This is a genomic window from Flavitalea flava, from assembly GCF_054461575.1.
Genome location: NZ_JBTLQH010000042.1, coordinates 1 through 54,288, shown reverse-complemented (window position 1 = coordinate 54,288; position 54,288 = coordinate 1). Strand labels below are relative to the sequence as shown.

Sequence of the window (54,288 nt, the reverse complement as noted above, 5' to 3'; positions counted from 1 at the left end):
CATGCTTACTGTTTTTCAGAAAGCAAAGCTACTTTCTCCTTCCTGAATAACATCGATGCTCCGGATCGTATGCTTACGATCCCGCAGGATTTGAAATATTCATTAGGCCTGGTGATGCGGAATTGGTAAGTGAAGAATAAAAACTGATTTCGGTATCTTTAACCACTAGATTGCCCCTCCAGTAATCAAAGGAATTATCGTAAATACCTGCTGAAATAGTTGCCAAAGTTGATCGCCTCTTTGTCTATCAAGGGAAAGCGCTATTGCAATCCTTGATATTATTCCAATTGCAATGCCTTTCCAGTCTGTTTTTGAAAGTCTTGTTACAGATTCAATAAGATAATCAAGCTTTTTATTTATGCTTTGCTGTTGCAGCTCTGAAGTGTTGAATCTTTCCGCAATTAAGCCTTTGAGACCCTCCATTGCGAGCCTTATTCTAGCAGCGTCATCTGCAGAAAATCTGCCAGTATCCTCGATGTTTATATTTTCGATTTTCAGATATTCGACCCCTTTTTTATATTCCTGCCAAAGATCAACAGCATTCTGATCATCTAAATAGGGCTGCACGTGTCTTTTCAGCCAGATACCAATATAAATGAGTATGTCGTCGATAGTCAAAGTGGATTGAGGGGAAGGATTATTTAACACATACATTGGTCCATATTCGGTATAGTTTATTGCGTATGCGTTGAAATTACTCGGAAACGGCTCTATCTTAAAGACAAATTTGGAATTCTTGAACTCAAGATTAGTAACATTGGGTTCATGACTGTAGGGACTGTCAAATAATTCGAATGCTATAAGACCATATTTACTTTGGTTTAAATACTCTACGATCTTATTTCTGTGTGTTTGTCTCATAAGATCAGTTTATGTTAACACCTAAGGTGGTCAGCCCAGAATAAATCTTTACTGCATTTCCGCTACAATCATAAAATAAAAAGGTGCAATACATTGAAAATCAATTTATTGCACCTTTATCGTGTGGAGATGAGGGGAGTCGAACCCCTGTCCAAACATATTCGCCGAAAGCTTTCTACATGTTTATTCTGGTATTAATTGTCGGGAAACGGCAGGAACCGGACTAACCGATCGTTTCCTTAGCTGGATGGTCTTAAGCAACGGGCACAGCCTTCCGTTGCAGCATCCTGTATTTTTTTTGAGTCGGCGGTGAAGCTTGGTAACAGGCTAACCTGCAACACGGCCCGAATGACTATCTAATCACTGATTAGGCAGCCATGGCATACGTAGTATTGCCATTTGAAATGTGAGTATTCAGATTAACGTGCTAATTACACAACGCACGACATGCTTACACTTTCAAAGATCTATGCTGTCAAAACCGGGCATCCCCAACTTCCCTGAGATTAGTATCTTACAATACGTCTCCGGGTTTATTACTGCAAATTTACAAAAAAAAAATTATCTAATTAAACAATCCCTTAACCACCCGGAAGATATCCAACCCCAACGCATAAGCCATCAGTGAGAACAGCAGGATCATACCCACCATCTGGGCGTATTCGATGAACTTATCGCTTGGCTTGCGGCCGGTGATCATTTCTACCAGGGTAAACAAGGCATGTCCTCCATCGAGGGCCGGTATCGGCAAAATATTCATAAAGGCCAGCAGGATGCTGAAAACCGCAGTCAGGGTCCAGAAACTCTGCCAGTCCCAGACCGGAGGAAAGATATTGGCAATACTAACCACACTGCCCAGGGAATCCTGTGTTTTTATTTCTTTGGAGGTAAAGAGCAATTTCAGGTTCCGGATATAATTGGTGAGCGTCGACACACTTCTCTGGACACCCGCTGGAATAGCCTGCAGGAAGGTATAGTTGACTTCTTTTACACCGAGTACTTCATCCGGACCTTTGTAAAAGATCCCATTCTCCCCTTTTTCATTGATATTAACGGAAGCATGAACGGTATCTTTTCCATTACGAAGGAAGGCCAGGTCTACATTCGTCCCTTTCCATTCCTTCGGGTAATCACGCATCGCGACCATCAGGTCCGTTGAATATTTGATGGGGTGTTTATTGAACCCGATCAGGCTATCTCCCTTCTGCACGGTTCCGCTGATGATCTTGGCTGATGGCAGGACCGAATCCACCAATAAGGGATATCTGAAATAAGTAAAACCTCCAAGACGGTTCTTATTTAATTGATTGATGAAACCTTCCGGTATGGCAATGTTCATTTTCTGCCCGTTCCGGTCGATAGTAATGAACTTAGCCTGGCTCATGATGATCTCCGATCCCGTCATTCCCTGTCTTTCCACTTCCTTACCGGCTACCGAAAGGATCTTATCGCCATCCTGTAAACCAATCCTGCGCCCCAGGCTATCCGCATAAACTCCGTATACCAGATTTTTTGAAGGGATATACCGATCACCCCAGGTCCACATGATCATAATAAAGATAACCAGGGCTAGTAATACATTCACCGTAACACCTCCCAACATGATGATCAGACGCTGCCAGGCCGGTTTACTGCGAAACTCATAGGGCTGGGCAGGCTGGTTCATTTGTTCCTTATCCATGCTCTCATCGATCATGCCGGAGATCTTCACATATCCGCCGAAAGGGATCCATCCCAGGCCATATTCCGTCTCACCGATCTTCTTTTTTACCAGGGAAAACCAGGGGTTAAAGAACAGGTAGAATTTTTCCACCCGGCATTTAAACCAACGGGCAGGTAAAAAATGTCCTAATTCATGCAACACTACCAGTATGGAGAAGGATAAAATGAACTGAAGTATTTTAATGCCGATCGCAGACCAATCAATTGCTAATAGTATCATATCCGGAAATCCACCCGCGGCGGAATTTTAATTTATTAATTAATGAATGTCATTGGGAATCTGATCTTTCCAGCTAACCCGGTGAAACTTGCCAAATATCTGCTAAATTTTAAATATCCCACCGCCATTGAAAAAAAACACGGAAAATTCTCATTTCTTTATGAATTACCCTTTTCCGGCGCCGTAAGGCCCTTTTGTTTAAACACGGCTGCCATCAATTTGTTCGTTCCTCCCCTGTTTACCATCAGAGCTTTATCAGGGAGGCGGCGAAATTACGGGCCTCGCCATCGCTTTCAAAATATTCTTCCAGCGTGGGATGTTCTATGAAAGGCACCTGTTGCATGGTGCGTTCCACCAGATCTGTCATATCCAGGAAACCGATGCGGTTTCGCAGGAAGGCAAATACCGCGATCTCGTTCGCCGCGTTCAGCACACAGGGAAGATTCCCGCCCTTGTTCAAGGCATCGGTCGCCAGGACCAGGTTCCGGAATGTTTTGGTATCGGGTTCCTCAAAATTGAGGGTGTTCGGCTTTTTAAAGTCATAACGGGGAAAATTATTCGCCAGACGCTGGGGGAACCCCATGGCATACTGGATCGGTAATTTCATATCGGGTAAGCCCATCTGCGCCTTTATACTCCCGTCTTCGAACTGAATCATGCTATGGATAATGCTCTGGGGATGGATCACCACCTGGACCTGTTCGGGACGAAGATTGAATAACCATTTGGCCTCGATCATCTCCAGACCCTTATTCATTAAAGTAGCGGAATCTATAGTGATCTTGGCCCCCATACTCCAGTTGGGGTGCTGAAGGGCATGATCTCTTTTGACATTGACCAGGAAATTGGGTTTTTTGCCTAAGAAGGGACCACCGGAAGCAGTGAGAATGATCTTTTCGATCCTGTTGCGGGTCTCGCCAACCAGGCATTGAAAGATGGCAGAATGCTCGGAATCCACCGGAATGACCGGTGCACGATTCTCCAGGGCCTTCTGCATGACAATATCCCCGGCGACGACCAGCGTTTCTTTATTGGCAAGGGCGACGGCCTTGCCGTTACCGATAGCTTTCAGGGTTGGACGCAGACCGGCAAATCCAACGATAGCCGCCAGCATCATGTCGTAACTGTCCATATCCGCCACTTCTTCCAGGGCCTTTTCACCCGCGAATACCTTTATAGGATGAGCAGCCAGGGCTTCCTTCACCCGGGGATATTTTTTTTCATCCCCGATCACGACGATATCCGGTTTGAAATGGAGGGCCTGCTTGATCAACAACTCATCATTGCTTTGGGCCGTCAATATTTCCGCGCTGAAAGCAGAAGAATTGGCGTCAATGACTTCAAGAGCCTGCCGGCCGACAGAACCGGTGGATCCAAATACAGCAATGCGTTTTTTTATTAAACCGTTGGACATGTTTAAAAAATTTCGGGATTGGAATTCGGGAAAAGAATGCGTATTACCCCGGTTATTGTTCTCAGAAACGATAAACTAATCAATATATTTTTCCAGCTCCTCTGCCAGTTTACGATCATTGCTCAGACGGGGTACTTTATTCTGCCCTCCCAGCTTGCCTACCGATTTCATATAATCAATAAATCCATTCTTTTTTACCGGGCGGATCTGAAGGGGCTGTAAAATATTCCCCGTGATCAGATCATCATAATAAATATTCTTTGTCCGTAAATTGGTATCTACTTTTATCGCAAAATCACGCATGTCGGCAGGTTTGTTCTCGAACTCTACAAACCATTCATGATAAGATTTCCCGCTATCCTGACGGATCATCGGAGCTACGGTGAATTCCGTAACCTGCAGACCAGCCTCCTGTGCAGCCTTCATCAGGCTGTATTCCACTTCTTCCCCGATAACATGTTCGCCGAAAGCGGAAATAAAATGTTTGATCCTCCCGGTCACTACGATCCGGTAGGGGTTGGTGGAAACGAAACGTACGGTATCGCCGATGCTATATCCCCAAAGACCGGCATTGGTATTGACGACCAGGGCATAATTTTCACCGATCCTGACATCCTTCAGCGCAAGACGGGTCGGGTTTTCCTTATGTATTTCACCGGCCGGAATAAATTCATAAAAAATGCCGCTGTTCGTATTTAAGAGCAGGCCTTCTTCCTCCTGGGTGTCCTGGAAAGCAAAAAATCCTTCGGACGCCGGGAACGTTTCAATCGTATCTACCTTTTTGCCGATACTTTCGAAAAGTTTGGCCTTATAGGGTTCGAAATTCACCCCTCCGTGAACGAAGACGGAAAAACCCGGAAAAATATCTTTTATGGGTTTCCCGCTAACCTTGACCAGCCGGTCGAAATACATTTGTACCCAGGGCGGAATACCGCTGATAAGGGCCATGTCCTGGCTGATCGTTTCTTCCACGATCTTATCGAGTTTGGTCTCCCAGTCTTCAATACAATTGGTTTCATAGGAAGGCAGCTGATTGCGACGGAGATAGCTCGGCACCTGGTGGTTCGAAATACCGCTTAACCGCCCTGTCGGTATGCCTCCGACCCTTTCCAGTTCGGGGGAACCGGATAAAAAGATCATTTTTCCGTCCATAAGGGACGTATTGCCCGTTTCGGCCATATAGCACATAACCGCATTACGCGCCGTATTAAAGTGATTTCCAATGGATTCCTTTGAGATGGGGATATATTTTACCCCGCTGGTGGTACCGGATGTTTTGGCGAGGTAAAGCGGTTTGCCCTTCCATAATACATTGTGCCGCCCCTCTTTGATCCGCTCTATATAGGGTTTGAACTGCTCATAATCCCGGACGGGAACAGCCTTGACATACTCCTCATACCCTGAAACCTGGTGAAACTGATGATCCTTTCCAAAATCCGTCAGTTTGCCGGTTTTAATAAGGTCTTTGAGTATGGCTGCCTGATCCTCTACCGCTGTAGTCATCCCCTTCTTTATACCACTATATATATAACTGGCAAACGGCTTTGCCAAGAGTGATTTTATCTTCACGTTCATGGCGACAAACCTACATTAAAATGCTCATTTTCCCTTAAATTCGCCACCCCTCCGGTTTTTTTCTGAACTTCCTTCTTTTTTTCGTGAAATCCCCTTACCTTTGCGACCCTAATATTGAATAAGTATGTTCGCAGTAGTAAAAATAGCCGGCCAGCAATTCAAGGTCCAAAAAGACCAAACATTGTACGTTCCTCATGTAGCAGGCAACGCCGGCGATAAATTAGAATTCGCAGAGGTACTCCTTGTGGATACCGACGGGAAATTATCCCTTGGTAACGATATCAAGGCTGTCATCAAGGCCGAGATCATCGGACAGGTGCAGGGTGATAAAGTGATAGCCTTTAAAATGAAGAGAAGGAAAGGTTTCCGTAAAAAACACGGTCACCGTACTCACTATACCAAGATTAAGATCAGCGGTATCGAATAATTCAGGAATTTATTTTCCGGATTACAAAAGAAAAAAAATAATTAACTACAAACTTTTATACGATGGCACATAAAAAAGGTGAAGGTAGTGTAAAGAACGGCCGCGACTCACAGAGTAAGCGTCTTGGAGTGAAGATCTACGGTGGTCAACCTGCAATCGCCGGCAATATCATTATTCGTCAAAGAGGTACTGAATACCATCCTGGAAAGAATATCGGTGTTGGAAAAGATTTCACTTTGTTTGCACTTGTTGACGGTTTAGTTGAATTTAAGAAGGGTAAAGGCGACAAAACCCATGTTAGTATCAATGCAGCAGAAGTAGGTGCTTAAAAAAAATATTTGAACAAATCAAAAATATTTTTTGGTTTTTTCAAATAAGTTTCTATTTTTATGTCTGTAAATTGATTTACTAACCAATTAAATTCAAAAAAAATGGCAACTGCAAAAAAAGCCGCTAAGAAAAAAGCCGCTCCCAAAAAGAAAGCTGCTCCTAAAAAGAAAGTAGCAAAGAAAGCCGCTAAGAAGAAATAGTTTCTTTTTTTTGGCAAATCATATCAAAGTCCCGAAGCGATTCGGGACTTTTTCATTTTGGTAGCTCCCCCAACAAAATAAAACCGGAAATCGACACAAAATCTCCCGAAACCCCTGTATTTAGTGGCTTTCAGATTCCGTTTCCTAATTGTTTCATAAGTATCTTTAGGTATAATTCTCCATAACTCTTTCCAAATGGACAACAACTTTATAGCCGACCAATTCGATATGCTCGCCAAATTAATGGACATCCATGGCGAAAATACATTCAAGATCCGGTCCTATTCGAATGCCGTATATACGATAGAAAAGCTACCCCGCCCCCTGACCGAAATGTCTCTTGCCGAGATGACCGCGGTAAAGAACATCGGGGACGCGATCGGCAAAAAGATCCTGGATACCATAAAAAACGGGGAATTACCCCTTCTCCGGGAATTTATTTCAAAGACCCCTCCCGGTATAATCGAAATGCTCGGGATCAAAGGGCTCGGTCCGAAAAAGATCATCACCATCTGGAAGGAAATGGAAGTCGAGTCCATTGGTGAACTACTATACGCCTGTCAGGAAAACAGGCTTCTTCTGTTTAAGGGCTTTGGTGAAAAGACACAAAACAATGTCCGGGAGTCGATCGAATTTTTCTTTAAAAGCCAGGGAAGCCATTTGTATGCAGACGTTGAAACCCATGCCCTGAGCCTGACCGCCAATCTTCAGGAATATTTTATCAACGAAAAAATCGAACTGACAGGAGCCTTCCGCCGTAACCTGGAGATCATCGATCGGCTGCAATGGGTAACGACCGCCAGCCCGGATGCTGCCAAACAATTTTTTGAGGCTAATGGATTCTCTGTAGAAGAGCCGGGAGCAAATAAAAATCCGGGTGCAAATGAAGGGCTTGGTGCAAATACCGAGAGCCCGAAGCGAATCCTGTTCAAAGGCCCCGAAGGGATAAATGGTGAATTCATTTTCACCCGTCCGGAAAATTTTGCCGTTACGCTGCTGGAAACCAGCTGCAGTAACGAATTCCTGGAGGCCTGGCAACAACGACCCAACTGGGATCGCACCCATCCTTTTGCCGCGGAAGAGGATATTTTTTCTGCCCATTCCCTACCCTTCATCCCTCCTTACCGGAGAGAACAAGCGACTATTCTGGAAAAGGCCGAACACCCCGATTATGTCCAGGTCTCCGATATTAGAGCTATCATTCATAGTCACAGTACCTGGAGCGATGGCTCAAATTCCCTGGAAGAAATGGCGAAAGCCTGTATAGATAAGGGTTTTGAATACCTGGTCATCAGCGACCACAGCAAGAGCGCCGGTTATGCCAACGGCCTGAAAGAGGATCGTATCAAAGAACAACACCAGCTAATCGAGACCCTGAATACGCAACTCGCCCCCTTTGTGATCTTTAAGAGCATCGAGTGCGATATACTGGGTGACAGCACCCTGGATTATACGGATAATATCCTTTCCACCTTTGACCTGGTCATCGCTTCGGTCCATTCCAATATTAAGATGAATGAAGAAAAGGCGATGATGCGTTTGCTCAGGGCTATAGAGAATCCCTATACCACCATTCTCGGACACCTGACCGGCCGTCTGTTACTAAGCCGTCCCGGCTATCCGGTGGATCATAAAAAGATCATCGATGCCTGTGCTGAAAACAAGGTCGTGCTGGAATTGAATGCTCATCCCCGCAGACTGGACATAGACTGGCGCTGGATCCATTATGCGCTGGAAAAAAATGTACTGATCTCCATTGATCCAGATGCCCACTCCACCAAGGGTTACAAGGATATAAAATATGGCGTGCTGGCTGCGCAGAAGGCAGGGCTGACACCGGAAAAGAACCTGAGCAGTTTTTCGCTCGCCCAATTTCAGGCATTTCTTGCAGCAAGAAAAAAAGCAAGGGGAATTTAAGGACGGCTGCGAGCCGCAACCTTCAAGGTGCAAGTTGAAAGCCGCAAGCCGCAACCATCAAGGTTAAAGCTTCAAGCCTCAAGCTTGTTCTAACGCCCGAAGGAACGGCAATTCCACATAGAAGGTGGTGCCTTCCCCTACAACGGTCTGGAACCAGATCTTGCCCTTGGCCTGTTCGACGATCGTCTTGCTCATCGCCAGACCCAAACCGGTGCCGGAGGACTTGGTCGTAAAGTTGGGTATGAAGATTTTCGATTGCATGTCCGGGGGAATACCTTCTCCGTTATCGGTAACCTTTATGATGATCGAATGGTCCTTCAGTTCTTCACTCACACTGACAACCTTTTTGGTATTGCTTTCGCAGGCTTCCAGGGCATTCTGCAGCAGGTTGGTGAACAAACGGTTCAATTGCGTTTTATCGGCAAAGACCATGATCCGCTGATGGACCGGCACCCATTTGAACAGCAGGTTCTCTGTCATTTCGTACAAAGAAGTGAGCGGGTATAACATTTCATGCAGGTCGAAGACTTCGTTGCGGGGATTGCCGATATTGGCGAACTGGGAAAAGTCGGAGGCGATCTTGGATAAATGGTCGATCTGTTCCACCAGGGTCTTGGCTACGCTACCGGCCAGTTCCTTCACATTCGCCGAATTATTATCGATAGCTTTCTGCAGGTATTGGATGCTCAGTTTCATGGGGGTCAGCGGGTTCTTGATCTCATGAGCCACCTGCCGGGCCATTTCCCTCCAGGCTCCTTCCCTTTCGCTCTTTGCCAAAGCAGAGGCGCTTTCCTCGAGTTTCTTTACCATCTTATTGTACTCCTTCACCAGGCCGCCAATCTCATCATTGCGTTTCCATTCTATTTCTTCATTCGTTTTGCCCAGGTTCACCTGCCGCATCTTTTCGGAGATCAGGGTGAAGGAATTGGTTATCCGGTTCGTCAGGAATAAGGCGATCGTCCCGGCGATCAGGAAAATAAAGGCATTCAGGTTGATGATGGTAACCAGGAAATTGGAGATCTCTTCTTTTAATTCATCCTGCGTGGTAAAGGAGGGTATATTCAGATAAGCATAGGCATTCCCGTTCTGGTCGCGCAACGGGCGATAAATGCTGACATAGGAAACCCCTCCCACCTGTTCAAAATTCGTGAACTGGATCGTATTCAGCTGGTGAAGATTATAATAAGCCTGGGGATGCATTTTTTTACTGAGGATCCCTTTATTATAAACAAAAAGATTGGAGGAGACCTGCAGATCTCCGTCCAGGTCATACAGGTTAATATCGGTGCTGTGGACCTGGGCGATCTCTTCTATCAGGTGTTGCAGACCGCGTTTGGCCTCGGGATAATATAATCTCCATTCCTCTCCGGAACTTACCCTACCCGCCAGTTTGCTCTGAACCTCGCTCACCATGATCTGCATGGCCATGCTCAACCTGTCCTGGTTATTACGGGTATACCGGTTATAAAAGAACAGGATCGTGGCCACGCCAATCACCACAAAGGAGAAGAGACTGATGAAAATGATGGTCGTATGGATCTGGGACCGGATATTCATCTGCCAATAGGTCTTTAACTGGCTCCAATGCAAACGGGACCATATGAGCAGGGCGGACAGCCGGAACAACGCTACCAGGAAAAGGAAGGCGCTGAACAGGTAGGCAAATAAGGTGATATCCTCGATTGCTGAATTATCCCTTTTTACGACAACCACGAAATTATCATCGGAGATCCGGTGCCAGAGTTCGTCATAAGGGCCTTTGCGGACATGTACAAAATCCGTTTTGGGTATCTGCTCAGCGGAAAGATGAGTAGGGAAAGGGTAATCCGTATTATCGCTGATCAGCTCTCTTCTGTTATAGATAGCATAATATCCATAATATCCGGGGAGGTTCTCTTTTTTCTGCCGGAAAAGTTCCGGAACCAGCGCATCTTCCGTTTTATACCGTTTGGGATCGGCTAAAATGAACAGGTAACCTTCCATTTTTCCGGAACTATCCTGTTTGATCGATTTTTTATAAATGTAGGTATACTTGTCAAATGACTTTTCATAATACCGCAGGTCCGGGATATCCGTTTTTTTACCCAGTACGGTAAAAATAGTATTGAGGGTATCATAAGAGATGGAAGGCTCATTAAAAAGAGGCTTCTCATCCCCGGTATAGGTATACAGCCTTGTATCGAATTTATTCTGGTAGGCGCTGAAGTTCTGATTGACCATGCTGTCTTTCATGGCCAGATTGGAGACGGGGTCCCTGAACCTCGAAAAATGCTGGCTCAGGTATTCATTATCGATATAACTGAATACGATACTCAGCACTTTTTCGCTGGAAGGGTCGGCCTGTTCGGATAAACTTTCGGCCATCCTTCTCCGGTTATCTTCCTCCATTTTCCGGGTCTCAAAAAGAATAACGGAGGAAATAGACGTGGAAAAGATAAAGAGCCAGAACAAGACTTCCGATACATTCAATCGGAACCGGAGATCGGAGAATATCCTCCGCTGCATCAGCCATACATAAGCCAGCAGCCATAACAGGACGAAGATATCCAGTTCTACCGTACCCGGTTTACGGATAAAGGTCAGCATCAGCAGCCCGATAAACCCAATGAGGATATACAGCACAATGGAAAGGGAACGGATCAGATAACCCACCAGTTGAAAAAGGACCTGCGACAAAAAGAAATAGCCCAGGGCCAGGGCAGCCAGCGCAATAAAACCGACAAAACTGTAATTATTCAGCAGACTGAAGAAATTGGTCACATTAAAAGAGATCTTGGCATCCCTTACCAAAGACTGAACAATATTGGCAAAGGCAAAGGTCGTGATCACCATCAGAAAAAGGAGCAATACGGTCCAGAGCCAATTCCTCCATTTTTTCTCCGACTCCGGAATGGTGTATTCACTGATCTCCCGTTTGACGAACAGGATGATCCAGCAAAACAAAAAGGCATTAATGATCAGATCCCCTAAAGAACTCAACACGATGCTCGAACTATAGATCGTTGGATCGAACAACTCGAATTGCCGTAAATTAAGCTGATCGGGAGATAAATAAACCAGGATCCTGAGTAGCAGGATCACCGAGATCAGAAAGCCGATCCCCAGTGCCGCGCCCCATTTTTCCCGGATGGTATGCGATACGTTATGGAAAATGACCAGAACCAGCAATACACCCAGCAGGACCACCAGCGGGATCAGCCAATTGTGGGATGGCGCCTGGTAACCCGGTTTTTTGGCCAGGTAGAACAAGATGTTTCCAAAGGAATTTTTTACCGGAAAGGCCGTTGGCTCTTCTGTTATCGTTACCCTTTCCCCCGCAGAAGGGAAGTCGGTAAATTCAGGCACCATATTGCTGGTAGCAATATAATACTGCCAATAGACCGGTATCAGGGCAATGGCCACCAGGGTCCTTTTATCCGGGAGTTCCAGGGTCTTGCGGATACATTCATATTGCCCGTTGCTGAGACGGACAAAACGATGACCGTCGGTATCCTCCAACAGGGCTTGTGTCGGGAGCGATTGCTGATCGTTCCAGAATTTCAGGGTCGCCGGTACCCCAATGGAATCGATCTCATACAGGAATACTCCGTATTTCTTTTCGGTCAGTGTGCTCAGTTCCTGTTCCGTATATTGATTCTTACAGAGTCTGCCGATCAGTGCGGTATCCCGGGTCAGTTTGTCAAAATCATGTTCCCGGTCCTGCAAAAAGGACTGAATGGAATTACGCAGCATACTGACCGAAGTATCGCTGTTGTAATACAGGTTCAGAAAATATCCGCTGAAGAATAATATGGCAGCCGCCAATAAAAGGTGACTGTTCTTGCGGAAAATATTAATAAGAAAAGACTTCAATCCTATGGTTTATGGTTTTGGAATCCCCTGTTCCTTAATCTCATTCCAGATGCTGTCCATTTCTTCCAGGGTCATATCGCCCAGCGACCTTCCCCGGGATTGAGCAACCTCTTCCATCCGGGTAAACCGGCTGATAAATTTCCTGTTCGCCTTCTCCAGGGAATTCTCCGCATCCAACTGCAAAAACCGTGCGTAATTGACCAGCGAAAACGCCAGATCCCCATATTCCTCTTCTATTTTAGCCTGATCCTTCAACATAACGGCCTCCTGTAATTCATCCATTTCCTCCTTCACCTTGTCCCAGACCTGGGCTGCCTCCTCCCATTCAAAACCGATCTTTCCGGCCTTCTCCTGAAGCCGGGTGGCTTTCACCGTTGCCGGTAAGGCAAGCGGCACTCCGCTAAGCACAGATTTTTTGCCTTCTTTCAGTTTCAGCTTTTCCCAATTCCGTTTGACATCTTCCTCATTGGTGACTTCCACCAGGCCTTCCTGACCGGTGATCTCACCGTAAATATGCGGATGACGGCTGATCAGTTTATCGCATACCCCATTGATCACTTCTTCCAGCGTGAACTTTCCCTGCTCTTTTCCAATCCGGGCATAAAAGACAATATGCAGGAGCAGATCTCCTAATTCTTCCTTTATCCCTTTCCAGTCCTCTTCCGTGATCGCATCGGCAAGTTCATACAATTCCTCGATGGTGAGCGGGCGAAGGGTCTGAATGGTCTGTTTACGATCCCAGGGGCATTTTTCCCTTAACTCATCCATGATCTCCACAAGCCGTTTGAAAGAAGCCGTAATTTCGTTCATATAATAATTTTTTTGCTAAATCGGAGGGCCGACTTTTAGATCGATATGGCAGAGATCAAAATAAACAAGATCAGCAATATCGTATTGACGATAAAGGCCAGCATACAGGCCAACGAATATTTGATAAAGGTTTTGAATCTTCCCTGCCCGTAAAATCCCCGCATGGCCTTGTAAAGGTAGATCATGATGTAGAGTACCAGGAAAAAGATGGAAATATTTGTCAGTACCCCGAACCAACCCCAGCCAAGAAGAGCGGACAGTTTTTGCAGTAACACGATCGCCATTATCAAAATGAACGTAGCACAATAGACATGAATAGTGAAAATGCCATGATCCACATAATAGAACTCTTTTTTCCGGCGGAAATAAAGGATGTTCAGGATCAGGGCAAAAAAGGGAAGGGAAAAGAATAATATTTTGGGGAAAGAATGCAACAGGTTCTCCAGGAAATGTTCAAGGTAATGTTTCCTGTCATGGCGAAATTCCGACGCGGCAGCAATTATCTTACGTTTCATCGTATTGCTGAACCATCCATCCCGCTGGTCCTCCGGCAATTTCTGCTGGGCAGAATCATAAACCTCCACCGTTTCGTACCCGCCCGCCATCGTCCCTAAAACGCTCATATCATTGTCCTTGCTGTTAACTGTATCATTCTGTTTGACAACAGCATGTTGGGAACTGCTGTCCCTGGATTTGTACCTGTAACTGTACCGGAAACCGGTATCAACTATCACCTTTTTTTCCTGCGCAACGATCGCCTTTCTTTCTTTGGAGCTGAAAGTCCGGGTCGTCGTATCTCCATAAACTGTTTTGATAGCAGCTATTTCGGCTTTCCGTTTGATGATCTGCTCCTGCAGATCCTGTTTGTCCTCCTTATCTACAAAATCGGTCAGACTGTTCAGCTTGGTCTCCAGTTCCTTTTCTCTTTGTTCCAGTTCAGCAAGATTTTTTCTGACTCCCTGGTTTTCCGGAGTGAGATTCATATTCATATGAACCAGGTCGTCCGGCTTTTTCAGGGAGAACAGGATCAGGAAAAAAATGGCAGAAGTGAATACATACATCCGGATGGGGTTCAGATAACTGGCCCGGCGGCCTGCCACATATTCTTTGGATAAAAAACCGGGTTTCCGGATCAGGTATTTTCCCGTACTGAAGAATTTCCCGTCAAAATGGGTGATGTCGTTAAAAAAATGCAGGATCAGGTGCAAGACGGTTTCTTTGGGCTCCAGATTTTCCTGTCCGCAAACATGACAATACCGCCCGGATAAGGCGGTATGGCAGTTCAAACAGATCTTTTCTTTCCTTTCCTTTAGATGCGACATGTGACTTGCGGGGAAATTTTGACTAAAATAACAAACTTAGCAGGTTCTGATACATTAAAAAAGGTATTTTTTCGTTTAGGGTAATGATTTCTAAATTTGCTCCCAAATGGACCGAATGAAGTGTATTACCGGATTTAGCCTTTTGATCCTGATTTGTCAGACCTGTGCAGCCCAATATTATTACAAAGACCTGGTGCTGACCAGGCAAACGACCAGCCAATGGAAGTTATACAAGGAAAATAAGGTAAAAATGGTCACCCTCAGCAGTTTGGAAGGGGATGGCCGGCCTACGGAAGGTTTCCAGGCAGAACAGGAAGTCAGCGGGGATTTCTCCCGGATCTCGACTTATACCCGGTCTTCCGGAACCACCGAATCCAGACTGATCGTCTATTATTCCCCTACCGGAGCTCCTGTCCGGACGGTTGATACCAGTGATACCTATAAGAGCAGCTCCGAATATCAATATGACCCCAATGGCTGGCTACAGGTCATTACCAATACTTCCCTCGAAACGGATAACCAGTTAAAAGACGTAGAGCAGCATCTCTGGCAATATGACCAGGGAGGAAAACCAACTTCCATGCTAAAGATCAAGAACGGCAATGATAGCACCCTTGTACGCTTCGTCAGGGACGAAAAAGGAAATATTGCAGAAGAAAGGGCTACCCGTAAAAAAACCGATCTGCCAATTATCTATTATTACTATGACGACGCCAACCGGCTTACGGATATCGTGCGATATAATGCCAAGGCCCAACGGCTGCTGCCGGAAACCATTTTTGAATACAGTGAAACGGGCAACCTTTTGTCCATGTTGGTCGTACCGGCAGGAAGCAATGATTATCAGAAATGGTATTACGAGTACAATGATAAAAATCTGAAGGCAAAGGAATCCTGTTTCAATAAGAAAAAAATCTTGCTGGGCAGGATTGAGTATAGTTATAAATAGCTGGCTTGCGGCTCTTAATCTATTTAATATATGCGTATTCTTTTCACCCTGGTCCTGGTTCTTTCTGCCGCCCTCACGCAGGCCCAGGATCTCGATTATCCGGATTACCGCAATAAAAAGGATAATTTCGTCAAGATCCCGGACAAACCGCTCCGGGCAGATATAGCGTCCTTCGCCCTGGCTGCCGTTGATGAAAGCATCGGTAAGGCCCAGTTGAACACCATTCCCATAAAAGAATATGATGCCAAATGGATGGTATTCGAAGGGGAGAATATCCAGGTCACCATCCGGACCGGTATATTCCATCCGACCATGCATAAGCTGATGTTCTCGGAAAAACATCTTGTTAAGATCGACGGCAAACCCTATTATGGCGGGAATTACGGTGAAATCCCAAAAACAAACATAGAATCGATTACCGTGGTGATAGGTAAAGACACGATCCCTGTTCCTGCTTCGGCTTATTTCGATCTCTATGATCCAAAATTCAGCTTCAATCAATCCGGATCCACTCGCACCCGGAACGCAGTTTATCTATCCGTCGACAAACACAGTTTCTATATCTATATGTTGAATATAGAGAACAAAGGCAGCGAATTTACCTGGGTTATCCGGGACAAACAATACCTGCGCCGGGTAGTTGATTATGGATTTCTCCCCTAAATCATCTTGTTCTAGGCCTTCTCATACTTTTTTCTCGTTTTGGTAATGGCCGCCCGGTTTTCAATGGCCCAAAGACGCAATGCCTCTACATGAGGGACCAGACTCCTGCCCAGGGCAGTGAGACGATATTCAACCTTCGGCGGTATCTCGGGATATAATTTTCTTGATACCAGTCCATTGGATTCCAGGGTCCGAAGGGTGACCGTAAGCATCTTCTGGGATACATCGCCAATGAGGTTCGCCAGTTCATTAAAACGCAGGACAGTTTTTCTTTCCAGGACCAGGATCACCAGCAGGGACCATTTGTCGCTGAAACGATCCAATATCAGTCTGACCGGGCAACCCTCGGCATCGAATATCGTTTCGAAATTTTCTTTTTTACCTGCACTCATAATTTTGGGTTTTTCTTAAAATTTATGGCCACCTATTCTCCTGATTTCCAACTATACTTACCCCGACGTAACTGAATAACGTGGTGGTGCCTTCTTGTCCGGTGTTCAGTTACCAATTACCTTTGACTTTCTAAAAGTAAGTAAATTCCCATGAAAAGTTATCACGTTACGTATGGCGGCGGTCTGGAAAGTCTTATCCTTAGGGAGCATGAAACTCCTGTTCCGGGTCCCGGACAGGTATTGGTCAGGGTCTATGCCAACTCGCTTAATTTCCGGGAGATCGCTATTCTCCGGGGCAGATACCCGCTGCCGGTCAAACAGCCGGATGTAGTCGCTGTTTCAGACGGGGCTGGTGAAGTAGTGGCTGTAGGACCGGGTGTAAGCCGCACCAAACCGGGGGATCGGGTAATGGCCACTTTATTTCCGCATTGGACAGGTGGTCCCTTTTCCTGGGAGAATGCCGCCCAGACAGGAGGATCCCTCGACGGTCTGCTAACAGAATTTGCGCTCCTGCAGGAAGAAGCTGTAGTTCAAATCCCGGATCATCTTTCCTACAATGAAGCAGCAACACTGCCCTGTGCGGCTGTCACTGCCTGGAATGCACTAATGGACGGACGTCCGGTCCTTGCAGGCGAGACCGTCCTAACGCTGGGATCGGGAGGCGTATCCTTGTTCGCGCTGCAATTCGCCAAATTAGCCGGAGCCAGGGTAATAGCAACCACCGGCAGCGAAGAGAAAGAAGAAAGACTAAAAGCCCTCGGAGCGGATGAAGTGATCAACTATCGCCGCACACCGGATTGGCATCTCGAAGTTCGTAAATTAACAGGCGGCAAGGGCGTCGAAAAGGTGATCGAGATCGGCAGCGATTCCTTCGATAAATCGATCAAATCAACTGCCGTGGAAGGACAGATCAGTTTTGTCGGCAGACTCGGAGCAGGCATCCCCACTATCGATCTCAATACGCTGTTTGGTTCCGTCGCCTCCATAAGGGTCGTAGCCACCGGCAGCAGGGCTCATTTCCGGGCCATGAACCAGGCCATTGCCGCGCATAAACTAAGACCGGTTATCGACAAGGTGTTTTCCTTCGGGCAAGCACATGATGCCTACCGCTATTATGAAGCAGGCAACTATTTTGGAAAGATCATTATCAGCCAGTGCTAAAATCCGGTCTGAAGCTCCGATGCTAATCCTTGGCTCAGATTGCCCCGGGTGTAATTTTAATAACGCCAGGCCTTCAGATCGGCCCCTTTGGGGGAACGGGTCTTCACTTCCTCCGCCCATTTCTTTATATACATCTGGTGATAACGGAGACGGCTGATATAATTCGGTTCTGTATGGTCTCCGTTCCAGCAATGTTCGGCGCGGTCGCCATAATCGACCTGGCAGGCGCAGGAAGGTGCTTTTAATTGTTTGAGCATGTCTTCGGCGGAATACACGGCATTGTTCAGGTAATAACTATCCATATCTCCAACATAGATATGGATCTTTCCCTTGAGTAATTCCCCGATCTTGGGCCAGTCACGTTGTATGATATGGGTGAGATCAAAATGTTCTTTCCAATAAGCGGCAACGGAAGAATCGATAGCACCGGTATATTTATCGAAGATCCGTTTGGGATATCCATCCGGGCCAGCGGGTGAATACACGGCTTCCCAGATATCGAACTGATCTCCGCTGCGGCTGCGGGTGCCAAGAGCCAGTTCCCGCTGGTTGGTTTCTTTTACCGTTGTACCCACATGACCCAGATAATCGCGGTGGGCAGGACGGAAGGTTTTTTTGAAACTGTTCTCGTTGCCGGCATAATAGGCATTCTTATCATTATAAATATCGACGGTCATGTAGTGATGAAAATCGATCGGGTCCGGGCAGGCGGCATAACAGCCATTATACTGGTCAGGGTAAAATACCTGAACGGCCAGCGCTTCCCATCCCCCGGTGGAGCCGCCATAGGTGAACCGCGCCCATCCCTGACCGATACCCCGGAAACGTCTTTCGATCTCGGGAATCAGTTCATAGGTAATGGCATCGCCATAAGGACCCAGGTTCTCGGAATTGACGGCATATGAATCGTCATAATAGGGATTGGCATGTTCTATTTCTATGGCCAATACCCGGGGGAAGCCAGGGCCTGTCCATTGTTTGTAGAAATCATAGGCCTCCTGCTCAACGATCCTGTTATAGCCGTAGATTTTAAATCGTGAATTATATTCAGGCTTTAGGTCCTCCCCCTTTAGGCTCTCCCCCTTTAGGGGGTCGGGGGGTGGGGCTGTCATACTGAACCCGCCGAAATCGGCAGGAAAATGACCATGCATTATAGCTAGGGGATATTTGACGGCAGGATGCTGCTCAAAGCCTTCCGGCAAAAGGATATGCGCCCCGATAAACATAGGTCTGCCCCAGAATTCGGTCAGCATTTTGCTCTGTATCCGGATATGTTTAATATACCGCGTATCTGCAGGCTCCGGGATGGGAGGAATGACCTGATCGATCGTAAGGCTTATCTCTTTAGAAACAGCAGGATCGAAATGGATCCTGACAGGCCTGGAATAAATATTGCCGGGAGCGGTATTCCAATGCTGGCCTTCTCCCCTGTCCATCGGTAGTTTGACCGTAGCACCGGTTTTCAGATGGAAGGTCTCATATTTATGCAGGAGTACCTGTACGGTATAATCACCGGCCGGGATATCCTTTAGCCGTTCGATCGGATAACCAAAGGCATGCATGTCCATCAATTCCGAAATTCCCGGTTGCCAATTGTCCACATCTATACCAAAAACCAGCTGGGTTGTCGCTTCATCATTTATCTGGAACCGGGGTTCGGTCCCTTCCATATCCGAAAACAATAAAAGAAGGCGTCCGTCGAGAGCCGGTTGGCCCAACGCATTGGAAATGGATACCCGGAAGGTTTGGGCATGACTGGACAATACGGATAAAATGCTTAGTGCGGACAACAGGCCCGTGAGCAGGAATGATCTTTTCATAAAAAAGGAAATGGTATTACCGAATATAATAAAATATCCGGTAATACCATTCTTATACATATCAGATTAATGCGCGATGATCGGCGTGTTGTCATTTTCCTGCTGTCCTGACGGGCTTAACGCATTTTTTTTGTTCATGTTGATCGCATAAAAGGCAATAAAGGCAAAACAGAAAAAAGGAATGATAAAGGCCACCGGCATGCCGTAATGATCCGCAATGGCACCCATGATTGGCGGACAGAATGCTCCTCCTGCCACCGCCATTACCAGAAACGAAGCGGCTTTTTTTGTCAATGGCCCCAGACCTCTCAGACCAAGCGCAAAAATGGTAGGGAACATGATGGACATGAAAAAATAGGTGGAGAACAACGCGATCACACTGGTCCAGCCCCATTCCATGATCACAAGACCGGTCAGGAAAACATTGATGACCGCATAGATGGCCAGCAACTTGCCAGGTTTGACGAATTTCAGGAAATAGGCTCCTGACAAACGACCGATCCAGAAAAGACCCATACCACCCAGGGCCAAGATCAGCGAAGCTGCCTGTTCCGGGTTCTTGGGCATAAAGATCTCGCCAAAACGTCCCATATGCTGCATAAAACCGGCCACCGCGCTTTGTACGGTGGTCATCGTTTCGGTTACATAATTGATAAAAAAGGAATTGTACCCGGTCTGTGCGGCCACATAAAGAAATTGCGCCACCACGGCCAGGATAAAACCGGGGTGTTTGAATAATTCTTTAAAGGAAGCATTCTCCGCGATTCCTTCCGCATTATCTTCTTTAATGGACGGCAATTTAACAAAGGCGAATACGATGGCTACTACAACCACGATACTGCCGATCCAGAGATAGGGAGTGAGCAGCGATTCGAATTTATCAGTCTCTCCCTTTTGTGTGGCGCCGAATATAAACAAACCGCCCATCAGCGGACCCAGGATCCAGCCCAATCCGTTAAAGGACTGGGAGATATTGATCCTCCGGGCTGCATATTCCTTAGGACCCAGCAATGTGGAATAAGGATTGGCCGCCGTTTCCAGACAGGACAGACCGCAGGCGATGATAAACAAGGCCATCAGAAAGGGGATGAAGGCCCCGAAGCTGGCTGCAGGATAGAACAGGAACGCTCCGAGGGCAAAAAGACCAAGCCCCAGAATAATCCCGTTCTTATAGCCGTACCGTTTCATGAAAAGCCCGGCAGGCACCGCCATCACCAGGTAGCCAATATAAAGGGAGAATTGTACAAATCCTGACTCCGCCTTGGATATGTGCAGGGTGTTTTGAAAATGTTTATCCAGAACATCCAGCAACCCATGGGCAAATCCCCAGAGGAGAAAAAGGCTGCTGATCATCACGAACGGCAACCTATAGCTGGTTCCGTCCGTAGATTTTAAAAGGGAAAGGGGTTTGTCTTGTTTGCTCGCGTTCATACTGGTTTTTTTAAATGGTGTGGCAATCGTCTTATTTATACAAGGGTCCGTACGTAGCGCAGGCCCGGTAATCCTGTCCTTCAGGATCGGTTCCAAAAGCGCTCCATGCCGAAGGACGGAAGATACGTTCTTCTTCGACATTATGCATAGAAACAGGTATCCGAAGCATGGAAGCCAGGGTGATTAATTCGTGGCCGATATGTCCGTAACTGATAGCGCCATGATTGGCGCCCCAATTGGCCATTACCGAATACACGTCCCTGAAGGCAGGTTTGTCATTCAATTTGGGAACGAACCAGGTAGTCGGCCAGGTTCTGTCCGTTCTTTCATCCAGGGTTTTATGTACTTCCGCAGGAAGATCGATCGTAAATCCTTCGGCGATCTGCAGCACGGGCCCGATCCCTCTTACCAGGTTCAGACGGCACATGGTAACCGGCATGCCTCCTTTGGTAACGAATTTGGAAGAATAACCTCCGCCCCGGAAATAACCGTTGTTGGCAGGATACCAGGTCGTAGCGTCAAGACATGCCTTTGCTTCTTTTTTACTGATCTCCCAGAAAGGTTTCATGGCAGGCTTGCCCTCTTTTTCCTGTTGTCCGCTCCCATCGAGGGTAGCCGAACCGGAGTTGATCAGGTGAATGAAACCGCGGGCGGCAAGCCCTTCGGGTTTCCATCCCGTTACTCTTTTTACTGCATCCGTGCTCCAGTACGTACGTACATCTGCAAAGATCTGCGCCGTGCTGGTCAGCAGGTAACCGAATAACATGGACAGACCGTTGAGGGCATCATTTTCCGTGGCTACCATATAGGGAGCCCGGATCCCGTTCCAATCGAAGGAGGAGTTCAGGATGGCTTCGGGAAAATCACCGTTCGGTAAAAAATCCGTCCATTGCCGCTGGCCCTGAAAACCGGAAACCAGGGCATGATGTCCCTGTGCTTCTTCTCCATATCCAATTTCTTTCAACTTGGGATTGCCCGTCATCAGATCGCGGATGATCAGGGTCATCTTGACGACAAACTCCCAATCCTTATCTTTCTGCTCGCGGGGAAACTGTTTGGCTGCGGGATTATAATCTTCGCCCTCCTTACAATTTTCTTTTGTCCAGGCAAGGGCCCTGGTATATTCCTGCTCGTCATAGATCTTTTTCTGGATGCGTCGTAATACTTCGGAGGAATCCACATATTCGTTACGCATTCCCAGGTATTCGCGGAAAAGATCCGGAACCACGATGGAACCGGCGATACCCATGGAGACGCTGCCGATAGCCAGGTAAGCACGACCGCGCATGATCGCCACGGATACTCCCGCCCTGCCAAAGGAAAGCAGTCTTTCGCGTACATCGGCCGGTATCACTTCATCCCCCAGATCCTGTACATCTCTGCCGTAAATACCGAAAGCAGGCAATCCCATCTGGTTATGGGCGGCAAGCGTTGCTGCCAGATAAACCGCTCCCGGGCGTTCCGTACCATTGAAACCCCAGATGGCCTTCGGGATCGAAGGATTCATATCCATCGTTTCACTGCCATAACACCAGCAGGGAGTTACGGAAAGAGACAGCCCCACTCCGGAGGTCTCGAATTTCCGGGCGCAGGCAGCCGCTTCCTGTATGCCTCCGATACAGCTATCTGCGATCACACATTGTACAGGCGTACCATCCGGGTAGCGTAATTCCTTTTCGTAGAGGGCCGCTACGTTGCGGGCCATGGTCATCGTCGTTTCTTCTAAAGATTCTCTTACACCACCCAGCCTGCCATCGATGATTGGCCGGATTCCGATCTTAGGATAATTTGTTGTTCCGTTCATGAAAAAATAATTAAAAAAAGAATATGTAAATGTTAAGGGTTTATGCTTTTGTTTAAAAGGCTTTTTTGATAATTGCCAAAGACACGCCTAACAATTGTGTGCTGATCCGATCTAATGCCGCTTCATCACCGGTAAAATGGAATACCGCATGTTTATGGATAAGGGAATGCCCGGGCTGCAAAAAGGCTGCAGGAGAAACACTCTCTATTTCATAAAAGGGTCCCATCTGGCTGCCATCGGCCAAGGCGCCGTCATTGTAGGCATTAACGGCATCACCGCTAAAGGAGGGTTTTACCGTGTTCCATTCCTGGTTGAGATATTTACCTGTCGAATCTACATCAAACAAGGTTAAGGTAAGTACCTTATGCAAGGCATCATAACTCCCTGCTATATTTTTTGCCCTCGTTGGATTAAGCCCAAGTTTGCCCCGGCTTTTTCCATCGGCCCTGAACAGGAGGACGCCCTGATCATATTTGATCCTGTCTGCCGGGATCTCTCCGAAATAATCCGTGGTGGCTACTTTGTCCGCCTTAGCTGTTTTGTCCGTCCTGCCGGTTTTATCCGTTGCCTTTTCTTTATAAGGGACGACGATCACCGTTGCAGGAGAAGGATTGAACATGTCCAACATCCAGATACAGGGCATGCCAGTCTTTTCCGTCCATTCCTGCCCGCCGGTATTGGTAAGGGTATTGACGGTCTGGTAACCTACGGCCTTAACTGCCGTATCTCCGGTCAGGTTCAGCAGGCTGTTGATCGCCTGTCTGTCGAGAATAGCTACATTTCTGCCGATGGTCAGGGACAAAAGAGTGCCGGCATAATTCACCAGCTTCATATCCTTTTCCATACTGACCGAACCGCTATCCTGCCGGGTGATCTTCCAGGGCTCGGTATCAAATGCAGCCGGGGTCCTCCAGTTTTGAAAGGACATCTTCGCGTCTTTATCAAAGAACAAGGAGAATTTGCCACCTTCAGGCCCCAGCCAGAGCCGGTTTTCCCCACCATAGGCATTCATATGGGAATCCACCGCGGCAGCAAATGCCTTATAGTGGATCCATCCAAAACTCTGTCCCGAATTACCTTCCGCCGTGGAAGTAAACACCTTCCCCTGGTATTTGGCAGAGACGATCACTTTTGCTTTTCCTTCATCGCTCCGCAGAACGATCACACTGTCGTGCTGTTTCAGGAAATCGAGATCGTATCCAAATGTCCCCTGCGTATACGCTACTGGGGCATCGGCCTGCACCTGGGCAGGCTGGTTGTTACAAGCTCCGGCTAACATAGTGCTGATTAAGGTGATTTTTAATAGTTGGTTTTTACTCCCGGTCATGATTTAATTTTTAATGGTTTAATTCACTTCCAATGCATCTTTCGAAGCCAGTTTGCGAAATGGGCTGTGCGGCTCGGTCTGGTACCAGAATACCGTAGAGGCGATATCATCCTGTAATGGAAGATAACGTCCTCCGTCTCTCCATCCCAGCGCCTGTATAGTCACTTTCAGATTTTTTTCAAAACGGATCGGATCGGTAATATGCCAGCGGTATAAACCAAAACGCTGGGATACATTATAATGCCCGTCACCTTTGATCACCTGGTGCAGACCGGTATACGGCGTACAGAACTCGGTATAATTCGATTCGGTCACACCCGCTGCATTTTTCTTTTGCGTATCGAAATCATAGGAACCGCAGAAATAATCCTCGGTGCCTGTACCGCAAATCGTCGGATAATCGGTATCTCCGTCCATAAAGAACTTGATCTCGCCTTCACCCCACCAGCCGTTATTATGCACACCCCAGGCTATATAGGTTCCTACATACTGCCCCTTGCCTTTGATACTGTCCACCAGCACATAATTTTCTTTATAGGGCAGCGGATTTGTCCGGTGGAACTGCGCGTGAAAATAAGCCGCATCTGCGGGTACTTCGGTTTGAATATAATCTACCTGGTAATAGAGGACCATATCCTTGTCATCGATATTCTCCAACGTGATCCGGCATTTTTTCCGGAAGGGCATCGGCCAGTAACAGTTGAAGGCACTGCCGGGATTTACACAAACCGGCAGGGAATGCAGGGGCGAATATTGTCCCCAGCCCATTCCAAAAAAATCACCGACCGGTACTTCCACGGAAGGAGTCGTTTCATCATCCCAATAAAAACGGAGAATGGAGAAACGCCAATTCCCGGTTGGCGTCATCCAGATATGCTGAACCGAACCGGAGCCATTGATCTCGGCCACCGTATAAGTAGTTCTGGATTTAATGACGACGCTGGGGCTGAGTTTCCAACCCTGTCCCAGATCCCTGGCAGGTCCGGAGCCTGTGCCTGTAGTTGCCTTTCCTCCTTCTCCTTTGGCTCCGTTGAAGTTCTCGGGGCTTATCGAACGGGTCTTGGCATCGGAAAGACGGTACAGATTACCCAGGTTGACATCCAATCCATTGAATTTTGAAGGCTGTTGAGCCATCAGGCGGCCAGCCAAAAATAAACAGGCCAGTAAGATCGTTTTTTTCATAATGGTTGCTTTAAGATACTTTAGTTTGTTTTACTTGTATTAAGGGATTTACCGATCACGGTTTTTTGGATATCTATTTTTCCATAAACGGTTTTTACGGTTGTTTTTCCATGGCGGTATTCCACATTTCCAAAACCGGTGTCCGTCGATAGAAAACTGGTGAAATCACCAATTTTGGAATCCACGTACAAGGTCTTTTCCACGGCATCATAACGCACCCCTGTCAGACCTTCCAGTAAGGCATAACTGGACATCGCCCTGGCATACCAATGCCCGCATTCATATTCGTCAAATGGGTTCCGGACCCGCCCATCATAACGGTTGCGGCAGGTACGGACAACCTCCAATCCTTCTTTCACCCTACCCAGGAAGATCAGGTGCGAGGCCACCTGGTATTCGATCCCCGTCCAAACTTCATCGCTGTATACAAAAGGTATAGAAAGTTTACCGCCTTTGGGCCAGGAGCATAATAAAAGCCCACCCTCGTGACCGATAGCATAGGCCGGCCGCTGCGGATTGTTATGATCGGTCAGATCTGTCTTGAGGTTGTATTTATACACCGAAAGCAAATGACTTCTGGTTTTCTGTTCGTCCAGGGGTTCTTCCAAACCGCAGGCCCTGGCTATCCAGGATCCGAGTACGCCATCGGATAGACAGCCCGCTCCATATTGATATTTTGGTCCTTCCTTTTGTAATAACTGAATGGCCTCCCTGGAATAATTTCCTCCGAAAGATTTTTTCGATACTTCTACAGGATCCGATGCATTTAAACCCTTCCATTGGATCTGCTGCACAAAATATTCACCGTTATACAGATCATGCTCCATGAATTTACGGCCTTTTGTATATAATTCCTGGTAAAAACCAACGTCTTCTCCCAGGGCAATTCCCATTTTACTGATTGCGCTCAGGGCTCCCAGGTAGAAACTGGTGGTCATACCATTTGCACCCCAGAATTCAATATCATAGGTATTATGATGGGGTTCCTCTATCGCTCCGTCATGACGGGGATCCCAGGTCCGGATCCCATAATCCAGACTGGCTTTTACTTTTGGATACATTTTACGGAGCCAGGCATTATCGCCGCTGATCCGCCAATCCCTGTAGACTTTCATGATGCCGCCCAACTGGCCATCGGAAGCCGCATGAAAAGTATGGGCCACCGGCCGGATGGGTAAGGAAGAACGAAAGGTCTGATGGCCGTCGGCATTCTGGCTTTCCCCGAATTCCGTTTCCCGGAGACTTCTTTCCAGGGCGGGAAAAAGATGACAGACCGCCTGTGCATAATTCCAGACATGGGTACAGGAACCGTGACAGCTTCCCCAGGTATCACCGCTCCCTTCCCAGGCCCAGAAACGTCCGTCGTACTGACGCATGACCGTGGTGGATTTCAGGATGGTCAGGTTGGCTGCCACTGCTTCGGTTACCTCTGCAGGTAAGGTGCTTTTGTAAAATGCATCCCGGAAAAGAGAGGACTGATTACGCAGATCCTGGTAATGTTCCGTCCAGTAATTGGAGATGGCTTCGATATTGGGAAATTTACTGCTGTACCAGGGTTTGTAATACCGGGAAGGCAGATCCACGGACGCATCACGGACCGTGCTATCCTTTTTTTCCGTTGGTTCTTCCCCTTCCCGCAATTTGGTATCGGGCACATACCAGGTCATCAGGAGGCTGATCTTTTTTTCTTCTCCCGGCTTCAAGGTGAAGGGAACATATAAGGAAGCGCCGGGCGCATCTTTTTCTACCGGAGCTACCGGATCGATCACCCCATTAGCCACATTATTCCAGGCGACCGTCAGCGCATCCCACCATCCTCCCCGGAACCAGCAATGATCGACAACCGTAGCAGGGTCATTGGTAAAGATGGCAAAATCCCCGGCCTTTTCGGGAGCTGCGGTTGTGCCGTCCTGGGAAAGCACAAACCCGTTGCGGATCCCTTTGATATGGGTAGGAATGTGGGTCGCTCCGTCCGGACTCGGGACTTCCATTATATTACGGCTGTTATAGGAAAAAATGAATTCTCTTGTTTTGGTACCGGTATTTTTAAACCGGTATTCGATGGCACCAACGGGCAAACTGGAGTTATCCGCATCGGTAGGGATGAACGGGCTCCAACCGGTCATATGCACTTCCAGTGGCAATTCCTTGTCTTTGAGGGTGATCTCGCCGAAAGGAAACCTCGCCAAAAATTCGGCTTCCCGGAAACGGGAAAGCCCCCAGGTTGCACCGGGCGCACCAAGACCGGATTCTTTCATCCCGAATTTTTTCCATTCGGGCACAGGTCCTTCCAGCACTTTGGCTCCGTTCGGAACCCCTTTCACCAGGATGGCCGCAAACATGGTCGGCTCATTGAACATTTCCGGAGCATGACGAACGGACAGATGCGAGATGGCGCCCGTTCCTTCTAACGTGAACATACCGGCGCCAATTCCACCGATCGGAAAGGCTACCCTTTTCAGGTAGTCGCCACGGTAAGGGCCGTTATAGACATGACCTGCAGCTTTGGTCACGGAAGATGAGATGACAGCGGCCCCTGCAGCATTCTTTGGCTGCTGGGCCGGAGAAATTAAATGAAAGAGGGTTGTGACAGTTACTAATAACAGTCGGCAAGCAATGCTAGGTTTCATAAGCCTTCGTGTTTGGTAGGTGTGTTGTAAGGTAATTTTTGGCAGGTGAGGAATACTATAGCATGTTAATCGTTTAACTTACTGTGAAAAAAAAGGGTTTTCTAAACCGTGACCTGTTCTTTTGCGCTGCCGCAGCTTTCGCGTATCATCAGCGTCGCATCCACCACTACCTGGGAATGTTTACGCGTCTTTTGACTGATATTTTCCATGACCAGCTTCACGGCCTCTCTGCCGATGTCCTGCAGCGACTGACGAACGATAGTAACGGGGGAATAAAAGAAGTCGAAGACATCGCTCTCGTCAAAACTGATGATAGCCAGATCATCCGGTACTTTTACGCCCAGTTTGTTGATTTGTTTCAGACCCTGTACGGCCAGGGAGTTGGTAGCAAAGAAAAACGCGTCTACCTTGGGTATGGGCAAAAGAAGATTCTTCATGATCTTTTCAACATCCTGTTCCAGGTGATGATAGGACGCCAGGGGAAGCCATTCTTCCTGGAAAGAGATATTGTTGTCCTTCAAGGCTTCCAGATAACCCCTTTTCCGCTCTCCGATATGCTGCATCCCCGTGTTATAGGTCATCATAACAATACGCCGGCTGCCCATCTTAATCAGGTGGTCAACGGCGTTATAGGATGCCTGGAAATTATTTATGCGTACACAGTTGGATTCGATATCAGGGAAATAACGATCGATCAGTACAAAGGGAACATCCCTTTTTTGAAGATCTCTGATCTGTTGTTCTGTGAACTCGGCAGGCGCAATGATCAATGCATCCACCTGCCGGTTCAACAGAGCCTCAATCAGGTCGTGGGATTTTTCTACGCTTTCGTCGCTACTACCAAATATCACCGTATAGCCAAATTTCTTGGCTTCATCTTCTATGATGCGGGCAATATTCGAAAAAAAGGGGTTGGATATATCGGCTACGATCAAACCTAGGGTATTCGTTTTGCCGCTCTTCAGGCTTTTGGCGATCAGATTGGGCTTATAGTTCAGCTCGATGGCTGCTTTACGGATTTTTTCGGCCATCTCCGGACTGACCCTTCCGTCTTTATTGTTCAGCACATAGGATATCAGTGCGGTGGAAACACCTACATGACGCGCAATATCCTTAATGGAAACCTTTTTTTCCATTCCGCCAAGTTCTGCTTAAACGTTTAAACAACCAAATTTACTTTTCCAGTAAGCGCTGAACCCTCTTTGTCAACCCACCTTCCCCATCGATGGACAGGTTAAGGACTTTTTTGGCAAAATCCATGAATTCCGGGGGATGCTCCCGTTTTTTACCGGTAGTCAGATCGACATGCGTGAGTTTGGTCCACAGAACCGTCTTAATAATGGTCTTCCGTTCATCGAACATAATCCCTTCTACCATCACCGAGTGTTCATTTAAGGACAATAAGGAAGTCTGGATACAAACCTTTTCATTAAACCGGGCAGGTTTCAGATAAACGATCTCGTGACTGGCTACCACCCAGGCTAATCCTTTTTTATAAAAATCATTCAGGTTCAGATCGTATTCATCGGTCAGGTGATTTTCCCGGGCATTAATGATATAATCCAGATAGCGGGAGTTATTCAAATGCCCGAAGGGATCACAATCATAAAAACGGATCTTATCGAAGGAGGAGGGCGTGAGGTTCAGTTCTTTTTCCATAATTATTGGTTTGGTATTTGTCGCTTTAGCTGCACATAGTTTAGCTGCCGGCACAAAAATAAACCGATCGGTCTAATTTAAAAAATTAATTTCTCCGGAGGCTCCGATAAACAACTTCTTTCCGGAATCCCTACTCTTTAACCGGTAAATGCAGGGGTAATTCCAGCCAGGCCAAACCGACATCCCTACGCATGTGACTGCGAACACCACGGGGCATTTCAGGTTCCCGGTTTCCATCATAGAATATCGCCAGCCGGTTGCCGGTCTTTATCACTGAAGGCAGACCGATAATATGTTTGCTCCAGCTGCAGTTGGTGGGGTCCAGGACGATCGCTTTATTTTCAGGATCCCAATGATCCGGATCCTGCGTCCAATATACCCATATGGCGTCCGTGTATTCCAGTTTGTCACGAAGGCCGACATGATTGGTAAATACGAACCAGGTTTTATTGTAGGGTTCATAATAGACGGAAGAATTTTCCACTTGTTCTTCTACCGGAAAGAGCGGTTTCTCATCCGGAACCCAGGTGCTGTCCAGGTTGCGGGTCCGGGCATAACTCAACGTGCGTCTGGTAGGCGAATCCCCGGAAGCAGAAAATAACATCCGGTATTCCTTTTCTATTCGGATAATACTTCCAGGGCTTGCTGCGCCGGAAAAATAAGATCCCGGATGGGGTTGAAAGGGAATGATATCATACCGTTTCTTCCAGGGACCCAGGGGTGAGTTGCTTTCTGCCTTCCTCGTTAAATAGGGGAATCCGGGAACAAAATAAGGGGCATCTGTAACATTCGGGGTTCCCATATAATACATATGCCATTTACTCCCATCAAAATAAGTAGATCCATAAGAAGCGGAGCGGAAATCCTCGCTGCCGGGCTTCCCATAATCCAGAACGGGCCCTTTTGTTTGCCAGTGTACAAGATCCTTACTGATTGCCAGGCATGCCAGCCAGCCTTTGGGACCAGCACCATCATAATGCATATAATAGGTCCCTTTATCTTCAAAGACCCAGATATCCCTTGCCCCAAGATAATCACAACTGTCCGGACCAGTACCATGTGACAATACGATTCCCTGATCCCTGGCATCCAGTCTGAATTTTGGTATCGGTCTGCCATCGGCGTAAGGGTAAGGACTAACAGTAACCGGCCTTACCACCGATCCCTTTTTTGGTAAAGATCGCTGGGCGCTCAGGTCTGAAACTTGGATCAGTAAAAAGGTGAGAAATACTACTCGTTCTCCGGTGATCACTCCTGAGATCAGGGAGACCAGTTGTTGTTTGAAAAAATAAAGTGGTTGTTTGAAAATTTTTTTAAAGGCGTAAGGGTTCATGACGTAGGGGCTTGGCATGGCGTAGAGGCTTGGGGTTTTAGGATTCGTTACAAAACTAATAATGAATGGAGCCGGATAAGCGTTTCGGCAGCATTTTGGGTAAGACCAGGATGGGTTTTTGAAGTTTGGAGAATGGTACTCCGGGTGGCACTTAGCCAGCGAAAACGTGATGCCATATCCAGTTTACCGATGGGTCCGCCTTCTTTTCCGCCCCGGCAAATTTGCTCGAAGGCACAGAGATATTCGTTTAATTCCCCGAAATCAAGATAGGGCGAAAAAATATGAAGCCGTTTTTCATCAAGAGTAAAAAGGGTTTGCAAAAAGCCCTGTTTCTGGCAATAGAGAATCACGCCGACATTGAGAAATTCTTCCCGTTCGACCCTCGGCACAACGCGAATGACGGCATACTCAAATAAGTGATTTTCTTGCATTTTGTGCTTCATTTACAAATATTTCTGACGAGGCAATTCTTAACTCCAGGAAATTCACATACACCTGTCGGATGGCTTCCGGTGATTCTGCGGGCGACCAGGCCGTCAGCCATTCGTCAGGGATCAGGCCAACAATGGAACAGATCCGTTCAACGGTAAGCAGGGAACGAAAGGCGGCATCGACTGTTTCCAGTTGCGTGGCCTGGGTCAGCAGCACATGATCTTTGACCTGCACAAAAGGGCGTTTGGCCTGCTGCTCCCAATTGTCCCAGGAATGATGAAAATATAAGGCCGCTCCATGATCGATCAGCCATAATTCTTTATTCCAGATCAGCATATTGGTATTGCGGGGTGTTCGGTCTACATTGGTCAGCAGGCAATCCAGCCAGACTATCTTTGATGCCAGTTGTGCATCAAGATTCATAATGGCCGGATCGAAAGTAATGGCCCCCGATAGATAATGAAGCGCCAGATTAAGCCCTACACTTGCCTTTAGCAAATCCTGTATTTCCTCATCGGGTTCTGTCCGGCCAAATGCCGTATCCAGATTGGCAAAAACAATTTCCGGCACTTTAAGCCCCAATACCCGGGCAATCTCCCCGCCGATCAATTCGGCAATAAGTGCTTTCACCCCCTGGCCGGCGCCTCTGAATTTGAGTACATACAGAAATCCGTCATCCGCTTCGGCAATAGCCGGCAAAGAGCCGCCTTCGCGTAAAGGCGTGACATACCGGGTCACATTGACTGTCCTGAGTGAAGAGGAACTATCGCTCATATATCGGTTTTCGTGGAAATGTAGCGCGAAAATATAGATAAATATCCTTTACGAAGAATCTCCATTCATTATCATCAGGTGATGGGAGATTGGCTGGAAATTGCCGGAAGCTTTCCGGGAGGTTGCCGGAAATTGTCGGGTGGTTTCCGGGAGATTGCCTGGAGACTGCCTGGAAATAAAAATGCTCTAATCAAAGCCTATACCTGTGTATCCTATTAAAAGCCAAATATATGGCAAAAATGGTTCAATTGTACTGCTATAGCAGTACTAAATTTTCACCCTATTCGTTGAGCTTGCGCCAATGAATCAGGAAAAGGATGAAAAAATTATCAAAGAATTCGGTCTTAATTTGAAGAATCTTCGGGAACAGAAGAATTTGAGCCTGCGACAATTCGCAGATCTCGCTGATATGAACTTCGGCAACATCCATGAAATTGAAAAAGGGAATGTGAATCCCATGTTGACTACTATTGTGGCGCTGGCAGAGGCGCTGCAGGTGGATCCCTCCCAATTGATAACCTTTTAAAAATAGCCGTTTCAGCCTTAAAAATTCTTTACTTAAAACTTATCTTCCTCACCCTATTATTCATAGCATCTGCCACATAAAGATCCCCTTCGACATCTATCGCCAGTCCGGCCGGATAATTGAATTGAGCCGCTGGTCCGTCTCCGTCGGCATATCCCGTAGTACTGCCTGCAATGGTCGACACCTCACCTGAAGGGCTTACCTTACGAATGCGGTCTCCATCACTTAGAAGGAGATTCCCATCTTTATCTATCACCATATCGTAGATATAATGAAATTGAGCTGTGCCGGGGCCGCCATCGGCCATTCCAGCTGTTCCCACACCGGTAAACCGGGATACTATTCCCGCGGAGGTCATTTTACGGATACAATAATTTCCATTATCCGCTATATACATATTCCCTTGCTTGTCAAAAAGGATCCCGTTGGGGTTTAGGAATTCTGCCACGGATGTATCCCCATCCACAAACCCCTTGGTCTCCTTACCGGCAAAAGTACTTACCAGTCCGGCAGCGCTGATCTTCCGTATACGACCATTATTAGTATCATCGATATACACTGATCCTTGTTCGCCCATGGCAATACCGCCCATGCCCTGCCTGAACAACGCAACGGATACATCTCCATCCTTAAACCCGGATACTTCGCTACCAGCATAAGTGGATACTACTCCATTGGGAGTTATCCGGCGAACACGGGAGTCTGCCTGATCCATGACATATACATTACCGCCGGGATCCACCTCGATTCGGTAAGGGTCCACAAATTGGGCCGTGTCACCCGCGCCGTTCCTTGTACCGAAGTTCCCATCACCGGCCAGTACCGACACTTGTCCGCCAGTGATCTTCCGGATACGGCGACCGTTATAATCCGCTACATAGAGTATGCCGCTGGCGGAAATAGCGACATCAACGGGCGTGTGGAATTTGGCAGATGATAAGGGACCATCCAGGTAAGCGTCCGTTCCGTCACCGGCAAAGGTGCTGACAATCACTTTTTTTTCAGGCGGTGGCGGAGCCTGATCGCCCCCGGAATTGCCTTTTCTGCAGGTAGTGGCTACGACCGCGAAAAGGACGATGCCTGGGATAATGTTTTTATATTTCATGATAGCTTATTTGGTAGTGGCATTGACTACAGATCCAAGCTTATCGTTGTAAGAGAACAGGTCATTTTTTCTACCGGTAGCATTCTCTTTCCTAACGGCATGATTTTATTCCCCTTGCCAAATGAACAAACTAAAACCACTCAATTAGAATATCTCAGGTAGGAATTTAGCCACCTTTCCTTTTCACGGCATTTTTAATTACTATTCAAGGTTTGCGCCTTTGCTGACCACCTTTAACAGATAGTCTGAAATTATCTCTTGTAACCTATTACGTAACATGTCATATTTGTACTATGATCGTCAGTATTCAGTCACTAAGGGCTAAAGCGTCTTTGGGCAAAAAACGATGCTTCCAAGCTACCGCCCGATCAGGTTGAAAAGATCAGAGATATTCTGACCTTGCTCGACGGTGCTGAAAAAGTGGGCGATATGAACTTTCCCGGCTCTGCCCTACACCCTCTGAAAGGTGATTTAGTCGGGTATTGGTCGGTAACGGTCAAGGCGAATTGGCGGATTATCTTTCAATTTGAGGACGGGAAAGCCTATCTGGTCGATTATATGGATTATCATTAAAGGAGGACAACATGTTAAAAAGAGGAATGAAACCAACGCATCCGGGTCGTGTATTGAAAAATCTGTACATGGAGCCGCTTGATCTGAATTATGGCGAGGCCGCGGATAATCTCGGGATTACCCGTAAGACGCTATCCCTGCTTTTGAACGAGCATCAGGGGATTAGTGCGGAAATGGCTTTGCGCTTGTCGAAGGCTTTTGATACGACGCCGGAACTGTGGATGAACATGCAGCGCAATTACGATTTGTGGAATGCAGGACAGAAAGTACTCGTTAAAGAAATCAAACTTTTCCGCCGCATCAAAACCACGCCCGCCGAAACCGTTATATTAAAAGGCAAGGCCGCAAGACCTGCAACCAGTCATGCCTAAGCATGTTCTATTAAAAAAGAAAGGCAAAATGTTGTACCTATGTTGTACTTAAAGAAAAAAGCCGCTTAAAAATAAACAGGTTTAAAATTATTCATAAAACAACAAAACCCGCTCTGAGAGCGGGTTTCAAGTGTGTACCCGGGACGGGAGTTGAACCCGTACTGCCGTTGCGGGCAACTGGATTTTAAGTCCAGCGCGTCTACCAGTTCCGCCACCCAGGTGCGTGTCATTCAACACAAAGATAGTCGGGGATCTATACCCCTTAGTTAAGGACCAATGTCCTTTAACAAAAAATTCCATCTACCAAAGGCGGATGGAATTCTTTTGAGCGGAAGACGAGGCTCGAACCCGCGACCTCAACCTTGGCAAGGTTGCGCTCTACCAACTGAGCTACTTCCGCATTATAACTGAGAGTGTTAGCTATCTTTCACCCTGACAGTTTAAAGAACTTTATTGGGAGTGCAAATGTATGAAATCTATGACTCCTGAAAAATATTTTTTAAACTTTTTTTACTTGTATTGAGGAGTATACAAAGTATTTGCTGGCACGTTCACTTGTGGCTTGCCCTTATAACGATGTGAATACAGACCAATGCTGCCGCCTATCACCAGGGCAATTATACAAAACACCTGCAAATAAAATAAGAAAACGGAAGAATTCACCCAGCTGTAGGCGATGTCTTTCAATTTGGGGTCTTTTATCTCTTCTTGATGTTGATCCATAACTGTTTAATTACTTAATTACTGGGCAAATTTAGGACTTTGATTGAAAGAATCAAGGATTGGTCTTCACAATTTCCCTAAAAGTTTTCTTTCCCAGGATGAAATATTGCCAGATAATGCTACGCTTGTGCCATCCATGCAGCTTTGCCCCTCTTTTTTCGGGGAAAACGCTCTGATGTCTTCTGATCAGCACCCACTTAAAAAAAGCCAGATGGGCCTCTAAAATGGCTAAAAAATAAATCCCCTGTCCTGCAAACAGGGATTTCCAGGCTGAAACAGAATCCAAAAAGAACCGGAAAGGGATTTTCCAGAATAATTGCCCAACCGGCAGATTCTTGGCCATCATGATCAGATTGTTGCGGAAATTCAGGAATACCTTCCGCTCATTTCCTTTGGGCAGGGTCCCGCCGCCAACATGATACACAACGGATGGCGGGCATGTATATACCTTATAACCAGCCAGTTGTATACGCCAACAGATATCGATCTCTTCCTGGTGGGCGAAGAAATAAGGATCCATCCCCTTAAGTTGATGATACAGGTGCGCACGCACGAACATCGCCGCTCCGCTGGCCCAGAATATTGGCTCAATGGCATCGTACTGCCCTTCATCCAGCTCACAATCATCGAAAATCCTTCCTTTGGCGAAAGGATAACCCAGATAATCCAGCCATCCGCCGGCAGCCCCGGCATACTCAAACAGCTCCCTTTCCGCATACATACGGATCTTGGGCTGGCAGGCACCGATGAGCGGATCGGAGTCCATCAGTGCCACGATCGGTTCAATCCAGCCTGGTTCCACTTCCACGTCGGAGTTCAGCAGTACATAATAATCGCTGGTTATCTGTTTGAGCGCCTGATTGTAGCCTTCGGCAAACCCATAGTTCTTGTCCAGGATGATCAGCCGCAGTTCGGGATAACGTTCCCGGAGAAAACTAATGGAGTCATCGCTGGAAGCATTATCCGCTATGATTATTTCTTTATTGGCATAAGTGCTTGCCATTACAGAGGGAAGAAACTTTTCCAGGTAATTACGGCCGTTCCAGTTGAGTATAACAATTGCAATTGATGAAGACACTTCGACTATAGATTTTTAAATAATGCCCAAAAATAAGGGAATAGCGATTTAGTGGGGTGGTTTTTATAAATTCGGTCTATGATTCGATCCCTGCTTAACTGGAGATCTTTGTTAGCCTTAGTGGCCATCATCATTGTGAGCGGCACTATCTTTTATTCCCAATATCTTGCCAAGCAGATTGCACGGGATGAACGGCAAAAAGTGGCTTTATGGGTAGCTGCCAGCAAATCTATCCTCAACAATCCCGGAATAGATCTTACCCTTCCTAATCTTATCCGGAATGGCCAGCAAACCATACCCATTATAGAGGCCAATGAGCAGGACAGCATCATTGATTATATTAACCTGGATTCAACAAGAGCCTCAACCGACAAAAACTATCTCTACCGCACGCTCAAAAAATTCAGATCGGAAAACCAGCCTTTGGAAATCAAACTCAGCGATACTCCATATATAGCCAACCGCTATTATTATGGGCATACCACTTTATTAGATGAAATCCGGTATTATCCCCTTGCTCAATTATTAATAGTAGCCCTTTTTATCTTTTTTACCCTTTATTCCATTGCCATCCGCAATAAGGCCACCCAGAATCAGCTTTGGGCGGGTATGGCCAAGGAAACCGCCCATCAATTGGGCACTCCGGTTTCCTCCCTGGAAGGCTGGGTGGAGATGTTAAAGGAGACGGCAATCGATCCGGCAACCGTCCAGGAGATCCAGAAAGATGTGGACCGGCTCAAATTGGTCTCCGATCGTTTTGGAAAGATCGGAAGTACGCCCAAGCTGGAGGAAAAAGATCTTATCTGGCAAATCCGGAATATGGTGGAATATATACGGAAAAGAGCCACCGGGAAGGTACAGATCACCCTTCAGGCAAAGGACCAGGAAAAGATCATTGCCCGCATTTCAAGTCCTTTATTCGATTGGGTCATCGAGAACCTGCTGAAAAATGCCCTGGATGCCATGGAAGGAAAAGGGGAAATTGTGGTCAGTATCCGGGAACAGGAAAAAGAGATCCTGATCGATGTGGCGGATACCGGCAAGGGAATTGCCCCAAAAAACCTGGCCAAAGTCTTCAAACCGGGTTTTACGACAAAAAAACGGGGTTGGGGCCTTGGGCTCAGCCTTTCCAAACGCATTATCGAACAATATCATAAGGGGCAGCTCTCTGTCAAACAATCCGAACCGGGAAAGGGAACTACCTTCCGGATCGTCTTGCCGAAATAAACAACCCAAAAAAAGCCCCGGCAAATCGATGTAAGATTTGCCCAAAAACTCCTACATTTGCACCCTCCTCAAAAAGAGCAGTGGATTGCGTGGGTGGCGAAATTGGTAGACGCACTACTTTGAGGTGGTAGCGCTCGAAAGGGCGTGTGAGTTCGAATCTCATCCCGCGCACAACAAATGCCCTCAGCGAAAGCTGAGGGTTTTTGCATTTGGGAACGAGGCGAATGTATTCGCCGGAGTGTACGAATGCAAAAACCAAAGCGCCGAAGGCGCAGGGCATTTGTTGTAGCCGCCCCCGCCAGGAGATCGCCGCAGGCAATCTCATCCCGCGCACAAAGGCCTTCCTGACGAAGTCAGGAGGGCCTTCTTATTTGGTAGCGGTGAAAGCTCCGCTTTCATAAGCGAACAAATGAGAAGGCCCTATTCCGCGCAGCGGAATAAAGGCTTTGGGTACAGAGCCCTTAAAGAGATCAGCGAAGAAGCAGATTATGTTTTGTTTGCACATCTTACCCGGATATCGGACAGAAAGAGATTTGAACTTCCATTGGGTGATTTTAATGCGGTTGATCAGAAATCTGTAGAGTACCAACTCCTGGAAGATTATTCAGTTTGGATTGTCAATTACTAACCCAAAGAACGAACCGGACATGTTACTGCAATATAATTCTATGATCCGACCGTTTATAATTTCCACTTTGGGGGAATTGTGGAAATCAAATTATTTAAAGTTTCGGAAGATATTGCTGGATACGGGCGATAACTTCCGTAAATGGTGGTTGTCCCCTGAAATATAATGCTGTAGTGGCTTTGTAACGACCTTCAAAATCATTCATAAACTCTTCCGTTAAAAGAAAAGCAGGATGAGTGTTCACGGGTGTTTCGGCATCGGCCCCTTTGATCCAGTCAGCTTTGTGCTGCAGGTATTCCGGCATTCCTATAAAAGCCTGTATCTGGACAGTTCCAAGCAGGCTATATAAATCGTAATACTGGCGCATATAATTTTTCGACTTCTTGCCACCGGCCCCTTCCTGGCGAAAGTTTCTGATAATAGCCTGTATCTTCTCCACGAAAGTGTAGCCAGGGTTGTAGCAGGGCACATCAACTGCACGGTTATCGATTAAGTCAATGTTAGCATTTGCTTTGGCAAAATCATACAGCCATGAACTGATGGTGATAGGTTGGTTGGGCGCCACTTTACTAAAACCGGCTTCAAGCAAGATACCGTCCTTTACCCCTTCAAGGGATCCAGTATAGGTTCGGTATTGGAGGCGGATGCCGCCACTGCGGTAATACCTTTCATCGTCAAATTCTGTATCACGTTCGACAGCTATAATGCCGGGAATCTTCAGGTTATCTTTCAACCAGTCGTAAAAGTCTTTGCGGGACTTGACTCCATTTTCCTTCAGGCTTGTCTGGTTAACCGTAACTCCACTTTCTGCCAGCGGCTCAATCAACAGATCCAGATCCTCCGAAAAACGGTTAATAATTTGGGGGCCTTTAGACAGGGATGTTCCGCCTTTCAGGGCAAATTGAAAACCCTGCTGTTGCAAGCCCCAAAGGTTATGCATCATCCAGTAATCCTTTTCGACAATTACTGGATCTAACAGCTGTTTGTCAGCAACGATCCTTATCAGGTCAGGGAACTCGTTGTGTTCGTGGAGTAAAATAGTGTTCATGCTTTATTTCGTATCCATCAAAGATGCGAAAAGCTTTTTGGTTTTAACCGATCCATATTTTTTGACGGCTTCAGTTAATTTATGGGTATCCATGCCTTTCGCTCTTTTTTTTACACGGCTTAATATGGCGGTCTCGTCTTCAGCCAGCCGGTCAAGATTATTGAGCAGATCCACCAATAAAAATTCTGAAGTCACCTGGCTCGGAAAATAAGGTTTCTGCTGGAAGGAAAACACGCGGTTACCCAACTTAACCTCGCCATGCCGTTTATGGTTATAAACGACAGTTTTATTGTAGAGCTGGGTTGTCCCAACACCTAGTTTATTGTAATCATTGGGCGAGGTCAAGAGGAAACGATCATCTTTAAGGAAGCTCATCACAAGGATATTATCGGTTGGAGGCACCTCTCCAAACTTTCCTTTTTTAGGGTAATAATACATCCCTGCTGCCACTTTTTTTAAAGTGCCCTCCTGCTGTAACTCCTGCAAATGACGGTCTACAGCGTTTGACCATTTTTCCAGGTCATTTCGCCGGTATATCTGTCCGGGTTCTAAATGTCTTTTCAGTTCCGCAACCTTTGTCATACCACAAATGTAAGAATTTTCAACTCCGTGTGCATGATTTTACATGTAAAATTCATGCATTTCGCATTTAATTGATTATCAACAGTTTTAATCCTTGGTCGCTTGGAATATGACAGTCGGTTTATCAAAAATATTGAGCCATGTGCAAAATTTACCGGAAACCTTGTCAAAAAAACCATGGAGGGCAAACCTGTTGCCAAGATTCAGTCATCTGGAAAAAGGGAAAACGTAGCATATCTGCTTATAGCAGTTTATCCTATTCTACTCTATTGATAATGATTGATTTAAAGCTAAACAAAAGCCTCAAATCCTCTCTGAATTGGTTCGAACTCATTCCACTTGGGCCACAAATACCTACCAGACCTTCCCACATGACATTTCAGAAAATAATTTACATTTTTGTCAATTATTTTTCATATATTTTACTTATGCTAAAATCAAAGATAAATGGTACTGGAAGATACATTGAGCGGAGAGAAATTCGAGGCGATTATAGAATCTATGACTTCCAAGGACTTCATAGCTATTAAAAAGGATAAGGCCAGGTTTAACTCGTTTAATTGGAACGTTTATAAAAATAAAGGGTTATATAAGCTCGGACTTGCAACGGATGAAACCATCTTAGGGCTCATGTGCCTGGTAGATCATCCGGGTGAGGGAATAAACGCCGTTGAAATCGAGTTATTGGAAGTGGGCGCGGACAATCGTCGAGGGAAAAAGAAGTTGGCAAATATTGCCGGTTGCTTGATTGCATTCGCCTGCCGCGAATCATTCAAACGCGGTTACGAGGGATGGGTGTTTTTGATCCCTAAAACCTTTTTACTGGAACATTATCCGACAAAATATGGTTTTACCCATGTGCCCATTAAAACACCGGATCGACCAGTGGGATTCATGGAATTAAGTACCAGCAGTTCGCTCAGGCTGATCAAGAAATATTTAGATTAGAATCAGCAAAATCGTAAAATATTTATTCAACTTTCCACATTTGGATAAATACAAATCGTTAAAAGTATGAAATCGTTAAAAAATATTGAGAAGGAATACACTCCCGAAGAAATTGCAGAATCCTTTGTTTTCCCTGGTCCCAAAGCCCCCAAGGAACGGGAAGCCTTATTAGAGACATTCCGCCAACACAGGAAAAAGGTCTCGGATAAGCAGTCCGGGAAAACGAAGCTCATTTCACAACTTCTTCAATTAAAATTCCTGATAGAAGACTATATTAAATCTGAGAAATTAAACAAGGACTATTCCTTCGGATATTTTCTAAAAGAATACATCACCCGGCTGGAAAAGAAAAACAAACAATTCGCCGATGAAATAAATGTCGACCCCGCCGAACTAAGCCTGGTCATTAATAAACACCGGCAACCTACGGAAAAACTCATTTTCAGACTGGAAATACATTCCAACAGAAACTTCCCTGCTCTTATGTGGTTTAAAGTACTCGAAAAAGATCGTGCTTATGAATTAAAGCATCATAGAGAGATCATCGACAGCGAAAAGAAAAATGTAAAACAAATGCTCGAATTTTCATTATAACACAAAAACTATAACAACGTTTTTCCCTTATCGTATGTATTCTTAACTTTGCAACACCGGCTATTAATTAACTAAGCACCTTTCATCAGCCAAAAAGGCTGGCAGATAATTGGCAGACTAGAAATACACGAATGTGATTTTCAGACACTTATAAAAAAAACACGTGCTCATCCCGCGCACAACAAATCAATGAGGCTGTCTCCTATGTTTGTAAAAAACAGGAGATGCCCTCTTCAGGTGGAGGTGAGGGGATTTCAATCGAACACCTAGCCACCTTCCTATCTATAATCCAACGAATTAAATATTAGGCAATCCTTGTTTGCTTTGGACCGGAACCTGGTCAATTTCCGGGAGAGCTATCTCCCCCGGAGAAGGGGGATGTCTGCCACCGCACAGTACTATTCTAAAATCGAACAGTCCCGTTCGGACATGGCATCATAGTTTATTGAAAAACAGTTCGCTACAAATTTGGCATGCTATTTACAGGGTCATTGCATACCCCCATTTGTATGCTAAAAAACTATCTCCGCATTGCTTTCCGCAATCTCTGGCGGCATAAGGGCTTCAGCTTTCTGAACATCATGGGTCTTACGATCGGGATGTCGGCCTGTTTTCTCATCCTGCTTTATGTGACGTTCGAGCTCAGCTATGATCATTTCCATTCCAAAGCCGACCGGATCTACAACATCGTTACGGATATCAACAATCCATCGGAAGTACTACATTTCGGAGTCGCGGCGCCGGCGATGCCGGTGGCGGCCAAAAATGATTTTCCCGAGATCGAGAAGCAGGTGCGGTATAGCCCCGGCAATATTCTAGTCCGCCGGGGGGACATAAAGATCCAGGAGGAAAACATGGCCTTTGGGGATTCGACCTTCTTTGAAGTCTTCGATTTTCCCCTGCTGAAAGGCGATCCAATGACCGCCCTGAAGGGACCGCTCACCATGGTCCTGTCGGAGACCGCGGCCAAAAAATACTTCGGCTCCGCCGATCCGATGGGTCAGCAACTAACGGTATTTGGCAACAGCCAGTTGGCGACTGTCACGGGCATTATGAAGGACATGCCGGAGAATACCGAACTGAAGACGGATATGATCATGTCGATGTACAACGGTCCGAACGACTCCACGCGGGATAAAAACTGGGGCGGGTTTGGGGTCATGGCCTATTTTCTGCTGAAACCCCAAACCAATGCGAAAGCGTTGCAAGGCAAATTCCCGGCCTTTCTAGTGGACCATATCGGCAAGTTCATGAAGGAGAACAACCAGACTTATACCTATATCCTCGAACCGTTGAAGGAGGTCTATCTGAAATCGACACCCGGAAATGCCCAGGGCAGTCTGACCAATATTTATGTCTTCAGCATCGTAGGAGTCTTTATCCTGCTGATCGCGGCGATCAATTTCGTGAACCTGTCAACCGCCCGGTCCACAGAGAGGGCCCGGGAAGTCGGGATACGCAAGGTTATCGGGGCAGAACGGCGCCAGCTGACCGTGCAGTTCCTCGGGGAATCGGTGATCCTCTGTCTGATCGCCTTTGTTCTCTCAGTTGGCGCTACCGCGGCCCTGTTACCCGGCTTCAATTTTCTGGCGGGAAAGACCATCAGCACCGGTATATTCCACCACCCCGGCTATATTCTTGCGCTGCTTCTGATTGGCCTGGGTATCGGGCTGCTGGCCGGGCTCTATCCGGCGCTGGTGCTGTCCGGTTTCCAACCGATCATCGTGCTGAAGGGGCGTTTTGCCACCAGTACACGTGGGTTGCTCCTGCGAAAAGGGCTCGTGATCTCGCAATTCACCATTTCGATCGGGCTGATCGCCGCCACCCTGCTGGCTGGCTATCAGCTGAAGTATATGCGGCAGCAGGAACTCGGATTCAGCAAGCAACAAGAACTGGTGTTGGACACCCATGGGGACGAACATAAGATCGCGTTCAAAGAGGAGCTCAGAAAATTGCCAGGTGTGGTATCGACTGCGATGTCCTCCAGCACGCCCGGGAACGGCGCTATGAATGCTTATTCAGTCATCCAGAACCGGAAAGGCGAGATGCAGATCTGCGCTCCCGACCTTTTCTTTGTCGATTTCGATTTTATCCCGCAGTACGAAATGAAAATGGTGGCAGGCCGGACGTTTTCCCGGGATTTCGGTGCCGATACCACGCAGTCCATGGTCCTCAATGAACGGGCGGTGAAGATGCTGGGTTATTCCAAGCCGCAGGAGGCAATCGGCCGCAATTTTGACCAATGGGGACGGAAAGGCAAGATCATCGGGGTGGTCAGGGACTTTCACTACCGCGGTTTGCAGGAAGAAATCCGACCGCTCAGCCTGCGAATCGAGCCAGATGGCTGTAGTATGCTCTCGGTGAAAGTGAGTATTTCCAATCTGAAAAATACCATCGGAGCGATTGAAAAGTCCTGGCATGCGGTCATCCCTAACCGGCCGTTCAGTTATTCCTTCGTCGATGAGATGTTCGACCGTCAGTACCGCGCCGAGGACCGGTTCGGAAAACTGTTCCTTTATTTTGCCGTGCTGGCTATTTTTATCTCTTGTCTTGGGCTGCTTGGGCTGGCCTCCTACAGTACCATGCAACGGACCAAAGAGATCGGTGTGCGAAAGGTGCTGGGAGCGAGTGTGACGGGGATCGTCGGGCTATTGTCGAAAGATTTCCTGATGCTGATCGGAATCGCGTTCGTGGTCGCCACACCGCTGTCTTTCTGGCTGATGCGGCGATGGCTGAGTGGGTTCGCTTCGCGGATTGACATCTTTTCGGCGTGGTGGATATTTGCTGCGGCGGGTTTGACGGCCCTGCTGATTGCGATGCTGACGATTAGTTTCCAGGCGGTCAGGGCGGCGATGGCCCCTCCGGTTCGGACCCTGCGGGCAGAGTAGAGTTTTGGCTGCGATGGGAAGTGATAGTGAGTTTGATCAATGGAGGACAGAAAACTACCAGTATACCAATTTAATAGTATAAGAGCCAATTATATCACTAATGGATATAATTAGCCCCTAAACTATACCAAATACTTGAAAGAATAGGCTCAGACCCTGGAAACAATTGATTTACAAGGCTCTTTAATTATTGTGTATCATATTTTCCCAATTGAAACTATTTCTCTCTTTCTGAATAGACGATTTGCGGAAAGATTGCCAAATTAGGTGGGAACTTCTACGGAAGAGGCGTCTTGAAACTTTCCTCCAGAGAATAGTATTTTAAAGTAAATTATTGTCAATATTTGAATATTTTGACAATAATTTAAAGTTTATCACACCAAATTAGTGGCAGCAACATTTGCCCAGTTCCGGGATTCGTATTGATAAATGTGGAAAAGGAAAATATCATTGTCAGACACCTGATCTCCCAAGCCCCCTACAAACATGCGAAAGCATTCCTACCGTCATCAGGAAAAAATGCTGGTCGACTTGTTCACAGATAATGAATTTGAATACCTGGAAGGAAACGAACTTATTTCAGTATTCAAAAACGCCTGGGACCATTTCCCCGTAAATCAGAGCAAGCTTCTGCGTTATGCAGGTAGAAAAGGGCAACGGCAATAACTACAGGCCTTTCTGGGAAAAAATAGTTTTACAAAAAAATATACCAGCAATAATCTCCACGAAAACGCTCACCTCTGAATGAAGCAAGGAACGACGTTCTATCAAAGTTCTAACTCGCCCGACTTTCTTCACTGCCATATAAAAAAGGCAACGACATTAGTGAAAACACTTATTTTGATTAAAATTCTTACCTGCCCTTCAACTCCTTAAAATTTACCAATGTCCAATTCGATAGCCCCTAAACTTATTTCCCTGTTTTTCATACAATTATCAGTAGTATTTATTATTTTAGCGATCTGGGAATGCGATTTGAAATCCAATCTCCTGCGTCCTTCTTTTGCTACCAACTTTACTGAAACACAGACCCATATAGCCTGGTTTTAATTCCTGGTCCGTTTATTACGGCTATGCCCGTCCCTACACCGGTTTTCCGTATTCCACCTGTCCGCACCCTGCTTAATGCCTGATAAAGTAGCCCCTTTTTAATGCTGTCCATTCCGTAATCCTGCCCGTCCGGAAAACTCCTGACTAAAACCTTATATATGTTTGACAACATTGCGTTTAGCGTCGTCATAGGTCTCGTATTCATTTACCTGTTGTACAGCTTGCTGGCGACGATCATCGGGGAAATGGTTGCCGGATGGATGGGTATCCGGGGGAACATGCTGAGACTGGCCATCGAACGGATGCTGAATGACGGTTATTACAAAAAGGTGGAGGAGGATAAAAAGGAGCGACCTCCCGGTTTCTGGCATAATTATTTTATGGTGGAGAAGGATGAATTTAAGACTAGTCTGGCCGGCAGATTCTATGACTATCCCTCTATAAAATACCTGTCGAGGACCGAATCGGAAAAAAGCAAACCCTTCAATCAGGTAAGGCCCTCCTATATGTCTTCGGAGACCTTTGCCCTTACCCTGATCAATATGCTGGCGGAGAAGGGGCTGGGCAAGGACAAGATGGAACAGATCGCCTTTACCCTGAAGGTGAACAGTCTGCATATCCAACCCGAAACGCTCAAACAGATCAATATTATCCTTGATGATGCCTGTCATGATTTCGAGTGTTTTAAAAAAGGCCTGATGAAATGGTTCGAGGAGACCATGGACCGGACTACGGGCTGGTATAAAAAGAAATTTACCCGTATCCTCTTCTGGCTCGGTTTTCTGATGGCGGTCACCTATAATGTAGACTCCATCCGGATCGCCAGGATCCTGGCCAATGACAAGGAGGCCCGCAACCAGCTGGTGAACATGGGGGTCGCCCTGGCCAAAGATTCCACCCGGTATAAGGATTTTATCTATAAGAACGGAGATTCGGTCAGGGCCAAATCCGTTATCGACAGCGGGTATTCCCGGATCACTACCGATATCCACAATGCCAATCTGATCCTTGGTCTGGGCTGGCATTTGGATACCCTCACCTTCGACGATGAATACAAGATCAGGGAGGGCGATGCCGAATTATTTGCCAGGGCCGACACCGTCTTCCAGTTGTATGATTCCATCAGGAAGGCATACGATTCCCTGACCGGGAAGATCCGGACGAACCGGCGTTTGTCGGATTCTTTCGGTCTGGTGATTAATTATCAAAATGCCGTCCTGGCCAATAAACGTCTTTTCCCTGTCGGGAAAACGGATACCGCAAAGGATAAAGATTCTGTCTATTTTTTACAAAATAGTCGCAATAGCATCGCCCGGGATCAGTTCCTGGATTCGATCCGACTGTCCACGGCCCATGATTCGCTGTTCAGCGGTAAGGTCTTTTTTAATTCTCTGGCCTATCATATGTTTAGCTCCATTCAGGATATCCGTTTGAACGAGGCTCCTCCGGAGAAAAACGAAAAAGGGGCGATTGTTAAGCGAGGCGCGAGGGTGATCACCATCAAAGGAAAAGTGGATTATGCCTGGTATGACAAACTCTGGTATTTTGTATGGCATATCCTTCCCTTTAATGTAAGTTTCTATGGTATCCTCATCACGGCGCTCATGTTGTCCTTAGGAGCGCCATTCTGGTTCGGGTTGCTGAACAAACTGGTATCGCTTCGGTCGGCTGGAGTCAAACCGGAGGAAAAGACAATCAAAACGGATGATTTGAAGGCTGCCGGCAACGCACGGAGAGATACGCCGCTGGGTATTGGCATGACACCTCCCGTGTTCCAGGCTCCGACCAAGGAACCCAATATCCCGGAATTGACCTGGTCCGCTTTTTCCGATAAGATCAGCCTGGAGCAAGGGATCGTAGCCATTGCCCTGGACGACCATCCCCCGGCTATCGTGGTCATGGTAAAGAGCGCGGCCAATGCAGATTATCTGAAAAATAAATACGGGATTTCTTTTGAACTGCCGGGTAAGGAACCACTGGAGGTTAGTTATATGTTAGATGAACCTAATACTGTGCATTCCGGTATGGCGGGCGGTGGAATCGCAAACCGGAATTTGCCCGGAGATACCGGGACCCTCGGTGGATTTCTGACCCGGGTAGGTTCGGATAAACTCTTTGCGGTTTCCTGCTGGCATGTTATGAAGGATACCCATGATCTGACGGAATCGATCATACAACGTGATATCCTGGATCTGAGCAACCCGGTCCACCCAACCATCGCGACGGTAGTAGATGGGTTTTTTAGTGCAGACAATGGGATCGATGTCGGCATCGCCGTTTGTTCCGATAATACCATCGTCCCGAATCCCGATTTTAAGATCACGGGGCAGACCCGGGAGGTAGATTCCTTTGACTCCTTAACCCATACCAGCGTGCTTTTATATGGACAGGCCTCCAAACTGCAACAGGCTACGATCTTTCATTATAAAGCCAATGTGCAGATCACCTATCCGGGAAATAAGGAATTTATGGTAAAGGATGTATTCAGTCTAACCATCCAAAACCCGAGGAACGGTAATTCCCGGGCTCCGACCACAGGCGGCGACTCCGGCGCCATCGTTACCGATTTGCAAGGGACGCCCCTGGGCATGATCATCGGCGGCAACGGCACATTTTCCTATGCCATAAAATTCACCAATATATTCTCGACCTCCATACACGCCTTCAGTCAATATTCATTTAAAGTATCACTTAAAGTATAAATCTTATTATGAAACGATTATTCGCAGCATTGTTGACCTTGTTTTTTTTCGGACAGCTATCCGCGCAGACCATCAACCTGGGGATCGATGCCAATTGCCGCAGCCTGATCAGCCTGGATAAGACCAGGCTTAAAAAGGACAGCCTCTATTCCATACCGGTCCCTGCGAACGGAGCCCTAAAATTCAAGCTTTCCAATCCGTTAAATAAAAAAATTACGATCAGTATCAGCGGCATCATGCCCAATGATGCCCGGTCGATTGAGCTGAAGCCGGAATTTTTTACCAATAATTTCCTTTCTACGGACGCCAATCTGATCCTTACGGTCGACGGGAAATCCTTTGATCTGCGAAAACCCTTTAATATTAGTATGGGCTGTTCGGACGGTGCATTCAGGGCCCTGGCCAATACCGTAAATTTTCAGATCGACAAACAACTGGGTCAGGTTTCCAACGGTACCAATGGAGCATCCGGCACAACTACCTTGTCAGGAACGGCCGGTATTCCGGTGTTATTGGTCCAGGCGGCACCTGCCGGACAGAATAAGGGGGCCGGGGCAGACGATACGGAGCAGGCATATCAACCGGGAAGTGCCGTCTATGATGCACTCAAACTGACGGACCCGACCAAGGTCACCGAAGAAGATTTTAAAAAGATCATAAAATTCTATGTGGCAGAAGGAGTGCCCGTGGGAAGCCCCGCTGCGGGTATCGATGCGGTTAAGGGCAATCCTTTCCTGAAAGATATCATCAACACTACCTATACCGGAGTCCTGATCAAACCTTTGGACGCTGCAGCCGAATCGGGCAGCGATATTCTCTCCAGTCTTTCCCTTTCATCCATCGGGGGACTGGACGTGACCCAGATCGCTGACGGTCTGGCTAAATTCCTGGTCAAACGGACCAAGGAAGAACTGAGCATTAGTTTTTTTAATAAATTCAAAGAGCTGCTCGATAGATACCCGGATCTGAAGACGGTATTTCCTAAAACCTATATGATCCTGCAGTCCATCGGGGATGAGATCTATAACTATGAAAAATATATCCAGAACCTCAGAGAGGCCTTTAAAGACGATATCCAACATCTGGCCGATAACTTACCAGGTATTGTAGATAATCACCTGGATTTTTTTACAAAATATCATACGGTAGCTGCCTCCCTGAAAACAGGTTGTTACCTGGCTACCGAATTACAAAAACAGGTGCATCCCGGGGATATTCTCGCGAATTATCCCATGGAATTCCTGAAGGATGAAAATGGAAATGTAGCCGGTTCGATTCAGACCCTTCAGTTATTAAGCGCCTCCTTTCGGGATACTTCCGCCGCCGATAGTTCCTATTGGGTGAATCTGAAATATATCCGGCAATTGGTGAATAACAAAACAGCTTTCCGGATCTATCTGGGTCTGGTATATCAGATGGCGATACTTCATTACGATAATGTCCACTTTAAAGACACCACTCTCGTCGGCTATTTGGATAAAGCGGCCCCGGAAATCATTAAAGGACTGGACATTTTTAATCAGTACAAATTATATATCCTGCGGTTCGCCGAAAAGACGGATAATCTGAACCGGATGATCAAGTCCTATTCCAGGCCTGCCAATGATTCCCTGGCCATCGAACTCTATAAAAAATACTTCGATGGTTTCGTAGATTATTTTGAATATGCCGTCCAGGTGGGGAAATTACCCCTGATCAACGAAAATCATTTTTTCCACCAACTTTCCCGAACACTGACCCCTTATTTTAGCGTGGCCAATTTAGCCTCCGATCTGGTCGTAGACATCAACCGCAAGAATTATTCTTCTGCCATCAACAACGCGGTGGCGATTTACACAGTGATATGGCATAATCCCAACCAGGAGGCGATAAATGCGGCTAAAGCGAGTGCGGCTAAGACAAATACCGGTAAAGATAAAAAGGTGGAGGCAGACAAAGAAGAGGTTACCGTAAATGAGGATAGCGTGGCAAAATCCTTCCAGGATTCAAAAGAAGTACTTCCCAATTTCATCAAATACGGGAGTTTTATGGCCTCGATCGCTACGGCCAAAAACAGTGATGAGGTCGCCAGCGCCATCGAAGCAGCAGCCCTTCCTTCCGGTTCATCCAGAATCAAACGCGAATCCCTGATGAACGTATCTCTCAATGCCTTTACCGGTTTGTATATAGGACATGAGAGTATAAAAGGGATAAAGGACGGGACCGTCTTTAATACCTTTGGGGTTACGGCGCCGATCGGTGTGGCTCTTAGTTGGGGACATCAGTTGTTATTCTGGAATACGCCCAAATGCGGATGGTCGACATCCCTTTTCATATCTATTATCGATATCGGGGCGCTGGCCTCCTACCGGTTCAAGAACGACACCACCTCCCAGGTACCTACCGTCGAATTAAAAAATATCCTTTCCCCGGGAGCCTTTTTGTCCATCGGGGTACCAAAAACACCCATATCCTTCAATTTCGGCGCACAGATGGGGCCGAATCTAAGGAAGGTCAATTTTAACAGCAGTCTGCCCAGTGATGATAGCAACAATAAGATATACTTGCGTTTCAGCGCCTCGGTTTGTGTGGATATTCCGCTGCTGAATTTTTATACGAAGTCGAAATAATTTAAGACGGATCGACAATTTTGGGGTTCATTTATCCGAAACGGGCAGACAGGCATTTAATATCATTGTAAATGTGGTAGGCGAGCAGATAAAAAGCGAATAAAAAGTAAAAACTATGACGGATTCTGACAAAACCAAAAAACGGGATTTCTGGGACATCGTCCAGATCCTGGGGACAGCTCTTATTCCCGCTGCTATTGCACTTGCCGGCTTCTTTTATTCGAAAGCGCAACAGGATGCCACCCAGAAAAACAACGAAATCAAGATCCAAAGCGATATTGCCGTAGCCAATATCAACACATCCATTGCCCAGGCGCAGTTGCTTTCGACCTTTATGGAATCGCTGGTAAGCAAGGATACGCTCCGGCAATCCATTGCCATGAATGCCATTTTGATCGGGGCGCCAGTACAGGGAAAGGTCATTGTAGATCTCCTGACACGTTCCAAGGTGACCAATGACGGACAGCGACAGGCCATCGATGCCCTGTCCGGAAGAAGAACGGAACTGATTACCAGTCTATACAGTGACAACGCCGGCATTCGGATCAATAGCGCCAATCAATTGATTAACTCCTGGCTGAAGGACAGCAGTACCATCAAAGAAATGGTTGGTTTTATGAATACAGGTTTGCAGTCCCCCTTTTATTTAAAGGATCCGGGTAATGGACTCTATAATTGTATCGTTGTCCTGCAGAACGCCGACAGCAGACTTTTATCTCCGCATAAGGAAGCGTTGCAGAAAATACTCCAAACTATTCCGGCGGATAATGTAAAGACCATTACGGCGATGAAGAACCTGGTGGCGAAAATATATTAAAGAGCATTAATAACTACATCAATCTTATTTTATGGCAAAAACTACAGTGGTTTCCGCGGATTTAACGAAAGAGATCAATTTCTACCTTACGATGGTCGATGCGAGTGAATCCTTGCCCATGAACGTGGGAATCAGTTCCTGCAAACAGGAAACAATGATTTCTGTTTTGGGATCGCCATTAATGCCCTTAACCACCAGCGATCAGCCCGACCGGGCAAGTCCGATGGTAACCCGTCTCAAACAAACGGCAACTATTGGTAAGCACCTTGTTGTCACAGGTATCAAACCGGCCATTACAAGTTTGCAGGCTGCTGTTGCACAAGCTTTTTTGCAGGAAAAAAACAACGGTCATGATTTTGAAAGTGTGCTGAGTAACGATGGAATGCTAAATGTACGCTTACGCAACCCCACGAGTGGAAAACCCTCCTCACTTATCAGCAACCATTCCTGGGGAACCGCCGTCGATTTTAAAATTATTGGCCACAGTTCACCAGGCAATACCGGCCATTCGATTCCCCGTTTTATCGCCATACTGATTCCTTTCCTGAATGCAGCAGGCTGGTTCTCTGGCATCGCTTTTCACGATGCCATGCATTTTGAGGTGGCGGATGAAACCATTAAACAATGGCAGCAAGACGGGAAATTTTCTATTTAAATTCATGGTATACCCTTAGATCCTTCCGCATTGGAATCATAATCGATACCGCATTGTGCATAGATATCCCTAATCTTCTGTTTGAATCGGCGTTCGCTTGCTCTGATCTCTCGGATTCCAGTAATTCTTCAGAATAATTCTTGCCGGAATTTTTCCCCTGTTTCCAGCCGTTCATCGTCTAGCAGGAAGCCCTTGATTATAAATTCTCCTAAAGTTTTGGTTGCCCAAATACGGAAATGGGTGGCTTCTTTGCTATTGACGCGATATCCTACGGTATGTATTGCCGGTATACAGTGCTAATTTTTGGCTATTGTTAGGATAGTCAGAGCGATAACTAAAATCTTTTTACACTAGCTCTCAAAAAAATAATTTATGACTGCATTTTGACTGCGTAAGTATTCCGTATTCTTATAATGTAAACACTATTCGTTTTTTATTTTCGACAGCCCCATTAAAAACCGTATCACCCCACGATTAGCCCAGTATTTCGTAAGAAATAAAGGGTCTAAGTAATTTTCTAACAATAAAATGCTATGCCATGAAAAAATTTACCAAGTTAGTCGGCTTATGTCTTGCCTCTTTTCTCCTCCTTTCAACTTTACCAAATCAGCTACATGCACAAAATTTTGCCAAGCGTATTATAGCGAGCAATGGCGACTCAGTTCCATTCCTTCAATACCTACCGGCAGGTCATAACCTGCCGGGCAATACCCGAAAATACCCTTTAATCATATTTCTTCATGGTGGCGGAGAAAGAAGCGATAATGCATCCATTACTGCCGGCAATCCAGTTTGGAATTTACAGGGTTCTGGAACGTCGGCCGGGGCTTTCAACGGTTTCGGTCCTTCCCGTCTCGCAAGGCTTGGTAATAAAATGAATTTTACCTGGAATGGGCAAGTAGATACCTTTATTGTTTTATCACCAATGTCCCGGCTAACGAAGCGTACAGCGCCAAATGCAGGCACTCAGATCACCGCATGGCCTTTGGAATACATTGACGGAATTATAAAATATGCTACAGACTCCCTGAAAGTGGACACCAATAGAATTTATTTGACAGGTCTTAGTTATGGCGGCGGAGGCACTTTTGAATATTTAAACAGCTCCTCTGTTAGTGTCCGAAAACTGGCCGCCGCCGCTCCTATCTGCGCCTGGCTTATTGGTCTCACCGCAAATGGCGAAAGTTATGTTTCCAATGCAAAACTGCCGTTATGGGCTTTCCACGCGATAAATGACTCCATAGCTACCTATACTGTTACACAAAATTCCATCAATGGACTCAATGCCCTTAACCCACAGGTAAAACCACTTTTCACGTTAATGCCGGACGGTAACCATTATATATGGCCCAGGGTGTATAACATCGACAGCCCGGCATACACTCATGGTTACGAGGGCATCATGAATATCTACGAATGGTTCCTGGGGCAGGATAAAAGTCTGCCCGTAAATATTCTGCCGATAGCTCATGCTGGTAATGACACCACCATCTATACAAGCCCAGGCACAGCAACCCTAAATGGCAGTACGTCCACTGATGACGTAACTATTGTCAGGTATGTATGGAAGAAAATTACGGGGGCGGCAGCAGACACTATTCAAACTCCACTTGGGGCCGCTAGTTCTACAACCGTTTCAGGGCTTAACGCAGCTGGCGATTATAAATATGAGTTGATTGTGGTCGATAACCGGTCGGCGATCGCCAGGGATACTGTGACAATCCATGTTGTTAACACCCACACCAATGGTAAAGCGGTAACCCTTTCGTCCTTAGGCAAGATAGCTACAGGAGACGTCACGCAACTCGATAATGCTTCCAAGTTTACCCTGGAGGCGCAGTTCAAATATGATGCGACCGTCAGTAACTACACTACTTTATTCCGCAAAAGTACTTCCCTTACCGACAGGATCATGCTTCATATCGGACCCAATAATAATTCCATGTATGTAATGGTG

The 54,288-nt window shown here is 46.6% G+C and carries 43 protein-coding genes, 3 tRNA genes, 1 other RNA gene and 2 pseudogenes; 21 read left to right on the top strand and 28 right to left on the bottom strand.

Annotated elements, in window-relative coordinates; genetic code table 11:
• Positions 1–165: 165 nt before the first annotated feature.
• The 5 genes from ACX0G9_RS25730 to ACX0G9_RS25710 all read right to left on the bottom strand — a co-directional run bounded on the left by ACX0G9_RS25730 (position 166) and on the right by ACX0G9_RS25710 (position 5,786).
• Positions 166–861, bottom strand: a complete 696-nt coding sequence (locus tag ACX0G9_RS25730; protein WP_459067840.1) for a hypothetical protein — start codon at positions 859–861, stop codon at positions 166–168.
• A gap of 121 nt (positions 862–982) precedes the next feature.
• Positions 983–1,354: a transfer-messenger RNA gene (gene ssrA / locus ACX0G9_RS25725) on the bottom strand.
• 72 nt (positions 1,355–1,426) lie between these two features.
• A complete protein-coding gene (gene rseP, locus ACX0G9_RS25720; RefSeq protein WP_459067839.1) occupies positions 1,427–2,803 on the bottom strand; it encodes an RIP metalloprotease RseP in 1,377 nt (458 codons plus the stop codon).
• Positions 2,804–3,047: 244 nt separating this feature from the next.
• The gene (locus tag ACX0G9_RS25715; protein WP_459067838.1) at positions 3,048–4,217 is read right to left on the bottom strand and encodes a 1-deoxy-D-xylulose-5-phosphate reductoisomerase; all 1,170 of its coding nucleotides are present in this window, start codon (positions 4,215–4,217) and stop codon (positions 3,048–3,050) included.
• Between the two features lie 75 nt (positions 4,218–4,292).
• Entirely contained in the window at positions 4,293–5,786 is a 1,494-nt protein-coding gene (locus ACX0G9_RS25710; protein WP_459067841.1) for a GH3 auxin-responsive promoter family protein, read from the bottom strand.
• A 130-nt stretch (positions 5,787–5,916) separates the two neighbouring features.
• On the opposite strand from ACX0G9_RS25710, the gene rplU reads away from it, so the two are divergent.
• The 3 genes from rplU (at position 5,917) to ACX0G9_RS25695 (ending at position 8,666) form a co-directional block, all read left to right on the top strand.
• Positions 5,917–6,219 (top strand): 50S ribosomal protein L21, encoded by a 303-nt coding sequence (gene rplU / locus ACX0G9_RS25705; protein ID WP_459067837.1) that lies wholly within the window; start codon positions 5,917–5,919, stop codon positions 6,217–6,219.
• A gap of 62 nt (positions 6,220–6,281) precedes the next feature.
• Entirely contained in the window at positions 6,282–6,548 is a 267-nt protein-coding gene (rpmA, locus tag ACX0G9_RS25700; RefSeq protein WP_459067836.1) for a 50S ribosomal protein L27, read from the top strand.
• Between the two features lie 396 nt (positions 6,549–6,944).
• Positions 6,945–8,666 carry a PHP domain-containing protein gene (locus ACX0G9_RS25695; RefSeq protein ID WP_459067835.1) on the top strand — a complete coding sequence of 574 codons (1,722 nt, stop codon included), beginning with the start codon at positions 6,945–6,947 and terminating at the stop codon, positions 8,664–8,666.
• A 78-nt stretch (positions 8,667–8,744) separates the two neighbouring features.
• On the opposite strand, the gene ACX0G9_RS25690 is transcribed toward ACX0G9_RS25695, so the two are convergent.
• From ACX0G9_RS25690 to ACX0G9_RS25680, 3 genes are read right to left on the bottom strand one after another with little or no spacing between them, the layout of a single operon-like run.
• A complete protein-coding gene (locus ACX0G9_RS25690) occupies positions 8,745–12,518 on the bottom strand; it encodes an ATP-binding protein (protein ID WP_459067834.1) in 3,774 nt (1,257 codons plus the stop codon).
• Positions 12,519–12,527: 9 nt separating this feature from the next.
• Entirely contained in the window at positions 12,528–13,328 is an 801-nt protein-coding gene (mazG, locus tag ACX0G9_RS25685; protein WP_459067833.1) for a nucleoside triphosphate pyrophosphohydrolase, read from the bottom strand.
• Positions 13,329–13,363: 35 nt separating this feature from the next.
• Positions 13,364–14,650 (bottom strand): DUF3667 domain-containing protein, encoded by a 1,287-nt coding sequence (locus ACX0G9_RS25680; protein ID WP_459067832.1) that lies wholly within the window; start codon positions 14,648–14,650, stop codon positions 13,364–13,366.
• A 115-nt stretch (positions 14,651–14,765) separates the two neighbouring features.
• On the opposite strand from ACX0G9_RS25680, the gene ACX0G9_RS25675 reads away from it, so the two are divergent.
• A complete protein-coding gene (locus ACX0G9_RS25675; RefSeq protein ID WP_459067831.1) occupies positions 14,766–15,599 on the top strand; it encodes a hypothetical protein in 834 nt (277 codons plus the stop codon).
• 30 nt (positions 15,600–15,629) lie between these two features.
• The gene (locus tag ACX0G9_RS25670) at positions 15,630–16,262 is read left to right on the top strand and encodes a hypothetical protein (RefSeq protein ID WP_459067830.1); all 633 of its coding nucleotides are present in this window, start codon (positions 15,630–15,632) and stop codon (positions 16,260–16,262) included.
• An 11-nt stretch (positions 16,263–16,273) separates the two neighbouring features.
• On the opposite strand, the gene ACX0G9_RS25665 is transcribed toward ACX0G9_RS25670, so the two are convergent.
• Complete coding sequence (locus ACX0G9_RS25665) at positions 16,274–16,654, bottom strand: winged helix-turn-helix transcriptional regulator (protein WP_459067829.1); 381 nt, start codon at positions 16,652–16,654, stop codon at positions 16,274–16,276.
• Positions 16,655–16,804: 150 nt separating this feature from the next.
• Between ACX0G9_RS25665 and ACX0G9_RS25660 the strand changes: the two genes are divergently transcribed.
• Positions 16,805–17,815 (top strand): zinc-dependent alcohol dehydrogenase family protein, encoded by a 1,011-nt coding sequence (locus ACX0G9_RS25660; RefSeq protein ID WP_459067828.1) that lies wholly within the window; start codon positions 16,805–16,807, stop codon positions 17,813–17,815.
• Positions 17,816–17,871: 56 nt separating this feature from the next.
• On the opposite strand, the gene ACX0G9_RS25655 is transcribed toward ACX0G9_RS25660, so the two are convergent.
• From ACX0G9_RS25655 to ACX0G9_RS25605, 11 genes are all read right to left on the bottom strand, one after another.
• Positions 17,872–19,635 carry a hypothetical protein gene (locus ACX0G9_RS25655; protein WP_459067827.1) on the bottom strand — a complete coding sequence of 588 codons (1,764 nt, stop codon included), beginning with the start codon at positions 19,633–19,635 and terminating at the stop codon, positions 17,872–17,874.
• Between the two features lie 66 nt (positions 19,636–19,701).
• Positions 19,702–21,066 (bottom strand): L-fucose:H+ symporter permease, encoded by a 1,365-nt coding sequence (fucP, locus tag ACX0G9_RS25650; RefSeq protein ID WP_459067826.1) that lies wholly within the window; start codon positions 21,064–21,066, stop codon positions 19,702–19,704.
• A gap of 31 nt (positions 21,067–21,097) precedes the next feature.
• Positions 21,098–22,870, bottom strand: coding sequence for an L-fucose isomerase (locus ACX0G9_RS25645; protein WP_459067825.1), 1,773 nt, complete (start codon positions 22,868–22,870; stop codon positions 21,098–21,100).
• Positions 22,871–22,922: 52 nt separating this feature from the next.
• Positions 22,923–24,197: a DUF6786 family protein gene (locus tag ACX0G9_RS25640; RefSeq protein ID WP_459067824.1), complete on the bottom strand. Its 1,275-nt coding sequence runs from the start codon at positions 24,195–24,197 to the stop codon at positions 22,923–22,925.
• An 18-nt stretch (positions 24,198–24,215) separates the two neighbouring features.
• A complete protein-coding gene (locus tag ACX0G9_RS25635) occupies positions 24,216–25,379 on the bottom strand; it encodes a glycoside hydrolase family 172 protein (RefSeq protein ID WP_459067823.1) in 1,164 nt (387 codons plus the stop codon).
• A gap of 20 nt (positions 25,380–25,399) precedes the next feature.
• Complete coding sequence (locus ACX0G9_RS25630) at positions 25,400–28,009, bottom strand: GH116 family glycosyl hydrolase (RefSeq protein WP_459067822.1); 2,610 nt, start codon at positions 28,007–28,009, stop codon at positions 25,400–25,402.
• Between the two features lie 101 nt (positions 28,010–28,110).
• On the bottom strand, positions 28,111–29,145 hold the full coding sequence (locus ACX0G9_RS25625) for a LacI family DNA-binding transcriptional regulator (protein WP_459067821.1): 1,035 nt from the start codon (positions 29,143–29,145) through the stop codon (positions 28,111–28,113).
• Positions 29,146–29,182: 37 nt separating this feature from the next.
• Positions 29,183–29,668 (bottom strand): acyl-CoA thioesterase, encoded by a 486-nt coding sequence (locus ACX0G9_RS25620; protein WP_459067820.1) that lies wholly within the window; start codon positions 29,666–29,668, stop codon positions 29,183–29,185.
• A 130-nt stretch (positions 29,669–29,798) separates the two neighbouring features.
• Positions 29,799–31,019 (bottom strand): hypothetical protein, encoded by a 1,221-nt coding sequence (locus tag ACX0G9_RS25615; RefSeq protein WP_459067819.1) that lies wholly within the window; start codon positions 31,017–31,019, stop codon positions 29,799–29,801.
• Between the two features lie 29 nt (positions 31,020–31,048).
• Positions 31,049–31,432 carry a DUF3037 domain-containing protein gene (locus tag ACX0G9_RS25610; protein WP_459067818.1) on the bottom strand — a complete coding sequence of 128 codons (384 nt, stop codon included), beginning with the start codon at positions 31,430–31,432 and terminating at the stop codon, positions 31,049–31,051.
• On the bottom strand, positions 31,410–32,207 hold the full coding sequence (locus tag ACX0G9_RS25605) for a HipA family kinase (RefSeq protein ID WP_459067817.1): 798 nt from the start codon (positions 32,205–32,207) through the stop codon (positions 31,410–31,412). The genes ACX0G9_RS25610 and ACX0G9_RS25605 overlap by 23 nt, the downstream gene beginning before the upstream one ends.
• 301 nt (positions 32,208–32,508) lie before the next feature.
• On the opposite strand from ACX0G9_RS25605, the gene ACX0G9_RS25600 reads away from it, so the two are divergent.
• Positions 32,509–32,733, top strand: a complete 225-nt coding sequence (locus ACX0G9_RS25600) for a helix-turn-helix domain-containing protein (protein WP_459067816.1) — start codon at positions 32,509–32,511, stop codon at positions 32,731–32,733.
• A gap of 28 nt (positions 32,734–32,761) precedes the next feature.
• Here ACX0G9_RS25600 and ACX0G9_RS25595 read toward each other — a convergent pair whose 3' ends face one another.
• Entirely contained in the window at positions 32,762–33,838 is a 1,077-nt protein-coding gene (locus ACX0G9_RS25595; RefSeq protein WP_459067815.1) for an NHL repeat-containing protein, read from the bottom strand.
• Positions 33,839–34,216: 378 nt separating this feature from the next.
• On the opposite strand from ACX0G9_RS25595, the pseudogene ACX0G9_RS25590 reads away from it, so the two are divergent.
• Together ACX0G9_RS25590 and ACX0G9_RS25585 are read left to right on the top strand one after the other, a co-directional pair.
• Positions 34,217–34,411 (top strand): annotated as a pseudogene (locus ACX0G9_RS25590) (type II toxin-antitoxin system RelE/ParE family toxin); the annotation flags it as partial.
• Positions 34,412–34,437: 26 nt separating this feature from the next.
• Positions 34,438–34,782, top strand: a complete 345-nt coding sequence (locus ACX0G9_RS25585; RefSeq protein WP_459067814.1) for a HigA family addiction module antitoxin — start codon at positions 34,438–34,440, stop codon at positions 34,780–34,782.
• A gap of 135 nt (positions 34,783–34,917) precedes the next feature.
• On the opposite strand, the gene ACX0G9_RS25580 is transcribed toward ACX0G9_RS25585, so the two are convergent.
• From ACX0G9_RS25580 to ACX0G9_RS25565, 4 genes are all read right to left on the bottom strand, one after another.
• Positions 34,918–35,003 (bottom strand) — tRNA-Leu (locus ACX0G9_RS25580).
• Between the two features lie 106 nt (positions 35,004–35,109).
• Positions 35,110–35,182, bottom strand: a tRNA-Gly gene (locus tag ACX0G9_RS25575).
• 110 nt (positions 35,183–35,292) lie between these two features.
• On the bottom strand, positions 35,293–35,505 hold the full coding sequence (locus ACX0G9_RS25570; RefSeq protein ID WP_459067813.1) for a hypothetical protein: 213 nt from the start codon (positions 35,503–35,505) through the stop codon (positions 35,293–35,295).
• Between the two features lie 52 nt (positions 35,506–35,557).
• Entirely contained in the window at positions 35,558–36,583 is a 1,026-nt protein-coding gene (locus tag ACX0G9_RS25565) for a glycosyltransferase family 2 protein (RefSeq protein ID WP_459067812.1), read from the bottom strand.
• A 78-nt stretch (positions 36,584–36,661) separates the two neighbouring features.
• Here ACX0G9_RS25565 and ACX0G9_RS25560 point away from each other — a divergent pair, with 78 nt between their 5' ends.
• From ACX0G9_RS25560 to ACX0G9_RS25550, 3 genes are all read left to right on the top strand, one after another.
• Positions 36,662–37,810: a sensor histidine kinase gene (locus ACX0G9_RS25560; protein WP_459067811.1), complete on the top strand. Its 1,149-nt coding sequence runs from the start codon at positions 36,662–36,664 to the stop codon at positions 37,808–37,810.
• A gap of 87 nt (positions 37,811–37,897) precedes the next feature.
• A tRNA-Leu gene (locus ACX0G9_RS25555) sits at positions 37,898–37,981 on the top strand.
• 238 nt (positions 37,982–38,219) lie between these two features.
• On the top strand, positions 38,220–38,438 hold the full coding sequence (locus ACX0G9_RS25550) for a hypothetical protein (protein WP_459067810.1): 219 nt from the start codon (positions 38,220–38,222) through the stop codon (positions 38,436–38,438).
• A 94-nt stretch (positions 38,439–38,532) separates the two neighbouring features.
• On the opposite strand, the gene ACX0G9_RS25545 is transcribed toward ACX0G9_RS25550, so the two are convergent.
• Positions 38,533–39,486, bottom strand: coding sequence for a nucleotidyl transferase AbiEii/AbiGii toxin family protein (locus ACX0G9_RS25545; RefSeq protein WP_459067809.1), 954 nt, complete (start codon positions 39,484–39,486; stop codon positions 38,533–38,535).
• A 3-nt stretch (positions 39,487–39,489) separates the two neighbouring features.
• Complete coding sequence (locus tag ACX0G9_RS25540; RefSeq protein ID WP_459067808.1) at positions 39,490–40,068, bottom strand: DUF6088 family protein; 579 nt, start codon at positions 40,066–40,068, stop codon at positions 39,490–39,492.
• A gap of 447 nt (positions 40,069–40,515) precedes the next feature.
• Here ACX0G9_RS25540 and ACX0G9_RS25535 point away from each other — a divergent pair, with 447 nt between their 5' ends.
• The 8 genes from ACX0G9_RS25535 (at position 40,516) to ACX0G9_RS25500 (ending at position 52,331) form a co-directional block, all read left to right on the top strand.
• Complete coding sequence (locus tag ACX0G9_RS25535; protein ID WP_459067807.1) at positions 40,516–41,016, top strand: hypothetical protein; 501 nt, start codon at positions 40,516–40,518, stop codon at positions 41,014–41,016.
• A 66-nt stretch (positions 41,017–41,082) separates the two neighbouring features.
• Complete coding sequence (locus ACX0G9_RS25530; RefSeq protein WP_459067806.1) at positions 41,083–41,610, top strand: hypothetical protein; 528 nt, start codon at positions 41,083–41,085, stop codon at positions 41,608–41,610.
• A gap of 509 nt (positions 41,611–42,119) precedes the next feature.
• Entirely contained in the window at positions 42,120–44,498 is a 2,379-nt protein-coding gene (locus ACX0G9_RS25525) for an FtsX-like permease family protein (protein WP_459067805.1), read from the top strand.
• 486 nt (positions 44,499–44,984) lie between these two features.
• Entirely contained in the window at positions 44,985–45,164 is a 180-nt protein-coding gene (locus ACX0G9_RS25520; RefSeq protein WP_459067804.1) for a DUF6577 family protein, read from the top strand.
• Positions 45,165–45,706: 542 nt separating this feature from the next.
• Positions 45,707–48,250 (top strand): hypothetical protein, encoded by a 2,544-nt coding sequence (locus ACX0G9_RS25515; protein ID WP_459067803.1) that lies wholly within the window; start codon positions 45,707–45,709, stop codon positions 48,248–48,250.
• 8 nt (positions 48,251–48,258) lie between these two features.
• The gene (locus ACX0G9_RS25510; protein WP_459067802.1) at positions 48,259–50,859 is read left to right on the top strand and encodes a hypothetical protein; all 2,601 of its coding nucleotides are present in this window, start codon (positions 48,259–48,261) and stop codon (positions 50,857–50,859) included.
• Between the two features lie 115 nt (positions 50,860–50,974).
• A complete protein-coding gene (locus tag ACX0G9_RS25505) occupies positions 50,975–51,676 on the top strand; it encodes a hypothetical protein (protein ID WP_459067801.1) in 702 nt (233 codons plus the stop codon).
• A gap of 31 nt (positions 51,677–51,707) precedes the next feature.
• Entirely contained in the window at positions 51,708–52,331 is a 624-nt protein-coding gene (locus ACX0G9_RS25500; RefSeq protein WP_459067800.1) for a M15 family metallopeptidase, read from the top strand.
• Positions 52,332–52,333: 2 nt separating this feature from the next.
• Here ACX0G9_RS25500 and rhuM read toward each other — a convergent pair.
• Positions 52,334–52,612: pseudogene (gene rhuM / locus ACX0G9_RS25495) on the bottom strand (RhuM family protein).
• A 257-nt stretch (positions 52,613–52,869) separates the two neighbouring features.
• Between rhuM and ACX0G9_RS25490 the strand changes: the two are divergent.
• A partial coding sequence (locus tag ACX0G9_RS25490; protein WP_459067799.1) for a carboxylesterase family protein occupies positions 52,870–54,288 on the top strand: 1,419 nt, incomplete at its 3' end.

Bases quoted from the DNA above. Each gene is read 5' to 3' on its own strand.
- ACX0G9_RS25730 (WP_459067840.1), bottom strand. From the start codon at position 861: ATGAGACAAACACACAGAAATAAGATCGTAGAGTATTTAAACCAAAGT.
- rseP (WP_459067839.1), bottom strand. From the start codon at position 2,803: ATGATACTATTAGCAATTGATTGGTCTGCGATCGGCATTAAAATACTT.
- ACX0G9_RS25715 (WP_459067838.1), bottom strand. From the start codon at position 4,217: ATGTCCAACGGTTTAATAAAAAAACGCATTGCTGTATTTGGATCCACC.
- rplU (WP_459067837.1), top strand. From the start codon at position 5,917: ATGTTCGCAGTAGTAAAAATAGCCGGCCAGCAATTCAAGGTCCAAAAA.
- rpmA (WP_459067836.1), top strand. From the start codon at position 6,282: ATGGCACATAAAAAAGGTGAAGGTAGTGTAAAGAACGGCCGCGACTCA.
- ACX0G9_RS25695 (WP_459067835.1), top strand. From the start codon at position 6,945: ATGGACAACAACTTTATAGCCGACCAATTCGATATGCTCGCCAAATTA.
- mazG (WP_459067833.1), bottom strand. From the start codon at position 13,328: ATGAACGAAATTACGGCTTCTTTCAAACGGCTTGTGGAGATCATGGAT.
- ACX0G9_RS25680 (WP_459067832.1), bottom strand. From the start codon at position 14,650: ATGTCGCATCTAAAGGAAAGGAAAGAAAAGATCTGTTTGAACTGCCAT.
- ACX0G9_RS25675 (WP_459067831.1), top strand. From the start codon at position 14,766: ATGAAGTGTATTACCGGATTTAGCCTTTTGATCCTGATTTGTCAGACC.
- ACX0G9_RS25670 (WP_459067830.1), top strand. From the start codon at position 15,630: ATGCGTATTCTTTTCACCCTGGTCCTGGTTCTTTCTGCCGCCCTCACG.
- ACX0G9_RS25665 (WP_459067829.1), bottom strand. From the start codon at position 16,654: ATGAGTGCAGGTAAAAAAGAAAATTTCGAAACGATATTCGATGCCGAG.
- ACX0G9_RS25660 (WP_459067828.1), top strand. From the start codon at position 16,805: ATGAAAAGTTATCACGTTACGTATGGCGGCGGTCTGGAAAGTCTTATC.
- ACX0G9_RS25655 (WP_459067827.1), bottom strand. From the start codon at position 19,635: ATGAAAAGATCATTCCTGCTCACGGGCCTGTTGTCCGCACTAAGCATT.
- fucP (WP_459067826.1), bottom strand. From the start codon at position 21,066: ATGAACGCGAGCAAACAAGACAAACCCCTTTCCCTTTTAAAATCTACG.
- ACX0G9_RS25645 (WP_459067825.1), bottom strand. From the start codon at position 22,870: ATGAACGGAACAACAAATTATCCTAAGATCGGAATCCGGCCAATCATC.
- ACX0G9_RS25640 (WP_459067824.1), bottom strand. From the start codon at position 24,197: ATGACCGGGAGTAAAAACCAACTATTAAAAATCACCTTAATCAGCACT.
- ACX0G9_RS25635 (WP_459067823.1), bottom strand. From the start codon at position 25,379: ATGAAAAAAACGATCTTACTGGCCTGTTTATTTTTGGCTGGCCGCCTG.
- ACX0G9_RS25630 (WP_459067822.1), bottom strand. From the start codon at position 28,009: ATGAAACCTAGCATTGCTTGCCGACTGTTATTAGTAACTGTCACAACC.
- ACX0G9_RS25625 (WP_459067821.1), bottom strand. From the start codon at position 29,145: ATGGAAAAAAAGGTTTCCATTAAGGATATTGCGCGTCATGTAGGTGTT.
- ACX0G9_RS25620 (WP_459067820.1), bottom strand. From the start codon at position 29,668: ATGGAAAAAGAACTGAACCTCACGCCCTCCTCCTTCGATAAGATCCGT.
- ACX0G9_RS25615 (WP_459067819.1), bottom strand. From the start codon at position 31,019: ATGCCAAGCCCCTACGTCATGAACCCTTACGCCTTTAAAAAAATTTTC.
- ACX0G9_RS25610 (WP_459067818.1), bottom strand. From the start codon at position 31,432: ATGCAAGAAAATCACTTATTTGAGTATGCCGTCATTCGCGTTGTGCCG.
- ACX0G9_RS25605 (WP_459067817.1), bottom strand. From the start codon at position 32,207: ATGAGCGATAGTTCCTCTTCACTCAGGACAGTCAATGTGACCCGGTAT.
- ACX0G9_RS25600 (WP_459067816.1), top strand. From the start codon at position 32,509: ATGAATCAGGAAAAGGATGAAAAAATTATCAAAGAATTCGGTCTTAAT.
- ACX0G9_RS25595 (WP_459067815.1), bottom strand. From the start codon at position 33,838: ATGAAATATAAAAACATTATCCCAGGCATCGTCCTTTTCGCGGTCGTA.
- ACX0G9_RS25585 (WP_459067814.1), top strand. From the start codon at position 34,438: ATGAAACCAACGCATCCGGGTCGTGTATTGAAAAATCTGTACATGGAG.
- ACX0G9_RS25570 (WP_459067813.1), bottom strand. From the start codon at position 35,505: ATGGATCAACATCAAGAAGAGATAAAAGACCCCAAATTGAAAGACATC.
- ACX0G9_RS25560 (WP_459067811.1), top strand. From the start codon at position 36,662: ATGATTCGATCCCTGCTTAACTGGAGATCTTTGTTAGCCTTAGTGGCC.
- ACX0G9_RS25550 (WP_459067810.1), top strand. From the start codon at position 38,220: ATGAGAAGGCCCTATTCCGCGCAGCGGAATAAAGGCTTTGGGTACAGA.
- ACX0G9_RS25545 (WP_459067809.1), bottom strand. From the start codon at position 39,486: ATGAACACTATTTTACTCCACGAACACAACGAGTTCCCTGACCTGATA.
- ACX0G9_RS25540 (WP_459067808.1), bottom strand. From the start codon at position 40,068: ATGACAAAGGTTGCGGAACTGAAAAGACATTTAGAACCCGGACAGATA.
- ACX0G9_RS25535 (WP_459067807.1), top strand. From the start codon at position 40,516: ATGGTACTGGAAGATACATTGAGCGGAGAGAAATTCGAGGCGATTATA.
- ACX0G9_RS25530 (WP_459067806.1), top strand. From the start codon at position 41,083: ATGAAATCGTTAAAAAATATTGAGAAGGAATACACTCCCGAAGAAATT.
- ACX0G9_RS25525 (WP_459067805.1), top strand. From the start codon at position 42,120: ATGCTAAAAAACTATCTCCGCATTGCTTTCCGCAATCTCTGGCGGCAT.
- ACX0G9_RS25520 (WP_459067804.1), top strand. From the start codon at position 44,985: ATGCGAAAGCATTCCTACCGTCATCAGGAAAAAATGCTGGTCGACTTG.
- ACX0G9_RS25515 (WP_459067803.1), top strand. From the start codon at position 45,707: ATGTTTGACAACATTGCGTTTAGCGTCGTCATAGGTCTCGTATTCATT.
- ACX0G9_RS25510 (WP_459067802.1), top strand. From the start codon at position 48,259: ATGAAACGATTATTCGCAGCATTGTTGACCTTGTTTTTTTTCGGACAG.
- ACX0G9_RS25505 (WP_459067801.1), top strand. From the start codon at position 50,975: ATGACGGATTCTGACAAAACCAAAAAACGGGATTTCTGGGACATCGTC.
- ACX0G9_RS25500 (WP_459067800.1), top strand. From the start codon at position 51,708: ATGGCAAAAACTACAGTGGTTTCCGCGGATTTAACGAAAGAGATCAAT.